At 54.8% G+C, this 57,671-nt stretch carries 53 protein-coding genes and 1 pseudogene (2 of these 54 running past the window's edge); 32 read left to right on the top strand and 22 right to left on the bottom strand.

From position 1 onward, the window contains the following. From traQ to ACP7E3_RS29030, 11 genes are all read left to right on the top strand, one after another. Positions 1 to 335: the 3' portion of a conjugal transfer protein TraQ gene (gene traQ, locus ACP7E3_RS29080; RefSeq protein WP_009682438.1), read on the top strand. 199 nt of this gene lie to the left of the window's left edge; only the last 335 of its 534 coding nucleotides appear in the window; the start codon falls outside the window, past its left edge; its stop codon occupies positions 333 to 335. A 19-nt stretch (positions 336 to 354) separates the two neighbouring features. Further along, a complete protein-coding gene (locus ACP7E3_RS29075) occupies positions 355 to 801 on the top strand; it encodes a DUF6750 family protein (protein WP_009682439.1) in 447 nt (148 codons plus the stop codon). A gap of 45 nt (positions 802 to 846) precedes the next feature. After that, positions 847 to 1,566 (top strand): HNH endonuclease, encoded by a 720-nt coding sequence (locus ACP7E3_RS29070; protein WP_033690307.1) that lies wholly within the window; start codon positions 847 to 849, stop codon positions 1,564 to 1,566. Positions 1,567 to 1,575: 9 nt separating this feature from the next. Beyond that, on the top strand, positions 1,576 to 4,659 hold the full coding sequence (locus tag ACP7E3_RS29065; RefSeq protein ID WP_023662980.1) for a conjugal transfer protein TraU: 3,084 nt from the start codon (positions 1,576 to 1,578) through the stop codon (positions 4,657 to 4,659). Beyond that, entirely contained in the window at positions 4,656 to 5,900 is a 1,245-nt protein-coding gene (traW, locus tag ACP7E3_RS29060) for a conjugal transfer protein TraW (protein ID WP_023662981.1), read from the top strand. Before ACP7E3_RS29065 ends, traW begins: the two co-directional genes overlap by 4 nt. Next, positions 5,900 to 6,493 (top strand): hypothetical protein, encoded by a 594-nt coding sequence (locus ACP7E3_RS29055; protein ID WP_009682444.1) that lies wholly within the window; start codon positions 5,900 to 5,902, stop codon positions 6,491 to 6,493. The genes traW and ACP7E3_RS29055 overlap by 1 nt, the downstream gene beginning before the upstream one ends. Continuing rightward, a complete protein-coding gene (locus ACP7E3_RS29050) occupies positions 6,490 to 8,667 on the top strand; it encodes a DotA/TraY family protein (RefSeq protein WP_023662982.1) in 2,178 nt (725 codons plus the stop codon). Before ACP7E3_RS29055 ends, ACP7E3_RS29050 begins: the two co-directional genes overlap by 4 nt. 121 nt (positions 8,668 to 8,788) lie before the next feature. Beyond that, a complete protein-coding gene (locus ACP7E3_RS29045; RefSeq protein WP_009682447.1) occupies positions 8,789 to 9,295 on the top strand; it encodes a hypothetical protein in 507 nt (168 codons plus the stop codon). Between the two features lie 28 nt (positions 9,296 to 9,323). Further along, positions 9,324 to 10,088 (top strand): hypothetical protein, encoded by a 765-nt coding sequence (locus ACP7E3_RS29040; RefSeq protein WP_031325694.1) that lies wholly within the window; start codon positions 9,324 to 9,326, stop codon positions 10,086 to 10,088. A 25-nt stretch (positions 10,089 to 10,113) separates the two neighbouring features. Then, positions 10,114 to 11,025 (top strand): hypothetical protein, encoded by a 912-nt coding sequence (locus ACP7E3_RS29035; RefSeq protein ID WP_172828426.1) that lies wholly within the window; start codon positions 10,114 to 10,116, stop codon positions 11,023 to 11,025. A 46-nt stretch (positions 11,026 to 11,071) separates the two neighbouring features. Then, positions 11,072 to 11,461 carry a hypothetical protein gene (locus tag ACP7E3_RS29030; RefSeq protein WP_009682450.1) on the top strand — a complete coding sequence of 130 codons (390 nt, stop codon included), beginning with the start codon at positions 11,072 to 11,074 and terminating at the stop codon, positions 11,459 to 11,461. On the opposite strand, the gene ACP7E3_RS29025 is transcribed toward ACP7E3_RS29030, so the two are convergent. The 4 genes from ACP7E3_RS29025 to ACP7E3_RS29010 form a co-directional block, all read right to left on the bottom strand. Then, a complete protein-coding gene (locus tag ACP7E3_RS29025) occupies positions 11,458 to 11,697 on the bottom strand; it encodes a hypothetical protein (protein WP_009682451.1) in 240 nt (79 codons plus the stop codon). The genes ACP7E3_RS29030 and ACP7E3_RS29025 overlap by 4 nt on opposite strands. Positions 11,698 to 11,707: 10 nt before the next feature. Beyond that, positions 11,708 to 11,965 (bottom strand): hypothetical protein, encoded by a 258-nt coding sequence (locus ACP7E3_RS29020; protein WP_009682452.1) that lies wholly within the window; start codon positions 11,963 to 11,965, stop codon positions 11,708 to 11,710. A gap of 195 nt (positions 11,966 to 12,160) precedes the next feature. Continuing rightward, positions 12,161 to 12,418 (bottom strand): sigma 54-interacting transcriptional regulator, encoded by a 258-nt coding sequence (locus ACP7E3_RS29015; protein ID WP_323370650.1) that lies wholly within the window; start codon positions 12,416 to 12,418, stop codon positions 12,161 to 12,163. A 7-nt stretch (positions 12,419 to 12,425) separates the two neighbouring features. Continuing rightward, positions 12,426 to 13,337 carry a LysR family transcriptional regulator gene (locus tag ACP7E3_RS29010; RefSeq protein ID WP_009682453.1) on the bottom strand — a complete coding sequence of 304 codons (912 nt, stop codon included), beginning with the start codon at positions 13,335 to 13,337 and terminating at the stop codon, positions 12,426 to 12,428. Between the two features lie 134 nt (positions 13,338 to 13,471). Between ACP7E3_RS29010 and ACP7E3_RS29005 the strand changes: the two genes are divergently transcribed. Both ACP7E3_RS29005 and hpxO read left to right on the top strand, forming a co-directional pair. Continuing rightward, entirely contained in the window at positions 13,472 to 14,503 is a 1,032-nt protein-coding gene (locus ACP7E3_RS29005; RefSeq protein WP_009682454.1) for an aromatic ring-hydroxylating oxygenase subunit alpha, read from the top strand. A gap of 177 nt (positions 14,504 to 14,680) precedes the next feature. After that, a complete protein-coding gene (hpxO, locus tag ACP7E3_RS29000; RefSeq protein ID WP_031325676.1) occupies positions 14,681 to 15,874 on the top strand; it encodes an FAD-dependent urate hydroxylase HpxO in 1,194 nt (397 codons plus the stop codon). Positions 15,875 to 16,352: 478 nt separating this feature from the next. Here the strand turns inward: hpxO and ACP7E3_RS28995 are convergent, their stop codons facing one another. Together ACP7E3_RS28995 and ACP7E3_RS28990 are read right to left on the bottom strand one after the other, a co-directional pair. After that, positions 16,353 to 17,351 (bottom strand): isopenicillin N synthase family dioxygenase, encoded by a 999-nt coding sequence (locus ACP7E3_RS28995; RefSeq protein ID WP_009682456.1) that lies wholly within the window; start codon positions 17,349 to 17,351, stop codon positions 16,353 to 16,355. Positions 17,352 to 17,446: 95 nt separating this feature from the next. After that, on the bottom strand, positions 17,447 to 18,394 hold the full coding sequence (locus ACP7E3_RS28990; RefSeq protein ID WP_009682457.1) for a LysR family transcriptional regulator: 948 nt from the start codon (positions 18,392 to 18,394) through the stop codon (positions 17,447 to 17,449). 305 nt (positions 18,395 to 18,699) lie between these two features. Here ACP7E3_RS28990 and ACP7E3_RS28985 point away from each other — a divergent pair, with 305 nt between their 5' ends. From ACP7E3_RS28985 to ACP7E3_RS28965, 5 genes are all read left to right on the top strand, one after another. After that, positions 18,700 to 19,848: a hypothetical protein gene (locus tag ACP7E3_RS28985; protein WP_232247636.1), complete on the top strand. Its 1,149-nt coding sequence runs from the start codon at positions 18,700 to 18,702 to the stop codon at positions 19,846 to 19,848. Between the two features lie 52 nt (positions 19,849 to 19,900). Then, positions 19,901 to 20,749, top strand: a complete 849-nt coding sequence (locus ACP7E3_RS28980; RefSeq protein ID WP_009682459.1) for an aromatic ring-hydroxylating oxygenase subunit alpha — start codon at positions 19,901 to 19,903, stop codon at positions 20,747 to 20,749. Between the two features lie 23 nt (positions 20,750 to 20,772). Beyond that, positions 20,773 to 22,530, top strand: a complete 1,758-nt coding sequence (locus tag ACP7E3_RS28975) for a Rieske 2Fe-2S domain-containing protein (RefSeq protein WP_033690311.1) — start codon at positions 20,773 to 20,775, stop codon at positions 22,528 to 22,530. Between the two features lie 10 nt (positions 22,531 to 22,540). After that, a complete protein-coding gene (locus ACP7E3_RS28970) occupies positions 22,541 to 23,185 on the top strand; it encodes a glutathione S-transferase family protein (protein WP_009682461.1) in 645 nt (214 codons plus the stop codon). 120 nt (positions 23,186 to 23,305) lie between these two features. Further along, positions 23,306 to 24,295 (top strand): isopenicillin N synthase family dioxygenase, encoded by a 990-nt coding sequence (locus ACP7E3_RS28965; RefSeq protein ID WP_009682462.1) that lies wholly within the window; start codon positions 23,306 to 23,308, stop codon positions 24,293 to 24,295. A gap of 94 nt (positions 24,296 to 24,389) precedes the next feature. Here the strand turns inward: ACP7E3_RS28965 and ACP7E3_RS28960 are convergent, their stop codons facing one another. Next, positions 24,390 to 25,190 carry an outer membrane protein OmpK gene (locus ACP7E3_RS28960; RefSeq protein ID WP_009682463.1) on the bottom strand — a complete coding sequence of 267 codons (801 nt, stop codon included), beginning with the start codon at positions 25,188 to 25,190 and terminating at the stop codon, positions 24,390 to 24,392. Positions 25,191 to 25,534: 344 nt separating this feature from the next. After that, positions 25,535 to 26,878: a nucleobase:cation symporter-2 family protein gene (locus tag ACP7E3_RS28955; protein ID WP_009682464.1), complete on the bottom strand. Its 1,344-nt coding sequence runs from the start codon at positions 26,876 to 26,878 to the stop codon at positions 25,535 to 25,537. 315 nt (positions 26,879 to 27,193) lie between these two features. On the opposite strand from ACP7E3_RS28955, the gene ACP7E3_RS28950 reads away from it, so the two are divergent. Continuing rightward, on the top strand, positions 27,194 to 27,856 hold the full coding sequence (locus ACP7E3_RS28950) for a GntR family transcriptional regulator (protein WP_023662964.1): 663 nt from the start codon (positions 27,194 to 27,196) through the stop codon (positions 27,854 to 27,856). Between the two features lie 143 nt (positions 27,857 to 27,999). Then, positions 28,000 to 28,934, top strand: a pseudogene (locus ACP7E3_RS28945) (IS5 family transposase); the annotation flags it as partial. Here the strand turns inward: ACP7E3_RS28945 and ACP7E3_RS28940 are convergent. Then, positions 28,856 to 29,461 (bottom strand): heteromeric transposase endonuclease subunit TnsA, encoded by a 606-nt coding sequence (locus tag ACP7E3_RS28940; RefSeq protein WP_228393862.1) that lies wholly within the window; start codon positions 29,459 to 29,461, stop codon positions 28,856 to 28,858. The pseudogene ACP7E3_RS28945 and the gene ACP7E3_RS28940 sit on opposite strands and share 79 nt — an antisense overlap. 399 nt (positions 29,462 to 29,860) lie before the next feature. On the opposite strand from ACP7E3_RS28940, the gene ACP7E3_RS28935 reads away from it, so the two are divergent. After that, positions 29,861 to 30,055 (top strand): hypothetical protein, encoded by a 195-nt coding sequence (locus tag ACP7E3_RS28935; RefSeq protein WP_009682466.1) that lies wholly within the window; start codon positions 29,861 to 29,863, stop codon positions 30,053 to 30,055. Between the two features lie 49 nt (positions 30,056 to 30,104). Here the strand turns inward: ACP7E3_RS28935 and ACP7E3_RS28930 are convergent, their stop codons facing one another. The 3 genes from ACP7E3_RS28930 to ACP7E3_RS28920 all read right to left on the bottom strand — a co-directional run bounded on the left by ACP7E3_RS28930 (position 30,105) and on the right by ACP7E3_RS28920 (position 31,741). After that, positions 30,105 to 30,305 (bottom strand): hypothetical protein, encoded by a 201-nt coding sequence (locus ACP7E3_RS28930; RefSeq protein ID WP_031325683.1) that lies wholly within the window; start codon positions 30,303 to 30,305, stop codon positions 30,105 to 30,107. Between the two features lie 17 nt (positions 30,306 to 30,322). Then, the gene (locus ACP7E3_RS28925; RefSeq protein WP_009682468.1) at positions 30,323 to 30,838 is read right to left on the bottom strand and encodes a hypothetical protein; all 516 of its coding nucleotides are present in this window, start codon (positions 30,836 to 30,838) and stop codon (positions 30,323 to 30,325) included. 141 nt (positions 30,839 to 30,979) lie between these two features. Further along, positions 30,980 to 31,741, bottom strand: a complete 762-nt coding sequence (locus ACP7E3_RS28920) for a hypothetical protein (RefSeq protein WP_009682469.1) — start codon at positions 31,739 to 31,741, stop codon at positions 30,980 to 30,982. A 190-nt stretch (positions 31,742 to 31,931) separates the two neighbouring features. Between ACP7E3_RS28920 and ligD the strand changes: the two genes are divergently transcribed. Continuing rightward, entirely contained in the window at positions 31,932 to 32,888 is a 957-nt protein-coding gene (gene ligD / locus ACP7E3_RS28915) for a non-homologous end-joining DNA ligase (RefSeq protein WP_158622667.1), read from the top strand. A 28-nt stretch (positions 32,889 to 32,916) separates the two neighbouring features. Here the strand turns inward: ligD and ACP7E3_RS28910 are convergent, their stop codons facing one another. Genes ACP7E3_RS28910 through ACP7E3_RS28880 form a run of 7 tightly spaced genes read right to left on the bottom strand, consistent with a single transcriptional unit; the run spans position 32,917 to position 40,617 of the window. Next, positions 32,917 to 33,096, bottom strand: coding sequence for a zinc ribbon domain-containing protein (locus tag ACP7E3_RS28910; protein WP_009682473.1), 180 nt, complete (start codon positions 33,094 to 33,096; stop codon positions 32,917 to 32,919). 49 nt (positions 33,097 to 33,145) lie between these two features. Continuing rightward, a complete protein-coding gene (locus tag ACP7E3_RS28905) occupies positions 33,146 to 34,519 on the bottom strand; it encodes a hypothetical protein (RefSeq protein WP_009682474.1) in 1,374 nt (457 codons plus the stop codon). A gap of 9 nt (positions 34,520 to 34,528) precedes the next feature. Continuing rightward, positions 34,529 to 36,769 (bottom strand): hypothetical protein, encoded by a 2,241-nt coding sequence (locus ACP7E3_RS28900; protein WP_009682475.1) that lies wholly within the window; start codon positions 36,767 to 36,769, stop codon positions 34,529 to 34,531. 10 nt (positions 36,770 to 36,779) lie between these two features. Next, a complete protein-coding gene (gene dnaG, locus ACP7E3_RS28895; protein WP_009682476.1) occupies positions 36,780 to 38,063 on the bottom strand; it encodes a DNA primase in 1,284 nt (427 codons plus the stop codon). 9 nt (positions 38,064 to 38,072) lie between these two features. Then, positions 38,073 to 39,062 carry a DsbC family protein gene (locus ACP7E3_RS28890; protein WP_009682477.1) on the bottom strand — a complete coding sequence of 330 codons (990 nt, stop codon included), beginning with the start codon at positions 39,060 to 39,062 and terminating at the stop codon, positions 38,073 to 38,075. Continuing rightward, positions 39,059 to 40,192, bottom strand: coding sequence for a hypothetical protein (locus ACP7E3_RS28885; RefSeq protein WP_009682478.1), 1,134 nt, complete (start codon positions 40,190 to 40,192; stop codon positions 39,059 to 39,061). Before ACP7E3_RS28885 ends, ACP7E3_RS28890 begins: the two co-directional genes overlap by 4 nt. 8 nt (positions 40,193 to 40,200) lie before the next feature. After that, positions 40,201 to 40,617 (bottom strand): lytic transglycosylase domain-containing protein, encoded by a 417-nt coding sequence (locus ACP7E3_RS28880; RefSeq protein ID WP_023662967.1) that lies wholly within the window; start codon positions 40,615 to 40,617, stop codon positions 40,201 to 40,203. A gap of 138 nt (positions 40,618 to 40,755) precedes the next feature. Between ACP7E3_RS28880 and ACP7E3_RS28875 the strand changes: the two genes are divergently transcribed. From ACP7E3_RS28875 to ACP7E3_RS28840, 8 genes are all read left to right on the top strand, one after another. Further along, positions 40,756 to 43,284, top strand: coding sequence for a type IA DNA topoisomerase (locus tag ACP7E3_RS28875; protein ID WP_009682480.1), 2,529 nt, complete (start codon positions 40,756 to 40,758; stop codon positions 43,282 to 43,284). Further along, entirely contained in the window at positions 43,285 to 43,698 is a 414-nt protein-coding gene (locus ACP7E3_RS28870; RefSeq protein WP_009682481.1) for a hypothetical protein, read from the top strand. It begins immediately after the preceding gene. Beyond that, positions 43,695 to 44,063: a hypothetical protein gene (locus tag ACP7E3_RS28865; RefSeq protein ID WP_009682482.1), complete on the top strand. Its 369-nt coding sequence runs from the start codon at positions 43,695 to 43,697 to the stop codon at positions 44,061 to 44,063. The genes ACP7E3_RS28870 and ACP7E3_RS28865 overlap by 4 nt, the downstream gene beginning before the upstream one ends. A gap of 8 nt (positions 44,064 to 44,071) precedes the next feature. Beyond that, positions 44,072 to 44,455: a hypothetical protein gene (locus ACP7E3_RS28860; protein WP_009682483.1), complete on the top strand. Its 384-nt coding sequence runs from the start codon at positions 44,072 to 44,074 to the stop codon at positions 44,453 to 44,455. Then, a complete protein-coding gene (locus ACP7E3_RS28855; protein WP_197884355.1) occupies positions 44,448 to 44,891 on the top strand; it encodes a hypothetical protein in 444 nt (147 codons plus the stop codon). The genes ACP7E3_RS28860 and ACP7E3_RS28855 overlap by 8 nt, the downstream gene beginning before the upstream one ends. Before the next feature lie 75 nt (positions 44,892 to 44,966). Then, complete coding sequence (locus ACP7E3_RS28850; protein ID WP_228393789.1) at positions 44,967 to 46,418, top strand: zeta toxin family protein; 1,452 nt, start codon at positions 44,967 to 44,969, stop codon at positions 46,416 to 46,418. Positions 46,419 to 46,653: 235 nt separating this feature from the next. Then, the gene (locus tag ACP7E3_RS28845) at positions 46,654 to 46,959 is read left to right on the top strand and encodes a hypothetical protein (protein WP_009682487.1); all 306 of its coding nucleotides are present in this window, start codon (positions 46,654 to 46,656) and stop codon (positions 46,957 to 46,959) included. Positions 46,960 to 47,057: 98 nt separating this feature from the next. Next, complete coding sequence (locus ACP7E3_RS28840) at positions 47,058 to 52,073, top strand: DEAD/DEAH box helicase family protein (RefSeq protein WP_023662969.1); 5,016 nt, start codon at positions 47,058 to 47,060, stop codon at positions 52,071 to 52,073. 54 nt (positions 52,074 to 52,127) lie between these two features. Here the strand turns inward: ACP7E3_RS28840 and ACP7E3_RS28835 are convergent, their stop codons facing one another. The 3 genes from ACP7E3_RS28835 to ACP7E3_RS28825 all read right to left on the bottom strand — a co-directional run bounded on the left by ACP7E3_RS28835 (position 52,128) and on the right by ACP7E3_RS28825 (position 56,263). Next, on the bottom strand, positions 52,128 to 52,514 hold the full coding sequence (locus tag ACP7E3_RS28835; protein ID WP_023662970.1) for a hypothetical protein: 387 nt from the start codon (positions 52,512 to 52,514) through the stop codon (positions 52,128 to 52,130). Between the two features lie 87 nt (positions 52,515 to 52,601). Next, on the bottom strand, positions 52,602 to 53,111 hold the full coding sequence (locus ACP7E3_RS28830) for a hypothetical protein (RefSeq protein ID WP_009682495.1): 510 nt from the start codon (positions 53,109 to 53,111) through the stop codon (positions 52,602 to 52,604). A 35-nt stretch (positions 53,112 to 53,146) separates the two neighbouring features. Beyond that, complete coding sequence (locus ACP7E3_RS28825; protein WP_009682496.1) at positions 53,147 to 56,263, bottom strand: LPD7 domain-containing protein; 3,117 nt, start codon at positions 56,261 to 56,263, stop codon at positions 53,147 to 53,149. 212 nt (positions 56,264 to 56,475) lie between these two features. On the opposite strand from ACP7E3_RS28825, the gene ACP7E3_RS28820 reads away from it, so the two are divergent. After that, on the top strand, positions 56,476 to 57,006 hold the full coding sequence (locus ACP7E3_RS28820; protein ID WP_009682497.1) for a hypothetical protein: 531 nt from the start codon (positions 56,476 to 56,478) through the stop codon (positions 57,004 to 57,006). Beyond that, positions 56,993 to 57,671 carry the 5' portion of a hypothetical protein gene (locus tag ACP7E3_RS28815; protein ID WP_009682498.1) on the top strand. It continues 14 nt past the right edge of the window, so 679 of the gene's 693 nt are visible here — the first part of the coding sequence; its start codon is at positions 56,993 to 56,995; its stop codon lies beyond the right edge, outside the window. The genes ACP7E3_RS28820 and ACP7E3_RS28815 overlap by 14 nt, the downstream gene beginning before the upstream one ends.

Raw genomic sequence — 57,671 nt, 5'->3', positions numbered from 1 at the left:
CTCTGTTCAACATGTCCGGGATGATCAGCACAACTTGGACGAGCTTTGGTAGCGGCTCTACCACCTACGGGGCCATTTCCTACAGCGGAGCCGATAGCTTTGGCAGGTTTAAGGATGCTGTAAACGCGGTGCTGACCCTTGCTTCATTTGCAGGCGGTTGCTTCTTCTTCAAAGGGCTGCTGCTGATGAAGAAAGCAGCACTAGAGGGAGAAAGCTCACAGGGGGGCGACGACGCCATTTGGCGCGGCCTAACCCACATGATTTTCGGCGCTGCGTTGACACATGTCGACAAGGTGATCGAGGCCTTCCAGGCCACCTTCCAACTCTACTGGTAACAAAACAAGGAGCGTCATCATGAAATTTAACCCTATCGAGTTTGCAGTTGATGCTGTGCGTCGTGGCCATATCCGCCTGTTGACCAAAGCTGAGGAATACAAAGCCAACCCCATGCAGCGCGGCCTCATGCTCATGACTGCCGGCCTCACCATGTCAACGTTGCTGGTCACCAAAACCGCTTATGCCGACGGTCTCGCCGGTATGGCTGAGAAGGGCAGTGAACAGGGCGACTCCATCAAAGAGAGCCTTGGTCCAATTTTCCTGGCGCTTGGGTTCGCCGGCGCTGCTTTCGGTGGCATGAACATGTGGAAGAAAACCAACGACGAGAACTCGCGAATTACTGGCAAGCAGATCTGGGGCCCGATGCTCGCCGGGGCAGCGCTGGGCGGCACTGGTTTCATGATGACCACTGCCGGCGAGACAGTGGGTATCAGCGGTAGCGAGTTCGGCAAAGTTCCTAACTGATCAAGACCACTTGGCAGCCTGAAACATGGCTGCCTTGGAGACTGCATGAGCGACGTGAAACAGGATCAGACAGTACCGGTATCGGGGCTTGGCCAAAACTTCGAGAAACCCGTTCTTCCGCTGATGGCCATGGCCACGAAAGCGCGGGTTTGGGGGGATGCCACTCCAAATGCGATCGAGCCCAACCCGGAGCAACTGACGGCCGAAATGCGGGCGACCATTACCCGTCAGGCGCAGGGGCAGTGCTATTTCTGCGGTGTACGCGCTCGTGCCGGTCATGTTCACAACATTAACCATAACCATCAGGATCTGCGGCCGGAAAATCTCCGGCTTGTAGATCCGCTGTGTCATGGGTGGCAGCACCTGGGTGAAATCGACGACGGCCAAGCCTTCATCGCCTACCTCCCGGGCTTGTCTCCCCAGGATGCGAATCATCTGCAGCGAGCCACCATGATCGCCTTGGAAACCGGGGACGAACAAACGAAGGCGGACGCGAAGAAAATCCTCAACTGGATGGCTTCCCATCGGGAATACACCGAAAAGGCCTGGGGCACTCACTCGCCCAAAATTTTCGCTGAGGCGATGACTCGCCTCGGCAAGGTTGACGCCGATGTTAACTCCCTCGTTTTCCAAGGGTTGAGCGTCATTTTCAATCCCGCTCAGTTCAGCCAGGTCGTTAAGGGTTGGGCACAGGATGCGTATGGCGCAGCTCCCACTTCTACGTGGGCCCAAGTACATCACGATGTGATGAACGCGCCGAGCTAAGGAGGCAGCATGGGACTTCTCGATAAGTGCGTAGACGCACTGGAAGGTACCTTGGAGTACCTCGCAAAACACTTCATTCACAAGGACATGACCAGTTACTGCGAACTGGCCACTGCTGTGGGGCTGACCGATGCTGATATCGAGAAATCCCCGGATCTGAAGGATCCCTACACCTTGGTCAACAGTGACTACTCGCTGCTGACAGTATTCGATCTGCAGGGCACGTACCAGATGCTTTCTGAAGCTGAGTTTTCAGAGATGCTGGAGTCCCTGCGCATCCGCATGACCGGATATATGCGTGAAAAGGGCCATAGCCTGACGTTCAGCTTCGAGCGTGATCCTGAGCGTGCTACCGATGAGCTTATGCGCCTCGCCGAACCCTTGTTGAATACCGCCCGACGAATCGGCCTCAAAAGCGAGGACATCATTCTTGATCGAGTGAAGCGAAACGCTCCGCATTGCGCCTGGGAGCAAAACCTGCTGGTCGTCTACACGCACCTCACGTCCTTGAGCAAGGAAGAACAGGATCGCGAACTCGGCGAACTGGCTAAAAGTGCCTCGAAGCACAAGCTTCCGCGGCTCACCTATGGGCAAAATCCCGCATTTGCCCTGGCTGCTCTCAAGTACCGTCATGACACGATGATTGATCGGCTCATGGACGACTTCATCTCGTGTGGGGTTGAGGGCAAGAAAGGGATCATGATGAAGCCATTGAGCGCCCACGAGGCGATCAAGCGCATCAGGATCATGTTGAATCGGGAAGGCACTTCACAGAAGTTCCGGCCCCAAATCGTCGGCGACCGTTTCATGCTTCGCGGCTCGACCGACGCCAAAGACTATTCGGAACTCGTACCCCCGCGCCTCTGCTATCAAGTCTGCAGCAACGACGTTGAGCCAGTTGGTAACTACGTCAAGACTGACAGCCTGTGGCATGGATCGCTTGCGATGGAGCTTGGCCCGCAAGACGTCGTTCACTTCTCAAAACTTTTTGACGCCGTTGGTAAAAAGGATCCGTGGCGCATTCGTTTCGATATCTCGCCGGGCGGGCTTTCAATGATGCGTGCGCGCAAATTGATGGTCGGTTTTGTCGGCGTGTTGCCAGACAACAGGGCGATCCGCGATTCTTTCAAAGACTTAGAGGCAATTTCGAAAGATCAGGCCGTCATGTCGATGAAGGTCATGGCCTCTTGCTGGAGCAATACCAAGACAGATCTCGAAACCAGGCTTTCCCGCCTGGAGAAGGCAATCCAGTCTTGGGGCACCTGCCAAGTACAGAAAACACATGGCGACCCCATGGCCGCTCTCGCATCCTCGATCCCAGGCTTCACGACAAAAAACACCGCTAACCGTCTTCTGCCACCGTTGAAAGAGGCCATGAAAATGTTGCCTTTGCAGCGGCCTGCGACCCCGTGGCCAGATAACGGTTCGTGGATCACTCGGACTCCGGATGGAAAGATTTATCCGATTGGGCTAGGCAGCTCGATCCAAGACACCTGGATCGAACTTGTCTCAGGCATCCCAGGCTCGGGTAAGTCGGTCGCTGCGAACTGCATGCACAACGCAACGTTGCATCGTCCAGGTGCGACCCAGCTCCCTCTGCTAACGATTGCGGATGTTGGCCCATCCTCCTCAGGTCTGATTCAAATGATCCAGGATTCGCTTCCAGATCATCGGAAGTCCGAAGCGGCGTACATCAGGCTGCAGAACAATCGCGACTTCGCATCGAATCCTTTTGATCCTCAGCTTGGGGCGCGTCAACCCACTCGCCGAGAACGCGAATATTGCGTCGACTTCTTGAATTTGCTCTGTGCCAGCGTCGCCAGTGATGGTCAAGGCGGGGCTAAAGCCCGCACGCCTTCCGACTGTGCCGCGGTCAACGAAATGCTGATGACCCTTGTGTATGACGACAAAGCGGGTCGAGGCGCCAATCTGTATGAACCTGATGTAGTGCCTGCGGTGGACAAGGTGCTAGCCGAGTCGGGGATCAGCGCTGAGCATGATGAGAAATGGTGGAGTGCTGCAACCTGGTACGAAGTGACTGACATGCTGTTCGCTGCCGGTTATGTGCGTGAAGCAACCTACGCTCACCGCCAAGCGGCCCCTGTACTGCCCGACTTCACTGCGATGCTGAACAACGAAGGCGTGCGTCAGACATTCGGAGATATCAAGATGGCCAGCGGCGGCGAGTCACTCCTGAAGTACATGGGGCGTTGCTTCACCTTAGCATCGACGACGTACGCGGTCTTTTCCGGCCGTACACGATTTGAAGTTGACTCGACGACACGAGTCATTTCGGTGGACCTCAACGACGTAATTGGATCGAAAACACCAGAGGGCTCGATCAGAACCTCCTGCATGTACATGTTTGCCCGCCACCTAGGGGCTAAGAACTATTTCCTGCGCGAGGAAGACATCCGCCTTGTATCTCCGCCGCTGTACCTCGACTACCACCTGAAGCGTGCCGAAGATGTGGCTTCGCAGCAGAAGACCATAGCCTATGACGAATGGCACAACACCGAAGGCATGGATACCCCAGTGGAAACGCTGAAGAAGGACGGTCGTGAAGGCCGGAAGTGGGGTATCCGAATCATGGTGATTTCACAGTATCTGCGAGACTTTCCCCAGGCCCTGCTCAACGCGGCCACATCGGTCTATGTGTTGCGCGGCGGAAATGTGGATGACGAAAACGTGCTGCGCGAAACCTTCAAGGTTTCTCACGAAACGATCCAGCAGCTGCACCTGCAGTGCATAGGTCCTGGGCGCAATGGCGCAAATATGCTGGCCCTATTCAAGACGAACCAAGGCACGATCACCCAAATTTTGACCAATACAACTGGTCCGCTTGAACTCTGGGCAATGTCTACCACCCAGCAGGATATGGCGCTACGAAAAGAGTTGTACAACCGGATCGGTCCTATGGCTGCTCGCCAGGTCCTCGCCAAGCGGTTCCCTCTGGGTTCTGCCAAGACTCACATTGAGGCACTCGAGTACGCGTCTACCTCCAACGCCAAGGTGAGCGTCGTGAAGAAATTGGCAGAGGATCTGGTAACCGAGTACTACGCCGAACAAAGCCACCGGGGAGAACACGCATGAAGACCATATTCCGCATTACTCCTCTGGCCGTAGCTCTCCTGATCGGCTCCGCAGCTTCAACTCCCGCTTACGCACTTTGCGACGGCTGCGTTGTAGGCGCGATCGGAACCTCAACTGTCACGTTGACCGGGGCGATCGCCGCTACAACAGCCTCAGTGAGCGCCATGAACCTGTCGGTTAGCCAGCTGCTTTACCAGGTGGGTACCGCGACTACCCAAGGCGCAAGCAAGGTTGCCAATACCATTGAAACTGCTGCTCGGGTTCAACGGGAGTTTGACGCGAATCAGGAGCGTAGCCGTCGCTACGAGAATGCCCGCCAGAACTACTACGTGCCCAACTCGATCTGCAGCGAATCCGGTTCGGGCGGTTTCAATGAAGTCAGGGCGGGGGTTGCCGCAGTAAAAGCCTCTATCCGCACAGGTGGAGGGGGGAAAGCTGCCAGCACCAAAATCAACCAGGCTCTTACTGCTCCAGCCCAGCCGCCCTCGATCGATGCCATGCGCTCGGCAAGCATTCATGCTGACTACTGCGATACCGATGATTACGCTGCATATGGTGGAGCAACAGCTTGCCCAGCCGTTTCGACTACCATGCCCGGGGCCGACAAACGCCTCGACTCGTTGACTATCGGCGCCGGCAAGGATGGCAAGGACCAGGACCTCACCTTTACTCAGGCGCAAACCGACGCAGCCAGGATGTACACGCAGAACTCCGCGCGGCGTTCAGTGGCTCCCCAGCTCAAGAAGGGGCAGGCCGAATCTGACGCTGGTGTCCAGTACATCGGCCTGATGAACCAGTACAACTCGATCATCTCCGCTGCGACGGATCCTCAAGATCAAATGATCGCCGCAAGCCAACCACTGGACTCAACTAAAGATCTGCTTAAAGAAGCACGGTCCTCAAAATCGGCTGAGTCTTACTACCAAAAGATTGCCTCGGCAGAAGCTAAGCGCACGGGAACCATGTCGGCCCGCGAATTCGAGTATTTCGAGGTGGGGCGTCGCTACGCAAACACAGAGTACCAAGCTGATCTGCAGAACATGACAGGCGATAACCTGGTGCGTGAGCAGATCCGCGTCCAAACGCAGACCAACTGGTTGCTACTCGAACTGCGCAACGATGTGACCCGCGGGAACATCATCAACGGTCTGAACCTGGCCAGCTCTGCACGGCAGGAATTCGAGCCTGTCTTGGGTGAAAAATACCGGGCTGTTAACGGTCGTATGGGGGGGGCCAACTGATGAGTGAAGAAAAGCTGCAGTCTTCCAAGGTCCGTCGGGGGCTGTCCATCGGGCTCCACCTAGTGATTCCGTTCTGGGCCATGCGTCAGACTTATCGACTGGCCAAAAACGAAGTCTCCAGGTCCAAGGAGCATTTAGAGGTCATTCGGCAATTGTCGGCCGAAGCAAAGGAAACACTGCGCGACCGCCGTGAAAAGGCAGATAGTGAGCAGCTGTCATTCAGCGAGGCGATGAAAAATCGCAAGCCTGGAGCCATGTCCATTCCTGAGCTCTATCGCTACTTTCTGTCCCGCAAGCGCGCCTGCCAGCTGGCAGCCTTGGTCTTGGGACTCTTCGCAGTGCTCGGCATTTTGCTTGGAGTCCATTTCGACTCGTCGAAAGGGGTGGTCCAGGGCTTGCTCTCGATCGCCACGGCAATGCCTCTACTCTTCGCAATGGCTCTGAGCGCCCAGCTGCGGCTATGGCAGCTCAAGACGCAGCGCCTTTCAAAGGAGGAAAAAGGTGGCTTGAAGGACTTCATTCGGGAGAACCGGAACTGGTTCCGGCAGCTGCTCGATCCTGAATACGGCCACGGGAAAGGAGGCCGGCCATGAGAATTCAGCACAAAGCATTTGCCGTGATTGCTGCCATGCTCTGCAGCACCTTGGCTTGGGCTGACAGCACCACACTGGGCGAAATCTCGGAAGCGGCCAAGCGCAGCGGCGATAAATCGCGTGAAGCGCTTGTCTCCATCTATGGCCAGGTCGTGAACAACCCGTTGGCCTCGGCCGGCGGAAGTGGCGACACCATCCTCGCGAATATCTTCCAGGTGTTTAACAGCGCATTGCTTGTCGTGGGTGCGATGTGGGCCTGCTATATCGTATTCCGCAAGCTGACGCGCACTGCCCACGATGGATCGATCTTCGACCGTCAGCAGTCCTCGTCGTGGGGACCTGTGCGACTTGTGTGGGGTGTCGTGTCGCTGGTCCCTACTGCCAACGGTTGGTCGCTCTCGCAGCTGTTGATGCTGTGGTCGGCGTCAGTAATGGGGGTTGGTGTGGCCAACCTCGGCGTCGATGCTGCGATCTCCAGTTTTGAAGATGGCCAATCGATGGTCGTGCAGCCAGTAATGCCCTCAACTGCCGCTCTGGCGCACAGTGTGTATGAAGCCAACCTTTGCTTGCACGGTATCAATGCCGGCATCGCTCAAGCCCAAGCGAGCGGTGGCCTGGTCATTCCGGGCGGCTACATTCAACAGACCGCTACTAACAAAGGGTTCATCCTCAAAAACAACAGCTTTGTCTGTGGTGGAGCGGACATCAGTGGCGACCTCACAGCACAGCCGGCCTCCACGAACATTATCAGCGGCACGATCGATGTAGCCGATATCAGGCAGGCGCACCTGGATGCGCTGAAGGCTATGCAGGCGTCCCTGAGCCAGTCGGCCCAGTCGTTTGTGAATGCCTCTGTCCAACGAGCCAGTGGGTCTAAAACGGCTCTGCCCGACAGCGAGTACGCCATCCAGATCGCAGCGCAGACCTATGAAAACTCGGTGAACAAGGTCGCCGGTACTAAGCAAGGGGACATCAAGCGACTTGCTCAGGAACTCAGCTCAAACATCAGCAAATCGGGATGGTGGGTATTGGGTGCCTGGTATCAGACTTTCGCTCAAGCGAACACCAAACTTTCTGACGCCATGGCCGCAAAAGCAACTGTGTTCGGTATGTCGACCAGCGGAGATCCCTCAGTCGTATCCGTATACGACGAAGCCTACGCGGCCTATAAGGCCCAGCAGGAAACAACCTCCTACACCCCTACGGCAGGCACCAGTGCTACCGGCGACTACTCCAAAGGCGTCGTAGGCGCGGATGCGGGCAACATCATCGGGAGTATGTTCGCTGCGCCTGGCCAGCGAATCGTGAACTACCTGATCGACGTGAATGCCGGCGGCGAAGGGCTGGGTCAGCTCAACCCCCTGATCAAGATGAAGAACCTGGGCGACTACACGATGGTTGCGGCAGAAACGGCCATGGGCGCCTATGTGACCGCGAAGGCCATCGAGAAGGTCAAGGATGGCTGGAGTGTTGCCGGCGTATTCGCCAAGGTGGCAAACGCCGTGACATCGGTTGGAGATGCTTTGAGCGGCGTGCTTGAAGGTGTATCACCATTCATCATTGGCCTCGTCCTGGCGATGTTCATTCTGGGCGGTACGCTCTCGACATATCTCCCCATGGTTCCATTCATCATCTGGTTTGGGGCCGCGGTCAACTGGCTGGTAGTGGTTGGCGAAGCAATCATTGCGGCGCCACTGTGGGCCTTTACGCATCTGGGTAGCGAAGGGGAGGGCATGGGCCACAAAACCTCCCATGGCTATATTTTCCTGCTGAACGTGATGATCCGCCCTGCACTGATGGTCGTCGGGTTCTTCTTGGGCGGGGCCGCGCTGATCGCAGGAGGCACGTTGCTCAACCAGTGCTTCGGGATTGCCCTGGCCAATGCTCAGTTCGACTCTGTGACGGGATTGTTCTCGATCATCTTCTACTTGGCGATCTACTGCAGCATGTGTTTGACCTTGGTCCACAGCTGCTTCAACCTGATCCTGATCGTTCCCGACCAGGTCATTAACTGGGTCGGTGGTCACGCCGCTGCATCGGTGGGCCGTGAGGACAATGAGCGGATGCGCAACGCGATGAACATCTTCGGTAGCCGCCTCGAGCACTTGGCGCCCAGAGGGGGAGCTGGGGGCGACAACAGACGCACCAAGGGAGGAGATGGGATCAAGGGATGATCAAATCGGGGGCCTTCGGGCCCCTTATCAATTGAGGATTGACCTGTCAATGGGTCATGGTAGAATGAACCTAACCTAATTCCGTATTGTGTATCTCATACGGACTTTTGAGGGGGTCGATATGAACATTATCTGGTGGGTCCTTCGTCCTTTTTATTGGCTCGGTCTGTTGCCAGTGATTGCCGTATTCCTGATCGCCTGTGCCCACTTTTCCAGGGACACAGAGGTATCGCTGGGGATCATGGCCATCGCGCTGGTCTATTTCGGGCTCGGTTACCTGCTGTTCTCGGTGGCTCCACGTTATTTCAAATCGCGCCTCGATCGCATGGTCGAGAAGGCCAAGATGACGGGCTTCAACCCGAGCCATGAAGTCGTCTCGGTGATGTTCAACCGCTACGTCGGCTTTGATGCCGCAGCAAAGAAGGCCTTGTACGTAGACGTCAACTTGAACAGCGCGACCTTGATTGACTTTGATCAGGTGTCCAGCTGGGAGCTGGTACCCGATAAAAGCCCGCTCTTGCTGTTTAAGTTAGTCACTCGTGTTCCGAACCTGCATGAAATCGGGGTACGCATCAAGGCGAACCAGTTCGGGGCCTGGAAGTCGGATATGCACACTTTGTTCGGCTGACCAAAAAATTCAACGGAATTGATGCTTTATGAACCTAAAAATGACTGCTGCAGCATGTGTTGTGATGGGGCTCCTGACTGGATGCAATGACAAGGAAGCACCTGCACCAGTATCCACACCCAAGCAGAGCCAGAACGCACAGACGCCTCCCGCGGCACCGGAAAAGCCTGCACAAGTGATCGACACTTCTGTTCCGCTGAACCAGTACCAGGACTTGGCGAGTAACAACGGCAAGCCACTCACGTTCCTGGTGCTTGCTAAGGCGCCTGGGGCCACGACGGAGGACAAGATGGGCTACCTCTCCGCCGACTACCTGGCCACCAGCGACGCCTTCAAGCGCAAGGACATCGAGTCAGCCCAGTGGCCGGCATTCGAGGCCTCGCTGAAATCCTATGCTGCCAATGATTACTACTCGCTGCCGATCTCCGGGTTTGGGGTATCAAGCGTGTTGAGCATGCAGAACGTTTCTGTCGGTCCATACGATTTCAATACGCATTCGTTCCCCCTCACCAGCTACGGGCAGTACTGCTGGGCGAATCCTGTTCGCAACGCTCAAGGAATGAACCTGCAGGTTAAGCCATCGGCGTTCCCATGCAGCCTGCAAGTCAATGACTCTGCCCAGGCTCGGATCATCGAAGAAGCCCGGGCAAAAGGCAGCCTTGACCTTCGAGGCACCTTGTACCTGTACATCCCGGAAGCTGATGGCAACACCGCAGTCGGTCAGATCGTGCGCGGCTCGATCGACCTGGTCGACCAACAAACTAATCAGGTTATGGCGAACTTCACCATGTGACGATCCAAAGCAAAGGAGGTGGCCTATGAAGCATTTAGTGACTCGCGAACCGTGGTGGGCTCAACCGCCCAAACCTGGGCAAAGTGACAAAGACTGCACATGGGGCTACCTCGAACGCTACGACGATGGATCGTTTTCGTTCGACCAGGCCAATCGCCCAAGCGATGAAGAAATTCAAAACCGAAAGGGATGCCGGGTGCCGCCGCACTCTACGTCGCCCTCGACCGGGATTTTACAAGGGAAGGAGACTTCGATGAGTGCGAGCTCGATTCAAGAATGGCAAGGCGTCCTGCAGGACATTGCTGAACAAAAACGGCATCGCCTGACGGGTAGCGAATACAAAGAGGTCATCGCCGCGATCGAGGCGCAGCCCAAGGACATTGAAAGCCAGCACATAGCGCGTCAGTTGGTGGCCAAGCTGGCTCAGCACCAAGGGCACGAATCCGAAGCTCCCTTTCGCGATCAAGGCCTGAATCGGGTGTTCAACGTTGAAAAGTTGCCCGCAGCGCCTGCAGAGGGCGACGAACGTCTGCGGGAACGCGTCATCGCCGGTACCACTATTTTCAAGTCACGTGAATTCGATCATACGTCCGAGCCTTCAAAGCTCAACGAACGCGGGGAGCCTGGCCGGCTTGTCCACGGAAAACGCCTCGACGTCTTCCACAATACCGAAGGCCCGGGCGACAAGTTCGAAGTGTTCCAGGTACGAACCTCCACGCACATTCCTTACAGCACTGGAATCCCAGGCAAACCAGTGGATGGTGAGCGCAAGCCTCATGGGGTGTTCCATAGCTTTGAGGAGGCTGGGAAGAGCATCGACAAGACAGTGGGGGTGATGAGGCATTCTGAGCTGATCAGACAGCGGCAGGCCGAGCATGGCATTCACTGGAAGGAAGCCCCTCCAGCGCCGAAGCCCAGGGCTCCACGGCCAGCATAACCATCCAGAGAGGGCTACGGCCCTCTCGTTCATTTGGAGCAAGCATGTGATTCTACAATTCAAGTTTTTCAACACCGAACAACAAGAAACCGCTCTCTTTCAAACCGAAATAGATCTGAGCGGATTGGTTGCTGTTGCAGAGTCAAAACGCGAAATGATTCGGGAAAAAGGGAAGTCTTTTGCGCAGAGTGCAGTTCCGTTCTGGGCCAGCGAACTGGTCAAAGCAATGGAAGAAAATGATGAGCAGGCCATGGGGCGTCACGCCATTCAAGCCGCTATGGCCGCGTGGTTGGCTGACTCGGTATTCGACGGAGCTACAAAGGCTGATTACGAGTCGAGTTACTTGGAGTTTAACGTTCATCCGACGGGGATGGTCGTACTGAATAGACACCCAATGGCGAGGTACAAGGCGCCCAAAGGGGCGCCTTCCCCTTAAAGGATGATGAAAGGGCAGGCCACGCTGTGGCAGATGGCTTTGCCCTTTGCTTGCACCGGTTCTGCTCGGTCGATGTCAATGAGACCTTGACCCAGCGGGACTGTACAGACCACTCCGTCGACCATGATCAACGCGCTTGATTGGCAAGCCTGGTCAGAGCGGGCCTGAAGCAGATGTGCATAGGCATTCTTGATGTTCTGAACGCCCTGCAATAAAACGCAACGATGAGTATTCATGATTTTCTCCTCACGCTGCGCCGGCAATTTCTGCCGCACGCCGGGTAACGATGATCACCGGAATGGGAAGGGACAGCTCGTCCCGTACGACCAGGGCTTTGCTCTGGCTGTACATCGCGCTGGCCAGCTGACGGCGGGCGAGCATCGACCCGATGCTCGACTGAGTTGATTGAGTGGTTTTGCCATTGCACGGCACGATCAGAGATTCACCAGGCTTCAACTCAGCCAGTGCTTGGGAAACATTGCCGCATGAGATTTTGAGTTCCATCGCTTGCTCCTAGAGAGGGGTAGCCGCCCCGTTTGAATGTTGAAAGTACGTACGTACGTACTTATAATAGATCTTGTTGCACGACTTGTCAGCCAAAAGAGAGAAATCTCTAGATCCAATTGGCATCACCGCTCACGGAAGGAGAAGGGAATGAAACAAGCAATCTCGGTAGGGGGAGGATTGGTGCTGTTGCTACTAGCAACAGTCAGCGCTGCAGCAGAGGAGAGCGGACCGGCGCCTAGCCTCGCTTGATAGTTGTTTGGGCTCGTTTGGCGAGAGCTGCTGCAACAACTTCTTAATAAGTTCGGGAATATCCTGACGCTCGCGAAGCGGTGCGATCACCACTCGCATGCCATTAATTCGGTAGTACAAATCCTCACGAAAACCTTGCTCGTGGATCAATCGGTCCAACTCACGTAATGATGCACTTACCAGCCGGAAGTCCACAGAAATGCTTCGATTAATGAGATCTAATCAGGTCGGCCATACGTTTCTGTAGATCCGATAATGCCAACAGTGCCGCACGTGAGAGTTGGCGATGAGGAGCTACACAAATGGAAAGAACTGGATGACTGACGTGGATACCGTCAAGAGGAACGAAGGCAATGGTTTGCGCTTCTACTTCGCTTGCGACATCCAACCAGGACAGAATCCCCACCCCCACGCCGGCGCGAATTAACGAACGCATCATACGCAAATCGTTGCACGCTACTCGCTGCCGAACATCAAGCCTCAAATGATCGTGAAGCGCATGCACGTGCTTTTGTACAACCAAGGGAGCAGCAGGGAAGATCACTGTCACATCCTGAGTATCGCTCAGACGTAGGCTTTTCCTTCCCGCCAGTGGATGGGAAGTGGGCATGGCAACACCCATCTTGATCACCGCACTCGCGGTCACCGACAGCTCAGCCCCCGCAACAGCATCCAGAACGAAGCCGAAGTCCACCTCAGCAGAGGCAATCATTTTTGCGACATTCTGGCTGTCAGCAACCTTCATACCAAATGTGAGGCCCGGGTACTGCTGCATGAGAGACGAGATGGCTTCAGCCACCATTCCCTCACTAAGCGCGTCGATCAATCCAATATCGATATGACCGCGGCGCAACCCTTGCATCTCGTCGATCTGCTCACGAGTTCGAGCATATTCTTTCTGCCACTGACGGGCATTCGCCAATACTAATTCGCCCGCGGACGTAAGCCTCAAACCGCTTGGGAGTCGCTCAAATAAGGGCACTCCAAGCTCTTCCTCAACCTTAAGAATCTGCCGATCAATAGCCGAGGCAGAGACGTGCAAAACCTCCGCCGCTCGGCGAATGCTGCGGTGCTGAGTGACCTCGAGAAAGTACCGGGTGAATCGAGAGAAAGGGAACATGTGTTGTGTTTTTTGCAACGCGATGATGAGAAATCGATGTTTGAGTTCATCACGCCGTGATCTTAAAGTCCATACCGAAGCGCCTCAGAGCGCGCTTTTCAGACCGTTATGGCAGCTGACGAGGCTTATGTCCCATGATCAAAGACCGTACTCTTCCACTCAATTGCACTTTTGTCGAAAGTGACTGGCGCATTCTCGCTTCGCATTGGTACCCAATCGCCGAATCAATCACAGTGGGCGTTGAGCCGATCAAAGCGATGCTTCTCGACGAGCCGCTTGTGGTTTATCGGATAGGCGAAGAGTTGATCGTGGCGCGGGACGTATGCCCGCATCGTGGTGTTCCGCTGAGTATGGGGAAGAGCGACGGCCAAGGAGTGGTTTGTCCGTACCACGGCTTGCGCTTCGGTCACGGAGGCAAGTGCAACAAGGTTCCGGCAAGCCCCAATGGATCCATCCCAAGCCGTATGCAGCTTTACACGTATCCTGCGGTCGAGCGTTATGGACTGATCTGGACGTGCCTCGATCCTCAGAACGATCAAGTCGACATACCGAACATGCCTCATTGGGAGGATGCAGGGTTTCAGCAAATTGTTTGCCCAGCTTTCGACGTTAAGGCATTTGCAGGGCGTCAGCTTGAGGGCTTCCTTGATGTCGCTCATTTTGGCTTCGTTCACACGGACACTTTTGGCAATCCGAACAACGTTGAGGTTCCTGCCTATCGTCCCGAAGAAACACCTCAAGGTTTCGAAGTTCGCTATCTAAGCACAGTGGCAAACTACCCGATCGGCGTAGAGGCTGACATTCCTTCTGATTTCATTTGGCTGAGACACTTCGAGGTACACCTGCCGTTCACGGCTACTCTGACGGTGCACTTTCCGAACGATGGTCGGCTGGTGATCATGAATGCGGCTTCCCCCGTGTCGGCGAAATACACGCGAATGTTTGCCCCGATCGCGCGTAATTTTGACAAGCATATTCCTGTAGAGGACGTTCATAGCTTTAACTTTCAGGTGTTCGAAGAGGATCGTCTTATCGTCGAAGCTCAAAAACCGGAGCGTCTGCCACTCGATCCATCTCTAGAAGTGCACATTCCGGCGGACATGAGCTCGATTGCCTATCGCAAAGGGTTGCGTAGCCAAGGACTAAGCCAGTTCTTCCTGAGCTAAGTATGCGATTGTTTTACCTGAAAAGACGTGGGGAGCATGCGTGGCATGCTACCCGTGTCCCGGGGCGCGGACACTAACCAGTGCTGGTGGAGGTGCTCTCCCAATTCACACTGGCAAATGACCAGGAACAATCAGCCCAAGCGATCTTTTCATCTCTTCATCTTTGGTGCGTTCGCAATGACTCTTTCACCTTCTAACTCGAAGCCGTTGGATATCGTCATCATCGGCGCAGGCATCGGTGGGCTAACGGCGGGTATTGCCCTGCAACGTCACGGACATCGCGTACGGCTGTTCGATCGGGTTGCAGAGCTGACACCTGCAGGCGCAGCGATCTCCGTCTGGCCCAACGGCGTCAACATCCTAGAAAAGCTTGGTCTCGGAGATGAGATCAAAAGCTTCAGCGGTAGCATGGACACCATGAGTTACAGCACGCACAAAGGTGCCCTGCTAACCCGCTTCAGCCTCGAACCGCTATATAAATCCGTCGAGCAGCGCGCTTGCCCCATCGCCCGTACAGTCTTGCAGAAAGTCCTGCTGAATGCCTGTGGCGCTGAGAACGTCACTCTGAGTGTGAGCTGCGACAGTGTCGAGGCTCAGGAGGGCGGTGTGCTGGTGAAGCTCTCCGATGGCCAGCGCATCCAGGCCGATCTTGTGGTGGCCGCTGACGGTACCCACTCGCGGCTGCGCAACTACGTGGCAGGCTGCGAAGTAGCGCGTGACTACTGCGGCTATGTCAACTGGAATGGGCGCGTGGACGCTAGCGACGATCTTGCTTCTGCTGCCGAGTGGACCCAGTTTGTCGGTGACCAAAAACGCGTTTCGCTCATGCCTATCGGCAACGGCCAGTTCTACTTCTTTTTCGATGTACCACTTCCCGCTGGAACTCTCAATGTGCGGGAACGCTACCGTGAAGAGCTGTACAGCCACTTCGAAGGCTGGGCTCCTCCAGTGCGAGCCCTAATAGAGCGTATGGATACCTCCATCGTCAGCCGCGTCGAAATCCACGACATAGCGCCAATCACCAGCTTCGTCAAAGGCAGGGTAGTTCTGCTGGGCGATGCGGCGCACCCCATGGCGCCTGACTTGGGCCAAGGAGGCTGTCAGGCTATGGAGGATGCCTGGGTACTTGCCAAATGCCTGGAGCTAAGAGCCGCTGATGTCGTAGCCGCGCTTGACCTCTACAACACCGCTCGTGTCGATCGCACCGCGCAGATCATGCTGCGTGCCCGTAGCCGGTCAGAACTGACCCACGGAAGAAGCCCGGCGCATACGCAAGCTTGGTATCAGGAGCTCGCGCAGGAGACAGGGCAACGTGTAATTGCGGGGATCGTCAAAACTACCCTAGGAGGCGGGGAAATGGTACTCGGCTGATCCGGAAGTGACCAACCCTGCCTGCGCAATCTGAGGCAGTAATGATCTCCCTTGAAAGTCTCTTCAGACGCATAGGCGCCTGGTCGATCAGGTCATGGGTGGCATCTGCGTCATTACCGATCGAACCATGCGTTCAACCAGATAACCTTCACCTGCGACCTGGATTGTACCTGTGCAAGGGCGGACACCATCGCCCTTGATGCTGGAGTTTGGAGGTGGGTTCGCCGAACGCATACGTTCGAGTAGCGATCTCGACTGCTCATGCTGATAGGTCCAACCGTGATTGCTCCAGGGGCCGCTCTACACGAGGTCCACTTTCAGTTGGTGCCCGGCATACCTCGCAAAAGCTGCCGTCAAGCCCAGCCGGTGACCATTCCCATTCAGGCGCAAGTGTTTCATCGTCCCAAAGCTTCGTGCGGGGCATTGTCAGAATGGCTGGATAAAGGCCAGTGCGATCGCGCTGGCCGTGCAGACCGCATTACATGGCGTAGGTTTTGCGGAACATGTTTTTGTAGTGGTCCTCGACAGTGATCACCGGGTACTTGGGCGACTCTCCTGGAATGAGGCATTGATGGATACACTCGATCTTGTGATCAACATTTCCAGAATAGAAATAGGGCACTGAGTAACGCTCGTTCCCTGACAAATTCACCACCCGATGCAAGGTCGAGCGATACAGATCGTTGGTCCAGCGCGAAATCAGGTCGCCGATGTTTACCACGTAGGAGCCAGGCACAGGCATCGCCCAAATCCAGTCGTTACTTTCCTGATCCCAAACCTGCAAGCCCGAATTGTCGTCCTGGAGTAGCAGCGTCAGGCCGCCCCAATCGGTGTGTGCTCCGCAACCTTTTTCACCAGGTGCTGCCGAAGGGGACTGGGGAGGATAATGGAGCAGCCTTAAGGTCGTCATCGCATCGTGGCAGAAGCTGGCAAAGTGCTGCTCAGGAAGACCCAGGGACAGCGCAACACCTTGCATCAGCAGTTGCGCGACACCCTCCAGCTCCCTTTGGTATTGCTCCATCGTTGCACGAAACTCAGGCAAGGCTTCTGGCCAGAGGTTTGGACCTTGGTTGAACTTACCGTTCAAAACATCGGGGTGGTCGAGCGGTTTATCCTGCCCGATATAAAATCCCTCTTTGACATCGGCGGGCGCCCCGGCCTCAAGCACCTGATTGCGTAGTGGTTCGTAGCCTCGATTTGCTTGAGAGAGCGACTTATCAACCTTGGCTTTTTCCTCGGGTGGCAGTGCAAACAGCTTCGCTGCCTGGTCGATGACTCGCTGCTGGAGGGCCGAGGATATCTCGTGACCAGTCACATAAAAGAACCCTTTATCGCGGCAAGCCGCACCGATCTGCCGGCCTACCTTGGCACGTACATCGATGTTCGATGAGCGCAGTCCGGACATATCGATGATCGGCAGCGATGCAGCCGTATCGGAGATTTCAATGGTTGTAGGTACGAGTTGAGCGTTTGACATGGGAGCAACTCCTGCGTGAAGACTTTTAGTGTCATCGGTTGAGCCGCTTACGAAAAGCATCGATTATCGCTCTAGCTGATGCTTTTTTGGCATCGCTAGCCAAGAGTCCTGTAATCAGCGGCTTCTTGGCGCTCGCGGAGCAAAATCTCATCTGCGAGAATTCTGGCAAAGGCATCGACAGCAGTCGGGATATAACGACCTGCCCGCTTATACAACCCAAGATCGCAAAAAATCCCGCCGCCATCCGTTAGCGGCAGCATTTTTAGCAGCTTCGCCTCCATTTGCGCCTCAATACCAAATCTGGTCTGGAAAGCGATGCCACGGCCCCGGAGCACCATCTGCTTAGCAAGCTCGAGTGAGCCAGACTCAATTCGGGCTTTGCCTGGGATATTCGCTGCCTTGAGCAGAGCCGCCAATCGATGGCGAGTCGATAATTCAGGTTTACCCAGGATGAGATCGTAATCGGCGCAAGCACCGAAACTGACTTGTACCCTTGCGCCTAATGCATGTCCTGGGGGCACTATTGCGCCAAGTCGAAAATGCCCGAGGGCTAGCTGCTGAAGTTCTTCGTGTCTGGGCAGCGCAAACGCCAAACCAAGGTCAGCGGCTCCCTCGACGATCGCGTCAGGAATGCGATCAGCACCGCAGAGAGAAACCCCAATAGTCACCCTCGGATAACGCTGATGCATTATCTCCATCACCGTGGGTAAGAGGTCGACCGCTAGCGTCTCTACCGTTACCAGTTCTACATGCCCAGCACGCAGCCCCTCCATGGCGTCAAATTCTGCGCGCAGTCTTTCAACGTCATGCAAAACCACACCGATGTGACGCGCGAATAACTCGCCGGCAGGCGTCAATCGAAGTCCGGAATTGAGTCGATCGAACAGGGGGGCACCAATGTCATCTTCGAGCTTAAGGATCTGACGGTTTACCGCTGATGAGGCGACATTCAAACGCCGCGCGGCTTCGCGGATGGACTCGCAACGGCGGACCATATCGAAGTAAGTGACGGCAACTGAGTGAAACTTTAAACGGCGAGCCATTGTTAATCCCTCAAATCACTATGCGGGCTTAAAGGTCTTCAGCCCAAGCGATGCTAGGGCAAAGACTGGAGGTAGCACGCGTGCGCAAGCAGACATACACCTCACCAGCGCACCAATCTGAATCACAAAAGAAGATTGGCGCACCTCTTTGGCGCTAAAAGCCTCGCCAAGAATCTTCGGACGCTTTCATCAAAAGCTGTCCGACCAGTCAAATAGAGGGCTAGCCCTATCAATCAAGTGAATTGGCACAGGAAGTGCTTTGACATCGGCATAACTGGTATACCAGATTGTGCATCTGGAAAGCCATGAAATTTGATGATGACAGCAAATGGCCTTTGACTCTGGCACACGCGATAGGGGATCAACACATGAAAAAGATGTTCAAGCTGGGATGTGCCGGTCTAGGCATTCAAGCGTCATCCATGGAGCGGCCAGTTTCCCTGGTCGAACTGCCCATCCTCGAGCAGTTCAAGCTGGTAAAGGAAGCCCAAGTTTGGGATTTCATCGATCGTATTCCGAACAATCGTCAGGAGCTGGACGAGTACATCAAGGGCAGCCAACTCTACGATCTGCCGGTACTGTCGGGCAGTGGCTGCTACACCTTGGGGCTCGATGAGGCAGTCATCAGGGAAAACCTGGATCTCACCGTAGAAGTAGGCGGCAAGTACCACAACTTCATGGTTTGGGCCAAACACAAGGACGGCCACTACGTCACCAATGAGGAAGTGGCTGCCTGCTACCTCGACGCTTATGAATACGCTGCCAAATCTGGGGTCATCATCACCTTCGAAAACCACGTTGACATGTGGTCAGAAGACTACCGGCGAGTGCTGGAAGTAGCCGATCTGGTTGAGACTCGCGGTGTGCCATTCAACATGGCGATGGATTACAGCCACTGCATCTTCAAGATTGAAAATGAGGTCGAGCACGCGGTTTCACAGATGCGCGGAGATAACGAGGCCATTGCGATGCTTGACCCGTTCAATTCCGATAGCTACGCAGATCAATGGCTTAGCCGCAACCTAGTGCACTGGGCGCAGATGCGGCCAGCAGCACCGAACGGCCCATTGAACTGGTGGGGCTTTGAGACTGGCCCTTGGGACGCGAAAGGTATTGACCGCCCAGGTCGATCTATTCAGTACCCATTCGAGCGTCCAGCCAAGGGGGAATGGCACACCGATATGTGGCATGCGCACAAGTTGGCTTGCACCAAAGAAGTGACCCGCAAAGTCATCGATGCGTATCTGCAAAGTGACGACACCTCGCTGTCGCTGATGACCATCGACAACATCAATCTGAACGCCTACGGCCTAGGCTGGAAATACAACATGTTCGCTGACAGCTGCGCCTACGCGAACTTCGTTCGTGAGCTGTATGCCGAGCGTGCGGCTGTCCATCAAGCCCGCAGTGCTGTTTCACCTACCGAATTCGTTGCCCAGTACCGGGCCCAATAACCGTGACTGCCCCGGTCACTCCACGGTGCGCCGGGCTTCAGAAGGCATTTTCATGCACGCAGAAAACAGCTTTGTAATCGACGACTGGTATCCCGTCGGGGCGCTGGCCGAGACAGTCAGCGGCCGGAAATACCACACTCGAATTTTAGGGACGGAGATCTGGTACCAACTTGCAGATGGCACTGTATCCGCCGGGCTGGCAGATAACACGGCGGAGCTAGCGTCCAAGAGCATTTATGGTCTGCTTTGGGTGTCACTAAGCGATAACCCTAGGGACGTCATTGCGATACCGGAGTTCGCGGAAGCGGACCGCAGAGTGGTCAGCGCAGGCTCGATCCGAGTAGCTACGTCAGGACTGAGGGTTATCGAGAACTTTCTCGACATGGCGCATTTTCCGTTTGTTCATACCGACATTCTTGGCGCGGAGCCCCTGACCGAGGTTGCCGCTTACGATGTCGAAATAGATGAAGCGGCTGATGAAATTCGGGCAGTCAATTGTCGTTTCCCGCAGCCCAAGGGGTCAGCAGCTGCGAGCGAGCCGGTGGAGATGCAATACGTCTACCGGATAGCTCGCCCTTTCATTGCCATCCTCTACAAAACATGTGTGATCGATGCCAACCGCTTGGATGTGCTTGGACTTTTCGTGCAGCCGGTGGATCAGGAGAGCAGCATCGCTCACACGATCATGTGCTACCTGGACGACATCAATACCGACAAACAACTGCGCGACTTTCAGCAGCGCATTTTCGGGCAGGACATCATGATCCTGATAAACCAAGTCCCCAAGGCCTTGCCCCTTAATCCAAGACATGAAACCCCCGTGCGAGCGGATGCACTCTCCAGTGCCTATCGACGCTGGCTTAATGACAGAAACGTGACGTTCGGCACCACCCGTGGGTGAGCTGTATTAGCAGGTGATGAGATATGGTTTCGTTGAATCAACAATGGCACGTGATTGCCAGCTCTGAAGACTTGCCGTTCAGGCATGTGTACCAGACACGTCTGCTTGGCCAGGAGCTTGCCGTCTGGCGTGACGACGCAGGTGAAGTAAACGTATGGGAGAATCGTTGCCCACACCGTGGTGTGCGGTTAAGCCTAGGCGTGAATGTCGGCGACCAGCTCAAATGCCAATACCACGGCTGGAAATACGAGAGCGGCTCGGGGCAGTGCTCCTTTGTACCGGCACATCCCGGCGCAAAACCTAGCACTGCATGCGTTCGCACGTTCCAGTGTACGGAGGTGAACGGTGTAGTTTTTGCTCGGCTTGAGGCCGCTGGATCTGAACACAAACCGAACAACTCTGCACCGATCGATGCAGCCGTAGCGAGCAACCTACGCAGTCATACTGTTCCCATGAGCGCCACTGCAGCCGCAGGCTTGCTCAAAGAAGCAGCAACGTTATTCGCTCCTGTTTTGGGCAGTTCTACCGATGGGGTTCAGGTGCTGGCCACCGGCCTTATTATAGACCTGAAGTGCGCAGGCCTTTTGGACACCCTACGGCTGTTCGTGCAGCCGGAGTCGGATGGACGAGCAGTAATTCATGCTCGCCTTTTCTCTAACCAACCCGTGTCCTTAGAGCGTAAGTCGACTTTCATTGATATTCTGGGAAATTTGTTCTTGCCCGCGCGGGAGAGCACTAGCAACGTCGCGGCTCCCCCTGTCCGACTAATTGCATCTGATGCCGTACCAGTGGCGGCAACACGCAAGGCTACAGCGAACCACCAGTTCTGGTGCACCGTGACGTCACGTCGTAGTGAAACTCCGGACATTGACTCTTATTGGCTCACGCCTGACGAGCCACAACAATTCGATCTCGAACCGGGAATGCATGTCAGCGTGCTCACGCCCTCCCGACACCTACGCCAGTATTCTTTAGTGAACACCCCGGAGGAACGGGACGTGCTGGTGATCGGAGTCAAGCATGAAGTGAACTCACGAGGCGGCTCGCGCAGCATGCACGCTGATGTGCACGTCGGCACCAAAATCCTGGTCTCACTACCACGAAACCAGTTCATCCTACAGCCGCCTGGCCGCACACCATTGCTGATCGCGGGTGGCATTGGGGTCACACCGATCTTGGCGATGGCTTTGCATCTGCAGTACGTAGGGCGCCCCTATGGTTTTCATTACCTGGCGCGAGGTGAGCAACATATCGCCTTCCCGGATCGAATCGCTACCTTGGCCAGTGATCATCCACCTTATCTAGGATTGGATGTCCTTGGGACCCAACGAACGATCACTGAACTGCTGCAGTCGGTGGATAGCGACAAGCACGATGTGTACGTTTGTGGTCCACAACAGATGATCGAGTTGGTGGCTACAGTTGCTCAGCAAGCGGGGTTTACCCCAGAGCAGATTCACTTCGAGTACTTTGGTCTGACGCCTTCCACAGGCTCAGGCCCCGCCACCACAACGACCGGGTACCAAGTCGCAATAAATTCTACAGGCCAAGAGTTCACCGTCGAACCAGGGCAAACACTTCTAAAGGCGTGTCTGGATCACGGCATAACAATAGATTACTCCTGCGAGCAAGGCGTCTGCGGGGCTTGCGTCACCCCTGTTATCAGTGGCGATATAAATCATGAAGACGTCTACCTTTCCGCCAAAGAGAAGGAAAGTGGGAAGCTAATCATGCCATGTGTGTCGGGCTGTAATTCCAAGAAGCTGGTGTTGAATATTTAATCGGTGCCCCATGTTAAAACTTTACGATTTCGAGTTGTCTGGCAATTGCTTCAAAGTCCGATTAATGATGTCGATTCTAGGTCTAAAATACAAGACCGAGGTTGTGGAGTTTTACCCAGGGCGGGAACATAAAACCCCAGCATTTCTGAGAATTAATCCGATGGGGCAATTGCCAGTTTTGCAGGATGGTGAAAAAACCATTCGAGACTCCCAGGCGATATTGGTTCATCTCGCTGCGATGTATGACTCGACGCGTCAATGGTATCCGGTCAATCGCCCCGACGTGCTTGGAGATATCCAGATCTGGCTAGCATTCGCGGACAGTTTGACTGGGTCCATCTCAGCTGCTCGGTTGCACGAGCTTTTCATGTACGACTTCGATGCTGAGAGTTGCCGCTCTCGCGCTTACGATCTGCTGAATGTAATGGATAAGCATCTTTGGATGCAGCGTCAACAGGGCTTCAATTATTTATGCCCGTTGGCACATGCGACTGTGGCTGACATTGCCTGTTTTCCGTATGTAGCGATGGCCGACGAAGCAGGACTATGCCTGCAAGATTATCCCTCCGTACGTTTGTGGCTGGATGCAGTCAAGCGAGTTCCTGGATTTACAGTAATGTCGGGGATTTTCCCAGCAGGAGACGCACCGCACTAATCAGGATTGGCACTGGGCGAAGCGCCGAGCCGAGCATCGGCGCCCGAAAATTCGTGCCGAACCGATTCAATTTGAAACGCTGCCTTGCTACTAAAACATTTGGCTGAATGAGGCTTGGAAATGGTCATTTACACCCCGCCATCAGTGGCAAAAAACATTCCTGTTATCGATTTGCTCGACAGCTTTTCTCACGATATTGAAAAACGCAAGGCAGTAGCTTGGGAAATTCATAAAGCTGCTCGACAGACTGGTTTTTTTTACATTAAAAACCACGGCGTTCCGTTAGAGCTGCAACAGGCGCAATTCGCGGTGGCCAAAGATTATTTCCGAACTCCGCTTGAAGATAAGATGCGAATTAACTCTAAGAAATCGAGTTGTCTGCGTGGCTATGAGCCTATCGCGGCACAAACCTTGGACGAGGGTTCGCCACCCGATTTGAAGGAAGGGTTCCTTTTGGGGCGAGAGCTAACCGAGGCGCATCCCCATGTTCAGCGCAAGACTCCTTACCATGGCCCCAATCAATGGCCAGAAGGGAATCCACGTTTTCGTCAGCATACCGAAGATTACATGCAGTACATGGATCTACTCGGCCGTAGGCTGGTTCGCTTACTCGCGCTATCACTGCAACTGCCTGAAGACTTTTTCGACGAAGGTCTCAAGGAACCAATGATCATCACTCGGATGCTTCACTATCCAAGTCAGCCGGCCGATGCTCGTGAAAATCAGCTGGGTGCCGGCGCACACACCGACTGGGGTCTAATCACTCTCCTGCTGCAGGATGAAGTGGGTGGTCTGGAGGTACGTAATGCCGACGGGGAATGGCTGAAAGCCCCCTACATTGATGGTACTTTCGTTGTGAATCTGGGCGACATGGTTCCGTTGCTAACGGATGGCCTGTATCACTCCACCATGCATCGGGTCTTCAACGCGAGACAAGACGCCGCGCGTTACTCGATTCCTACCTTCTTTGACCTGGATTACTACTACGAGGTCGAAGTAGTACCGTCACTTCGCAAGCCTGACACTACCTACCCGGCACCTATCACGGTTGGGGGGCACATTGCTGCGATGTTCGACAAGACGTTCGGCGTCACCAAAGCCACGGTATAATCACTCGCCGGAATGCAAAGGCCACCCTCGGGTGGCCTTTTTAATTTCTGGCTCTGCCAACTATAAATGGCGAACTACCAGCCCGCCACTATAGTTAAAAATAGTATTTCACAATCAGGCTTGTCACATTCTGATTGGTATTGAACTCCTTGGTACTCTTAATGGCGTACTTGTTAGACCAATTATTATACTCGATACCTGCATAGAAGTGCTTCGCTTTATAGCCTAGATACTTGCCAATGTCATATTTTACCTGGGGATTGAAGAGCAAATTGCGATGGTAGCTCCCCTTGTTATTGACTACCCAGTCCAAATAACCATCGATAACTAGATCGGAGCGTCCCATCGGAATCGTATAAGCCCAGCTTGGAGTAATCTGCCATTGACCAGAGGGCGCGGCGCCGCCATCTGGCTTGCGGTAATAGAAATTTATCTGGAAATAATCGAATCCTGGAAGAGCGAGATCAAATCCCGGGCCTAGTAGATAATTGACCTGATCGTGTGAACCGTTCCGGTCGTTCTTATCCCATTCAATGCTTGTTGCGATTAGCACATCCTTGATCGGACCAAAGGCAAGGTTGCTGTTGAACATTTTGCCAAGTGAAAGACGCGGCGCCGTCTCACTGTAGATAGAATGATGCCCGTCATTGTAGGTCCCACCTCCTGGATACCAGTTGTTATCAATGAAAAAATACACGTCGCCCCACGACCAATCGCTAAAATGTTCATAGGTGATGGTCTGAACAGTCTTGGCATCGACTTTGAACTCTTTACCATATTGGTATGTAAGGCTGTCGCTATGCCAATTCATGTCTGCAAATGCAGATAGTGGGAGACAAGTGATACCCAGCAGCCCAGCAGAGCCTACCGCAGCGACCAACTTATTAACTTCCATCTTACCTCCAATATATAAAACTGACCGAGCGATCAGCTATTTATACATAGCAAGTATGGGGCCAGCCAAACACTCTATTGCGCAGATTTTACCGACGAAATCAACACATAAAAAAATCTTTTGCGCTGTGTGAGAGCATATAAATAAATGGCGGCGTATTACGGTGCGGGATAATCTCTCTCTTGCAACGTGATGGTGCGGCCGCGCCCCATAATAATCGGGAGTTTCAGAGGCAAAAAAAAGCGACCGATAACGGTCGCTAAGCGCAATCCTGACCTGGGAGCATTAAGGCAGGTACCACTTCATATTTTCTAAAACATTTATCAACATTACTGAGTTCTACTTTATAGAGTTTGCGATTGAGCAGGAGTTGATTCGGATCCTTGACGCATTGGTTTCGCAGCTACTCCATTGAAGAACAAATTAAGGAGAGTGGCGACGATCGCGGTTAGTAGAATAGGACTTTCAAGAATAGGCCCTAACGCAGACGGTAACTTATTGAAGAATTGCGGAGACACTACCGGCAGCAGGCCTACCGCAAGGCTGATCGCCACTATATAAAGGTTGCCCACTTTCTTGAAGTCTACCCGAGCCAAGACCTTCATCCCGCTAGCAGTCACCATGCCGAACATTACAATGCCCGCACCACCCAACACAAAAGGAGGTATGGAGGCGACGAAATACGCGACCTTCGGAAATAACCCAAGCACAATCAGTATCATTCCGGCAAAAGCGCAAACCCAACGGCTCCGTACCCCGGTGATACTCACCAGGCCTATGTTCTGCGCATAGGAGGTGTAAGGGAACGTGTTGAATATGCCGCCAATCATAGTGCCTGCAGCATCAGCACGAAAACCCCGAACCAGCGTTCGCTCGTCCATTGGTTTCTCTACTATCTCGCCTAGGGCGATGAACATTCCGGTGGACTCGATGAAGGTGACCAGCATCACGATGCACATGGCTGCGATTGGCCAGATATGGAAGGTCGGTATGCCGAAATGAAAGGGCTTGATAAGCCCGAACACTGGTGCTTCCTGAATCCCCTCCAGGCTTACTAAACCCGCCACCGCAGCCACTGCGAACCCAAATACTAGCCCTAGAAGTACAGATATGTTATTCAGAAAACCCTTGGCATACCGCACAATTAGCAGAATACAGACCAACACTGCGGCAGCGATTCCAAGGTAGAGAGGTCGACCAAAGTCCGGATTCCCAAAGCCGCCGCCAGACCAAGCGGCAGCTACGGACATTAGCGAAAGTCCTACTGCGACGATCTCTGTTCCCGTCACCACGGGCGGGAAAAAACGCAGGAGTTTCCCCACCAATGGCGCGACAGCCAAGCCGAACAAACCAGCAGCGATGGTAGCCCCAAAGATTCCCGACAAGCCCACTGTAGCGTCGGAACCGATTGCAATCATGGGGCCAATAGCTGTGAACGTTACCCCCATCATTACAGGCATGCGAATACCTATTGGCCCCACACCTAACGCTTGAATGATCGTGACGATCCCGCACGCGAATAGGTCGGCGTTGATTAGAAAAGCGATGTCGGCCTTAGACAATCCAAGCGCCGCACCCAGCACCAATGGAATCGCCACGGCACCGGCGTACATCACCATTACGTGCTGGCATGCCATTAAGAGCATTGAAATGAAGCGCGCATTATTTCTAGGTGGAGAGTTCTTCATACAGACCTGCGCTGTGGGGCTCCTTGCTTATGGCAACTGGCTGGAGCTAGTAGTCGAAGTAGACACTGAAATGCCAGATTGGATATCTGGTATACCAGTAGCCATCTGACGCAAGCATCCTTCATGCCAGATCCACAAGCTGTCTCGGTGATCAGGTTTCTGAGGGCTGCGCCGGGATTTTATGTTGGGCTTTTCGACCAAAACGCCCCTTTTCGGACCATTTTCTGCGGAGGCTCCCCAAGACAGTGCCAATCCCGCCGGAGAAGGCGGTGTGATAGGCTACCCGGCTGCTAACTTCCATTGATAGCTGGTGCCATGCTCACTCAAAAAATTGTTTCCGCTATTTCAGACGCCATCTATCATCGCCGACTACCGCCAGGGACCAAGCTGAACGAGCGGGACATCGCTGAGCTGTTCGAAGTAAGCCGCACCGTTGTAAGGCAAGCGTTGATACGCTTGTCACAGGATCGGCTGGTAGTGGTCTCGCCTAAACGCTCCTCAACAGTTGCCTGCCCCACCTTCGATGACGCCTACCAGCTGTATCAAATGCTGCTGGTCATGGAAAGTGGGGTCATTGACCAGTTGACCCGCAGCATCAGTGAAAAAGATCTAGAAACTTTACGGGCTCATACCCTGAAGGAGCGAGTTGCCTTCGAAAACCACGACCACGATCTTGGCGACCAGCTTGGCCGGCAGTTTCACTCGCTACTCATTTCGTTTCTGCAGAACGACATCCTGAATCAAATCCATACCCAGCTTCGACGCCAAGAAGCGCTTATCAATGCCTTGTACCGTTCAGGATTCGACTACTGTCAGCTACGAAATGAGCATTCCCGTCTGGTCGACTGCCTCGAACTTAAAGATGGCGAATCGGCTAAGGCCCTGCTGGCCTCGCACTACAACCTGGTCATTAAGGGCTACAAGTTCGACACCGCAGTGCCCCCAGAAATCGACCTGAAATCGGTACTTGGTTTGTAGCGACGGAGGGTGTTGACGCTGCATCCACCCCCACAAGTTTTTCACTAGGCAGGGTGTTTAGGGACTCTCCGATCAAGTCAGCACAGGCAGCCGGACCTGTGCTGAAATAGCGCTCCGTTCATCCACGCCAAGAAGTCTTGCCCATGAGTCAGATGAGCTTCTCCGATTTCGAATATGCCGGTAAGCGCAAGCAAACCCGTCGTGAGCGTTTCCTGGCCGAGATGGAACAGGTCGTACCGTGGAGCGGACTGGTCGCATTGATCGAGCCGCATTACCCAAAGGCAGGTGGCGGTCGCAAACCCTATCCATTGGAAACCATGCTGCGCATTCATCTGCTGCAAAACTGGTTTTCACTGAGCGACCCCGCTATGGAGGAAGCGTTGTACGAGATCACCTCGATGCGCCAGTTCGCTCGACTGACGCTCAGCGCCCCGATCCCCGAAGACACGACGATCATGAACTTCCGGCATCTGCTGGAGAAGCACCAGTTGGCGGCGTGTATTCTGGAAACCATCAACGCGTACCTGCGAGACAAAGGCTTGTCGCTGCGCCAGGGCACGATCGTCGATGCCACGATCATCCACGCCCCCAGTTCGACCAAGAATAAGGAAGGCAAACGCGACCCGGAAATGCACCAGACGAAGAAAGGCAACCAGTACTTCTTCGGCATGAAGGCGCATATTGGTGCCGATGCTGAGTCGGGCCTGGTACATCACGTTCACGGCACTGCCGCGAACGTAGCTGACGTGACGGAGGTCGCTCAGCTACTGCATGGCGAAGAGAATGTCGTCTGTGCGGATGCGGGCTACACAGGCGTGGAAAAGCGGCCTGAACACGAGGGGCGCCAGGTGATATGGCAATCGCTGCCCGCCGCAGCACCTACAAACACTTGAGTAAACGCAGCGTACTATACAAAGCCAAGCGCAAGATCGAAAAGGCCAAGGCGCAAGTACGTGCGAAAGTGGAGCACCCGTTCCGGGTGATCCAACGCCAGTTCGGCTATGTGAAGACTCGCTTTCGCGGCTTGGCCAAGAACACGGCGCAACTGACCACGCTATTTGCGCTGTCGAATCTGTGGAGCTCGCTCGTCATGCTTAACGGAATATTCAGGTCGCAACAAACGACGCCCTTTGCGATCAGGTTCCACAACACGGGGATCAGCTCACCGCGCTGCTTGGGATCAGGAGCAAGCATTCCAAGGAGGTTGCCCACACTGATCAAGTTGTAGCTTTCAAATACACCCACGACTTGGGCGCGCTGAAGCGGGCCAGGCTCTCGGCTTCGAAACGGCCAAAGAAATTTGACGTTATCCAGATATGGCGTGCGGATTTCCCGTTCCGTGTAGACCTCAAAACGCCACCCGCGCTCAGCGCAGTACGATTTTGCCGCGCGAAATTTGGGCAACAGGTTTCGCCACTGCTCGCGAAAATTCGCTCGGTATTTGACCTCATAAAGGATTGGCGGCGGTGATGACGCCGATTCCTGGAATGTGATGAGGCCGTCGGGCGTGTACGACCGCTCCTCACCGGCATCGCCCTTGTATTCGATCCTAACGGGCTGAGGTAGGAAGCTGCTGACGCGGCGATCGAAGCGGACAAGCTCCATTAGGTCGCGCTCGAGGGTCGATTCAAACCGACCCATCAGCGGTACGATGCCTGTGACGCTACGACCGCTAACGCCGATGCTGCGGACCGGCAAAGTGGGCAGAGCCTTCTTCATTCTCATTGATCTCTAGAAACTAACCGTATTTTCTCATTTTACGATGTGTTTTACAGCGGCATCGCAGCGAACCTTACCGCACAGTTCTATGACGTTACCGAGGAGGTCGTGGAAGTACATGTACTGCAGCAAACAGCGCTGACTGCGACAGTCGTTGCATCGGCGCCTGGGGGTCATACTTGTACATTTCAAATGGTGCCGGCCCCTGCAGAAACAGCGGCTCCACATGGCTGGCTGATCGCACACACCAGCTGCAAGCCCTAAGCTTGGAGGAGGGCAAGGAACGTGAGTACCCGATTAACCGAAACAGCTACCCACGATGACTGGCAGGAATTTGAGCACGGTGGCCAGCGCTGGTCGTTCAACGCTGATGAGCTCGCCCAGCTCGATGAGGAAGACGGGTTCTTCCACTTCGTGGACTACCACCGACTGAGTAAACCGACAGTGGAACGTGTAGCGGCATTCATCGACAGCATGTGAACCATCAGCCCGCCCAGCGCGGGTTGAACTCAATCAGTGAGCAAGTCAGTTACGACTGGTGTGGATCGGCAGTGATGCGGATGGTTTGCTCCCTTGCCAACACGCGCTCGATGCGTTGAAACAACCCCTGATTCTTTGCCTTGGCTGCTGGGCGCAGCCGATCGGCCTCCTCGATCACAGCCTGCAGTGCTTTTGCTGGATCGGGTTGCTTGCTCGAATAGCCCAACCGTTGCCCAAGGTCGTACCGCAAGTTCTGCGCAGCGCCGTTTACCGCCTGAGTAAGTGTCTCCTCGCCACTCTCGAAACGGTCAAAATCCCGCCCGAATTGCGACGAAAGCCCCCCTCGTAATAGTCTTCCAGGTAGTTGCAGTCGAATAAGGCCAGATGAAGCTCCATGATCTCCAACAATTGCTCAGCTCGCCCGGGAGTCTCATCGGTGACTGAAGGGAAGCGCTTCGCGATCAGCCCGCTGATTGCTACCAAATAGGCTTTACGCGCCTTGTCTTCTCGTTTTTCGAGTTCAACCCGTACCTCTTTTGCCCGCTCAACGTGACGGTTAAGGTCGCGCAGGAGAACTGCAGCCCGCTTAAGCAGGTCGCGGTCCTCCATATCCAGGAGCTCGCTAAGGCCGATACTGGGGGTACTGAGCTGCTCCAGCTGATTGCAGGTAGCAGTGAGCTGGGCCTGCTGGGTTTTGAGGTCACTACCGCTGCTGTATTTGAGCACTTCGAGGACCTGCGCAGAGGTAATACGTCCGTAGAGCGGGGTCGATTTGGTAGCCATACTGGGGCCTCAGATAATCTTAAATGAAGCATCGGCCCAGCCTCGGAGATGGAGAGCGGCTAGGCCAGTTGGGGGGGCAAGCAGAACACCAGCTTACCATGCGAAGGTTCTAGCAAACCGAGCTGCTAAACCGGCGCGAAGTCAGGTCGCATGCTTCTTAGCGCGGCTCAGGTCCTGTACTCGTGAGGCCGAAATGCCTGCGAGTTTGGCCAACAATGAATGGGGGATAACACCCAAGAGGTGGTTGTATCTAACAGCTCTGGATACGCGCTCGTAAGGCTTCACGCCGAGAAAATCACGGCGCTTTTCGATGATGCTGTAAGGGACCCCTACAATGCGGCTGATCTTGGCGATCGACATGCTGTGCAATAGGGATTCGTAACCCAGCAAAGGACCATGGAAGTCCTGCAGAGGGGCTATTTCGATGGGTTGGAGTAGAGGAGCGACTGGCTCGAACCCGAGCGACTCTCTCGCTTGCTGTACGGCATCGAGCGGCACGTCGGACACTCGAGCTATCTCTTGATCACTCACGAAGCCGAAAAGGGGCTTGTAGGCCCTCAGAGGGTGTCCTATGGGTAGGCTTTGCTGCCGCGGTTTGGGCCTAAACACCGGCAGAATTTTTTGGGACTCCCTGTAGACTTTCACCATGTGGGCCGAGACGCCGCATCGAGCTGCAACAGAACGATCCGAGATAACCCCCAGCAAGTGCGTATAAGGAGCGATAGCTTGCGCTACGGTGTAGGGCGGCAATCCATACGCTTCTCTACGGCGTTTGATGGCGTGCCTCGAAGTGCCCACCTGCAGGGACAGGTGAAGATCTTTCATGGTGCCCAGTAGGTGGTCATAGTCCCGTGGTTTACCGATCGCAGCCGGATTTACGATCCTCGGTAGGCTTGCTTCCATTCAATGCTCCAACACTTGCTAAATGCCGCCGGCATTCCGGTAAAAACTCAACTCAGTTACGCGGCAAAAGGAACATGTTAACAGCCCTCAACCTGAGAGTTCATACCATCCTTTGGGCGGACGAGGTGATCTTTCTGACAATCCAGCACTCCACTCTGAAGGGAAATCTCAGTTAGCGAGGTCGCGGATCGTGCAACCACCCAAGGCACCGAATCCGGGTTGGATCGCTCCACAACTGGTGACTTTGACGACTCGGCCTCCGCAAGGCGAATGGAGGTACGAGATCAAGTACGACGGGTATCGCCTTTTAGTCCGGATCGATGGTGACCAGGTGCAGCTTTTTACGAAGAACGGTTTTGACTGGACCGATCGTATGCCACTGCTTACCAAAGACCTAGAACGCCTGGCCGTGCATTCGGCCTGGCTCGATGGTGAGGTCGTGATCCAGGAGGATGACGGTCGACCTGCCTTCCAAGCCCTGCAGTCGGCGTTCGCCTCAAAGGCCACCGATGACCTGGTATATGTGGCCTTTGATTTGCTGTATCTCAATGGTGCGGATCTTAGAGGTGAAGCTGTCGAGCTTAGGCGACAGGTCCTCGAGGCGCTTCTTGAGCATTGCCCAATGGAGCGAGTGCGGTTCTCCGTGACATTGGATGCTGACCCGATGCAATTGCTTGCCAATGCCTGCCGGATGAACTTAGAGGGAATCGTCGGGAAGCGAGACGGTAGCCGATACAGCAGCGCGCGGGACGGTGCCTGGGTGAAGCTCAAGTGTGGCAATCGGCAAGAATTCGTCATAGCCGGCTACACACGGGCTGCAGCCGGCATTGGCTCGCTATTGCTGGGCCTGCATAACGACGATGGTCAGCTGGTCTACGCAGGGAGGGTTCGCTCCGGGATCAGCGAGCGTACCCTAAAGGCTTTACGGGTTGCTCTCGCACCGCTTGCCCAGGATCGCACCCCTCTCATCGACCCGCCCCGTATGGAGCGCGCAGGGGTTGTGTGGCTTGCCCCGCAGCAGGTGTGTGAAGTGAAGTTCGCGGAGATTACCCCGGCCGGCAAGGTTCGGCACGCCGTGTTCGTCGGGTTACGCGACGACAAGCCGGCCGACGCCATCAGCCTGGAAAACGACAGCGAGCTGGACTGAGCGGACAACTTCCTCAGAAGGTTTTCCGTTAGTCGTGTTCGTTGGAGGCCAGCTCAACACCGCCGTCCCACTCGGCCTGGACCTCGGAACCGCACGACGCACAGGCCGTCGTCACCTCGGGCGCAGATTCCGGAAGTTGCAACTGGCCGGCATGCCCACAAGCCTCGCAGCGGTAGACGTACAGCACTATCGGGGCGGTCGTATCCATGGTCACGTTTTCCTATGGTCAGGCGTAGCGCTCAAGCCGGGAATGCAGTTCAAAAATGAATTTGCTTGAACTGCGCGATTTGTCCTTTCTCCAGCATACGGACTGCACCGCTGGTCTGGGGACGTAAATACTTTAGGTCTTTCACATCGATCTTGAGCTTGCGGGCAGCCTCATCCCAATCGGCAGTGGCCAGGTTCAGAAGCAGCAAGGTGCCAGCGTTCTTGATGAAGTCAGAGCTAAAATGTGCTGGGGACTGTCCTGCCAATAGAATGGACAACCCAAACTTACGCATTTCAGTGACGATGATGTTAATAGGATTGCTAACGTCCTCATCGTTAAATTTCTTGGATTCATCCAACACAACAAGGCGCCGCAGCTTTCCACCAGACTCACCTCGTTGCATCATCTCGCGGATGATGGAACGGAGGCGGAAGCGCACGAACATTTTTAGTTCGTCCTCGGATTGAGCCAAAGGTTTCAAATTGTAGCGCCGCACCCTTGCATTACCAAACGGGGGAGGGTTTGGGTTGAAAATGCCAGTAGCGTGAAGATTCTCAAGTCGAGTGATCACACTTAATACAACGTCCTTGCTGTGGTACTTGATGACATCCTCAAACTCATGGCCAGTTTCAATATTATTTAGGAAGGTCATATGTGCCTCGGCTGCTTTGTCTTTTGCCGAATTGAGTCGCTTCTGCTGTGCCTCCATATCTGCATCATCGCCTCGCGCTTTTGCTTTTGCGAGTTCAGTACGCCTTTTGTTCACCGCCGACATGCACCTGCAATATTCCTCAAAACAGCTCAAGGCTTTTTTTCCATCGCCACTGTCGTCCACCCCCATCCAAAGTGAACGCAGCTTTCGTTTCGCAAGCCGGATCACATCAGGTAGCGTAGGGTAAACACCACGGAGGTCATTCCACTGCTTTGTCTGAATTAAGTGGCGAATTTCATCCTCGGTCGCTTCACGCCGCACCCAGGTACGAGGATCACCAGGCAGTATGCCGCGGGCGGTGTACGCATCTGTTAGCAAATGCCGAAGCACACCTTCCTGATTACCGCCGAGCTTTCTTGAGGTTGAATTGATCGACTCAATGACGTCATTCACTGCGCGACGAACACCGCCATAATGCGGATCAGTATTTAGAATGAGCGGGTTGAACCCGTAGCGTGATGACTCACTAAACATGACGGTCTCTGTGCCAGGGATCTCGATATCACCGTGATAGTCGAAGATGTCGATTTCGATCTCTTCATTCATGTTCGTCACGAACTCGCGAATCCAATGAGTTTTACCAGCACCGGATGTCCCGGCAACACCAACATGGTGATTCGAAACTCGGTCCTCTGACCAAACAACAGGTAACTCAACGTTATCTTTTTTGAGTTTCCAGTAGTCGTTCCCCAATTTGATAGCTGTGGACATAAAAACTCCTTAGTCGTCGAAGGCTTCTTCGGGTATCTCTAGATCATCCCCTTCATCACCCAGCAACTCCTCGAATTCGTCTTCATCACGAACCTGGTGGTAATAGCCGGAGAGCCCTTTCGCCTCTGCAGCGTGTACTGCTTTTCGAGCAGCTTGGAACAACACAATGCCGCGTTGTTCAGGGCTCACTTCAAACCGGGTAATAGTGTCCATGTGAGCTGCCGTTGCCACAATTTCATCGAGAACCGGATCATCCAGCTTTGGATAGTAGGCGGATTCGACTCTGCGCAACTGGGCAGTTACGTAATCGACTGAATGGTGATCGGTTATGCTGATCTTTTCGGCGCTGTGAGGTAGCCGCGAATATTCTGGTCGCTCAATTTGAAGGAACCGGTTGATACGTGCCGACAGTTTGCTAGTTTTTTTGTGCTCATCCGGGATGTAGAAACTGGAGCTCGGAACAACGCTATCTTTGAAGATGACCATGCCTTCGCCGGCTTGGAGCTTTTTCAAATCAGGCAGCTCGATCTTGTTACGTTTCTCAATATTGGCTCCCGCTTGAGCGCGGAAAGAGGACTGCATGGCACCGGAGCTTTCATCGTAGCCACCCAGGACACTGTAATACCCTTCACCGCCAGCCTTGCGGATGAAGTCGTAGGTGTCCTCAGGGTCTTCCAATGCGAGCACCCACTTAACCTTGGTATTGGCCAGCATCGAAGCAGCTTCGTCAGCTGCCTCGCCACGTTTCAGACCTTGCATGTCTTGAACTGCCGCAACCATCATGAAGCCCAGACTACGAGCCTGTGCGAACATTACAGCGATCCCTGCAGCAAAGTAGTAAGCCAGCTCATCACTGATGATGAGGTAGGGGTTGGGCGCATTGGTCGCTTTTGTGTCGAGCACCTGCTCTTTCGTCCCCTCCAGTTTGTAACCGAGGTTCTGTGCCATCATCAACCGAATGGACGAGATATAGAGCTTGCCCAGCGATGCCGCTTCGGAGGCTGATTTCTCCAGGCTCGGGATCATCACCACAAGCAGCCTATCGTTAAGCAACACATCCATCATGTCGATTTCCGGATACTTGTCGCTGAACACGTGCGAGTAGGTATCCATCATCATCGAGAAAATTCGCGAGAATTGACCAGTCAAATAGCCATGCTGGTTAAATACCTCCGCGTCCCATTTAGAAGGATCGTCCACCAAGTCGGGGTTGAAGCCCGGCAGGCCGGTCTCAAAGTACGCTTTGATAGGCAGGTAGGCAGTCTCGGGAATCAGTCCCTGCTGGCCTTCTTTGTATAGCTCGACCAGATTCTTCAGCGCGAGATAATGCCGGAAGGTAGCAACGGAAATTTCAATTTCGCCCCTGGCGCGTTTGTAGCAGAGCGTCCTGATCACTGCGTCGACCATGTTGATCGCTTTTTCTTGCCACTTCGCACCATCGCCACTGGCCGCAGGCAGCAGCGACGCCAAGAGCTGCAGCAAAAAGTCGGCAGCACCGTCACCAAAGGGATTCAGCGAGTTCGACTGCGCTCTAAAGTCCGAGGTCCACTCTTTTCCATTCTCGCGTGCCACCATGCTATCGAATGGGTCCATACCCCCGGTCAAATAGTTGAGGATCAAGAAGTCATCTTCACGGCCTAGGCGCCTGGCAAGCGACCACAGGCAAAATGCTAGGTTGGAGTCTGCTTTGCCGTCTGCGTAGCAAGCTCCCGATCCCCAGCAAAGTGCGTTGAAGAACAGCGCCATGAGAGTTTCACTTTTTCCACTGCCGGTGGTTCCAGGAATCCACATATGCGTACGGCAGTCGGAGTTGTTGAGCCAAAGTTCTCGACCTTCGTCTTCACTCCTTGCAATGCCCTCGGCGTTTGGCGTACGCAAATACCCCAGATACATGATGCCACCAGCAGCAAGGAGCTTGCGAAACGTCCGAGAGCTTTTAAATAAGCCCCACAAGGTTTTTTGTTCGACCAGTTCTTCGTAATAATCAGTTCGATCTTTACCACCGATGTCTTTTGGCATGCGCAATGGCATTCGAAAACGCTGATCATTGAAGGACATAACCATCATGCACATGATCAGTATCCAAACAGGCCACGCGGCAGGTTGATAGATCATCAACCCAATAAGTGCGAGCATCGCCAGCTTGAAGTTATTTGGCCGATGAAGTGAGACCATAAATCGGGTCCAAGCTGACCGGGTGTCTCTGGACAAGCGTCCAGCTTGGATCTCGTGTTGAGAATCGATAGCCATTAATCGTCTCCTACGCGCTCAAGGTAATGCCAATAGCGCGTTCAAATTGCAAGCTAAGCGCTTTTTTGAAGAGAGCCGCATCGCGAATACGGGCTATGACAGCCCGACCGCGCTCCGCTGCTTTAACCTGGGATTCGGGGATCTCGATATCCAGACGGTGCTTAACAAAATCGGTCAGAAAACGGCTGAGCGGTTGCGCTTGGTTCAGCATCTCAATCCAATATTCGAGACCGTTTTCTCGCAGGACACTGTCCGGGTCGGTACCTTCTGGAAGGAATAAGAATTGAGCATTTTTCCCATCGCACATTTCTTCCAAAACAACCGCAGAGGATCTTAAAGCCGCTTTTCGTCCCGCTTTATCGCCATCGAAGGCGAATGTAACGGTATCTGCGTTTTGAAAGAGCCTACGCATTTGCACATTGGTAAGGGACGTGCCCATGGGAGCAACTGCCCGCGAATCACCAGCCTGGTGGAGGCTCAACACATCGAAAAAGCCTTCGACCACCACCGCATGTCTGTCAGCGCGGATGAATTGGCGGGCGATGTTGAAGGCATACAGCTCCTCGCCTTTATGAAAAAGTTTCGTCTCTGGCGAGTTAATGTATTTAGGCGTTCGGTCAGGGCTCTCAATAACAGATCGGCCAGCAAAGCCAACCAGGGCCCCGCCGTGGTCGTGAATCGGGATCATTATCCGGCTTCGAAATCTGTCAAATAACCGGCCATCTTCGGCTTCACATACCAGACCACAATCAATCAGGATCTGCCGGTCGTGGCGCTTCAGCAGGAGATCTGCAATACCAGTACCTACGGTGCCTAAACCGTATTTACCGATCGTCTCGGAACTCAACCCTCGCTGTTGAGTCAGGTAGCCATATGACTTTGCATTCCTCTGAATGCCTCCGGCATAGAGGGTTTGGGCATCCTTGAGGGCTCGGTACATGGCTGCCAACTCTGCATTCCGGGCTTGATCTGCCGCAGTATCCTGGCAGGGCTCAGGGAGTTGGATGCCCGAAAACTCGGCAACCGCTGCAACGGCATCAGGGAAGGGCAGGTGGTGATGGTCCATCATCCACGTGATAGCGTCACCCTTCGCGTCACATCCATAGCAGCGGTAGAAATTACGCTCTGGGGAAACACTAAACGACGGCGTTTTTTCTTTGTGGAAGGGGCAACAAGCGCTAAAGTTTTTGCCCGATTTCTTCAGTGTAATGTCACGCGATATCAACCCTACCAAATCCGCTGCTTGGCGGACTCGGTCGAGAAACTCGTCACTGTATCTAACGTACTTCCCCATGGGCGATCCCTACTGAGCCTGCGTCTGTTCCAGCCACTGGGCAATAGCTGCCGCTTGGTTGGGAAGGGTGAGCGGCGTCTGCGCGCCCTGCTGGTTGATCACTGTTGGGGTGCCCAGGAACTGCAGTTTTCTGAAGACTTGGTCATTGGCCCGAACATGGGTAAGGCCTTCCTCGCATACAGGCCCATCGATCGGCCGCCCCTTGGCGATGGCTTTCCACATCGAGGCGCGCTGCTCGATCGGAGCGCAAAGCATCTGTGCGATAGGCTTGGCTGAGCCTTCACCACCGATCACCGATACAGGGAAGATCTCAACGGTATGATCCGCGGCGAGCTGCTCGAGCTCAGGCTCGAATTTCTGGCAATGAGGGCAAGAAGGATCAGAGAAGACGTAGACAGTCCCTTTAGCCCCTTCGGATAGCTTCACTGAATACTTGCCGGTAGCCACCCCGGCCTTGATCGCCTCGCGGACAATTTTCGGGTCTGTTGGTTTGGGAAGGCCGGGGATGTTAGAGAGGTCTGGGGCAGGCTGTTGGAATGTCTGTGGGTTCTGTGGGGCAAATGTCGGGGTAGGGGTCTGTGGTGTTTGGAGACCGCTTCCCGAACCATACTGCGCCTCGGTAGGCGCCTGCAGCCCGGTCAGTTTTGCCGCAAACATGTTCAGGCCGAGGGCAAAAATGATTGCGAAAGCGGGGATAACTCCCCACTTTACGATCCCTTTGGCCCGGGAGGTCCAGCGCCGGCGCAATCCATGCGAAACAATAGCGCTCTGGAGTGCATCAAAGGCGTCAGTAGCCAGTTGTTCGGTGCCAAAGGACTCGAGAACGACCTGCTCCAGCTTCCCGCCAAATGCGCTGGTCACGAGGATCTGCTTACCCTCACGCTTCAGAGACAGCCCGCGCTCCAAGGGCAACAACGATACACTCCGTTCTTCACCAGTCGAGCCGAAGTGAATGTGAAGGGTGTTGTCGTATTGACGAATCTTGTCTCGGTTCTTCATTGGATATCTCCAGTATTGAGGTCGACGAGACCAAGCTTGGCCAGATACTTTTCAACCCCGTCGATTGCATCTTCGATAAATGGCTCGGTTAATCTATAACCCGTGTCATCGGCGTAACTTTCCCAGTGGGTCTGCGTGTAAACTGCTCCCGCTTCTATAAGCGGAGCTTTACGCTTACCTAAATTCAGCGCGTAAAACAAAGGGCGGTCCATCCCTTTCAACCAACGAAACTGAGACGATGGCAATTTTCCCAAATTACTAGCTTGCTGGTGCATGGCATAAAGCATTGTTCTAGGGTAGGGGTGTTTATCAAGAAAAGTTTGAGCTTCCGGGTGTATGGCATACTTCTTGAAAGCATCGTCAGCCAAGCTCAAATCGGGGTAGCCCTTTTTTCCCTCAAAGGTGTTGTGGTGGCATGAACGATTCAGAGCGTCCAGCAGCTCCTGGGCCTTTTTCATATCGCGCCCATCCGATAACAGCCTGGCGCCGAACACTGCAAACAGGGCTCGCTCGGTAGGACTCAGCTCATTCAGGCTTTTGATCCGGCTACCCAAGTCTTTCACCAGCAGCTCCCGGCAGCGCTCCCGGTCGAGCCGTCGGTTGACGATGAGGCCACGCTGCAGAGCCCATTCTTCGGGATGGATCGCGCTGCGATGCTCCTCAGGATCTTCATTCAAAAGCAGCGTGTGCGGATCGCCGTAATACAAGGACGGGATGATTGCGGGCGAATGGTTAGACATCACCCATGGCAGCGTTTCTACTGTGATAACTCGGCGAGTTTTGTTAGCCGCGTGCCGATGCGCCGCACGAAATCCACGTAGCGCTAATATGACGGGGATGAAAATGAAAAAGTACCCGGAAATATTGAGCAGACGCAGCAAGTCAGCAAACTTTACTTGCGAGGGGTTCATCGCAAGCTGGGCCGCTTCGTATCGCCACAGGCGAATTTGATCTGGCATAAATGACCAATCAAACACACCAAGTTGGTGCCAAGCCCATTTCAACCCCCAGTAGCTGATCGTGCCGTGCCAGCGAGACCAGCACATCCAGCCAAACACAACAGGAAGTGCGATCATCACCAACCACACAACTCCCATACCATCAGACTCACCCTGGTTATGGCGCGCCATATTCCCTCCTAGAATCTCAATGAGTTGTTATATACGCGCTGTATATAGGGATATTTGAATTTCGGAGTTCTTGAGTGGTAGTGCCCAACACCGTCCCAAAAACTCCCACCGGCCTGATTAATTTCGTACCGCAGGATGTAAGCGCCGGCCCTTGCCGCCCAGCAGAAATCGCTCGTGATGAGTTCGGGCGGGACGCCGAACTCGCTTTGCAGGCGGTTTGCCCAAACCGTGTTGATCTGGAAGGGCCCGTGATCGACCGTCCCGTTCTTGTTCACGCTCTTCAACGGTTCACCGCTGCCGCTCTCGGTAAGCCATACAGCGATTAGGCCACGCAATGGCAGGCTGTAATCCCGAGCAGCCTGCACCATGCAGGCAGGTACCAGGTCTTGGGCGACATCAGGCGGTGGAGCGGGAATTGGAACCATTAGGCAATCCTTCCGTAATAACCCGTGATGGTTTATGATTTTCCGTATGATAGCTATTCTACGGAATCAAGGCAAGGCAAACCATACCAGTCGCTGGGTAGGTCCAGACGGCTCCAGACTTAAGGGTAAGGAGGGTTGATGGAAAAAATTCTTTGGATCGCTGAGAAAGAATCCCAGCTATCGCAGGGTGTATTCCCTGTGCTCAATGGACACTCTTCTGATCGTGGGGCAGGCTGGACGAAACATGGTAACGACTGGTGCGTATGGCTGGATGGACATGCCTTCCAACAGGCGACGCCTGATGACTATTTGCCGGACGATCTGCCTACTACCGGCAAGGGTCGGAAAATTTGGCGGATGGAAGATCTGCCAATTATTCCACCAGAACAACAATGGAAAATTCTGCCTGATCCTCGCAAACGGCCCCGGCTCAGCAAGCTGAAAGAGCTTCTGGCCTGGTGTGACGTTGTGTACCACCTTGGCGATCCGGATAGCGAGGGACAAAGTCTGGTCGACGAGGCGCTTGAGTACTATCGCTGCCGCAAGCCTGTTAAACGGGTGTTGATCAACGACTACAACCCCAGCAAGGTCCGCGAAGCACTCGCCAATATGCGTGACAACTCTGACCCGCTGTTCAGTGGATGGCGGTTGTGGGGGCTTGCTCGGAGCCGTTATGACTGGCTTTTGGGCATGAACGGTACAAGGGCGATGACCCTTCGAGGGCGCGACATGGGCCACCAAGGATTGCTGCCCGTTGGTAGCGTGCAAAGCCCTCTGCTGTACGTCGTCCGCGAGCGGGACCGAGCGATCGAGTCTTTCAAGCCTGTCCCTTATCAAGACATCACTGCCGTTTTCACAGCCGAAGCTGGGATTTCAATCCGCGGCCGCTGGATGCCACAGGATGACCAGGCTGGCCTGGATGAATCCGGTCGCCTGGTCGACGAAGGGGTTGCTAAATCCCTCCTTGCACGCCTGCAGGATGGTGTGCCCGGGGAAGCCTCAGTCATCGAGCACTCGGTCACCGACAAGAAGAAGGAGCCCCCACTTCCCTTGTCCATGAATGAATTGCAAATGGAAGGTTTCAGCCGCTTCGGCTACACCGGTGACGAGGTAATGGAGGCCGCGCAAAAGCTCTACGACACCTACAAGGTCATGACATATCCTCGTACCGATGTGCGCTTCCTTTCTGAAGCCCATCATGCCGAGGCGCCCTGCGTGATCGCCGGCATCATACAGCTGCGGCCAGATCTGCAGGCCATTGCTCGTGAGCTGGACCCATACCGCAAATCAGCAGCCTTCAATGATGCGAAAATGCGTACTCCCACGGGGGAACCCACCCCGCATCACGGCATCATCCCTTCAATCCCGGAAAATCCAGTCAATGTGGCTGACTGGTCGGAGCCTGAGCGGAACGTGTACGACATGGTGGTGCGGGCGTATCTTGCCCAGTTTGCAGCCGATTACCGGTATCGGTCGATGGTGTTGCGCATTCGCGTTCAGGTTGGTGAGGTGTTCGCCGCAACTGGTGTCTGCCCAACCGAGCAAGGTTGGAAAGCTGTTTACAAGGAACCCCCACCGCTGGATGGTGCGCCCGCCGAAGATGAAGGGCCCGAGGGTGAACTCCCTAATGTGCAGATCGGCGATCTGTTGCAGTGGCTGGAAGTAAGTGCAACAGGCAAGGTGACTACTGCGCCACCGCGCTTTGACGACAACATGCTCCTCGATGCAATGAAAAACTTGCATCGATACGTAGACGATGTGGAGTTGAAAAAGCGGCTCAAAGAGGGTGAGGGGATAGGTACTACTGCCACTCGTGCAGGCATCATCGCCGACATGAAGCGACGTAGCCTGTTTGTGCCGGCGGGGGGAAAGGGCAAAAAGCTCATGACCAGCCCTGAAGCCAGGAGCTTGATTGACGCTCTGCCCATGCGCGTTAAAGACCCCGCACAAGCCGGTGCCTTCAAGCGCTCGCTGGATCAAGTCGCTGATGGAGCGATGAGCCTGAGCGACTTCATGCGCTACGCCGAGGAATTCGTTCGTGACGTTGTAGCCACGGCCAAGGACGCCTCTATCACGCCCCTCCCGCCCGCAGCTGGCGAAGGCGTTCCCTGTCCTAACTGCAAGAGCGCATTGCAAAACCGGGGCAAGCGTACCGTATGTTCCAGCTGCGAGTTCGTGCTTTGGCACGAGGTATCAGGAAAGACTCTCACTCCAGGCCAGGTCGAACTGTTGTTGGTGAAGGGTGAAACACCTGTCATCAAGGGCTTCGTGAGTCGTCAAAAGCAGTCCAAGTTTTCCGCGAAGCTGAGGCTGGACACCGGCACAGGAAAAACGACGTTCGTGTTCGACTCAGCACCCAGCACCCCAGATCGTCCAGCTCCAGCTGTGCCGGCGATGTCGTCCAACAAGCTTGAGTGCCCACGCTGCTCAGGTGAGATTGCAGCGGTACCAGGTCACTTTGAATGCAAAGCGTGCCAGTTCAAAGTCGGTGCAGTGATCGCCAGTAGGCCGCTGAGTGCTTCTGAAGCGGATGCGCTGTTCAAGAGCGGGATTACGGAGAAGCTCTCTGGATTTCTCAACCGTGAAAAGCGCCCATTCACCGCTTACCTCAAACTCAACCGGGATAGCTGGAAAGTCGAATTCGACTTCGGCAAGAAGGTGGGCTGAATGATCACCGATTTCCTGAACGAACATGACCGGCAGCTGCTGGCCCACGAAAAGGGTTTCCAGGATCTGGTGCTGCAGCACATGCGAGCGCTACCTGCGCTGGAGTGGATGAGGTTCAGAACCATCGCCCGGGACAATAGCGCTTGGGGAGATGCCGCCGCGCGAAGCCTCTACAAACACGAGGAGGTGCTGCACGCATCACTCAACCTGCCAACGTTGGGTTTGGGCGACTTGCCCAAATCCTATGCCGCCGGGTCCAGCGTCATAGGCCAGCTCGGGGGACAACCCGTGCTCTATTTTGAGGGCACTGGCTATTACGCATGGGCCATGGCTCCCGAAACATCGTCAATCCTCGAGGCTTCAATCACTTATCCAGCCTACCCGCCAGGGTGGGCTGAAGGAGATCGTTCATGATTCGCCGCACATTGCCGATCCTGCTGATGATCCTATTGGCTGGCTGCAACCAGGAGTCAGGGGCATCAAAAGAGCCTGGCGAACACAGGGAAGTTATCCAGGGGATGCACACCCAATTTATTAAAGTCACCGAGGGTCAGAATCAGTGGTATGAGATGGCCATTTCGGTAGACGACAGCAATACGTTCCGCATGCCAGTGTTCTTTGCTGAGGACGGAAAATTGGTTCGTGTCGATGACAAGCAAGCTCGCAAGCTGTTTGATCGGTGGCTCAAAGAACGAGCCAAAGGGATAGCAGCGTTCAGTTCAGTAGACGAGCAGGTTGGCTTCAAAGGGCCATTCCTGGCGCTCGACGTCAAACGGTAGGGAATCAAATGTTCAACGAGACTGAAATGAAGGTCGTCCCGGCCTACTTCGCCAAAAATCCTGCAGGAATGTCGGTGCCATTTATCGTCTCCCTGATGCTGGTGGATGCGGATCACAAACCTGCTTTGCCGCCGTCGGTTGAGACCTCCATCGATCGCACGGCAGGTATCACAGGCGCGGAGGGGGTGGCATTGGCGAACGTCTATGACACCGATGATTTACGTGCCTTGGCGGTCAATAGCATCAACCGAGCCCATGGCCTTAAAGAGTTGGCCATCGTGCTGTTCCGCTGCCAAAGCGCGCCTACTGCGGAACAACTGATGACCGTGTTGAATGACTGCTTCGAGCTGTCCTTGGTCAAAGACATCGCCGCAAGGGGAAGCGATGAATAATCGAATCATGCGGTTATTTGTAGGTGCTTTGAGTGCCTTAGTGGGCCTGGCCATGGCGATCAACTCTCGACTCAATGAACTCAGTACCACAGCCGATTGGCTTCAGTCTGCGATATTTTTGATACTTGGCCTCGCCTTGATCACCAAGGCCTTCACACCAAAAAAGAAGGACAATTCCATGCCGGCACAGTGGACGGATCACCAGCTTGCGGCCTTTGAAGCCGCGATGGAAACCATTGGCAACATGATCGCCCTCAAAGCTCGCGACATTCACAACGAGCGCAGCAAGGACGAACCGAACCAGGCCCTGATTGATCAGCTGAGGGCCGAGCAAGCTGAGCTCGTAGTCGAGCGCTCCCGGCTTCGCATTGACGACAATTTGGCGGTAGCGCACGCAATAGAGCGCTACGGGCCGATTGTCAAAGCTTCGGTTTGAAGGGGATACCTCATGGCATCTCCCGATCACGTTGGCCTTACCGTTGCTCAGGCCCAGGCGATAGTGGATCGATTCATGGCCGAATATCGTGGTCACATAGGTGTGACTGCTATTATCAAGGCCACGCAGGAGGAAATTTATGGACCCGACGCCGCAAGAGAAAAAATCGGATACCGAATTGACGCAGCCTACCACCCAGCAAGAGCCATCTTTACCCTTGCCGCTTCCAATATGGGTGATGAAGGGGCCGTGCGACGAGCGCTGCGCCACGAGCTCCTCGGGCATTATGGGCTTAACACCTTCAATCCCGAAGAAAAGCGGGAATTCCTGGATCGCGTTCTTGAAACGCGCGGCGAACCTTCACTAGCCCATATTTGGGCGTACGTGGATCAGCACTACGCCAAACTCCCCGGCATCCATCGTGCAGAAGAGGTCTTCGCATTTGTCGCGGAGGAGGAGCGTTCATTCCTCGGAAAAGCATGGGACCGCACCCGCAATGCCCTACAAGGCATGTTGAAGGCCGTCGGACTTTCAGACGGTAGGCTTACTATCAGCGAGCTGCGCATTGAAGCTCAGGCAATCGCTGCTGGTATCAAGGAAGGACACCGACAGCAAATGACGTTTCCCAAGGACGACCAGTCGCAATTCCGACTGTCCCCCGAAGACCACGATGCCATTTTTGACGACATCGCCCTCCTGGCGCTCTCCACTACCAAACCTGTCAACCATCCAACCGCCGTTCTTCTCGGGGGACAACCTGGTGCAGGCAAGGCCGGACTCAGCAGCAAAGCACTGGATGAGTTCGGTGGTAACACCATCAAGGTTGATGCTGATGAGCTGCGCAAGCACCATCCGCAATACCTGCAGCTGATGCGGCAGAACGATCGATTGGCCGCCGATCGTACTCATCCGGACGCCGGCGCATGGTCGGTAAAGCTCACCAATTTGGCGATCAAGAATCGGCGGAATCTCTTGATCGACGGGACCATGCGGGATCCCGATAGTCTCGCCAGGCTGTGCTCTCGCCTTCACACCGCTGGCTATCGGGTCGAAGCCCGTGTATTGGCAGTAGATCCCCTCGTCAGCCGCATGAGCATTCATATGCGCTACGAGCTGCAGCGAGAAGCCAACGGATTTGGTCGTTGGTCGAATCGAGATAAGCATGATCAGGCCTACGCAGGCCTGCCTGTAACCGTCGAACGGCTAGAATCAGATAACCTAGTCCATACGCTGCAGGTGTTTAGCCGCAACGGTACCGAGTTGTATGCGCGTCGCCTCTCTGAGGTGGATTGCACTCCAGCAGCTGGCCGACTGCGCATCACTCAAGAACGCGAGCGCGTCTGGACTCCCGAGGAGATTCGCGGTTTCAGTTACAACCTGGAAGTGATCGAGGGAAAGATGCTTGTACGGCGAGCTGCCCCGAGCGAGCATGCTGAGCTGGATGGCATCCGATCGGAGTACCGTCACAAGTACCCGACCGATCTTAGCCAGGGAGATTTCCTGAAAAGGCCGAAGCCGGGCTACTAACAGTACCTTTTAAAAACAGTGAGTTAGAAACGCACATTGTCGTGTCTTCAGTAGTTTGTATAATGACTATTATACAAACTGGAATAGGAGGCGACGGCAATGCCTAGAAAACGGCGGCAGACCCCAGAGAATCAGGGGCAGATGACGTTCGATTTCGCTTTTCAAGAGACGGTAAATACCATCGAGGACCTGCAAGCCGGCCTCGATTCCGACGAAGACCAAGGAGACCGCCATTATGATCACCAACCAAACACAGCCCCTGGAAATCTCCGCACGAGTCCTGAGCCAACAGACACTCGCATCGATCCGCCAGTCGCCGTCGTTCAGTCTCCAAGGCTGGAAGATTCTGGATCGCTGGGCGCTGAACAGCCCGGAACGCCTCAAGGCGATGGAGCTTCAGGGCGAGCTGCAACTGCTCAGCCGGCTATTGGAGCAGCAAGCCCTGGAATTGACGGCCATCAACAGCCTGCCAGCGGACAGCAAGCAGGGTCTGACCGAGCACGAGATCTTGCAAATGTTGGAGATCAAAACGGACCTGTAGCCCCCTCTGACTATGCGATTACCGGTGCTGATTCACTGGGCTCTGGCGGTCCAAAATCGAAATTCCGCGATAACGTCGCTGCCATTCAACTGCTGCAGGTGCTGCACAAGGAAGGCCGTGGCGCCACCCCAGACGAACAATCCACGCTGGTCAGATATGTAGGATGGGGTGGACTGCCGCAGGCTTTCGATCATCGAAATGATGCTTGGCGTGCCGAGTACCAGGAACTGGCCTCACTGCTCAGCCAAGATGAGTACGAGAGGGCCAGGCGCTCCACCCAGGACGCGCACTACACCTCAACCACCGTAATCGACGGCATTTACGAGGGTCTGGAGCGACTAGGGTTCAAAGGTGGCAAGGTTCTGGAACCAGCTGCCGGCATTGGCAATTTCATCGGCCTGATGCCGACAGAAATGCGGAGCAACAGTCGCATCACCGCCATCGAGCTTGACCCTCTGACAGCGCAGATCGGCGCTCATCTTTATCCATCATCCACCTTCATCAATCGCGGTCTGCAGGATGTGGCTATCCCAAGCGCATACTTCGATGCCTGCGTGGCGAACCCGCCCTTCGGTTCGCAATCGTTGTATGACCCGCACCACCGCGAATTGGCTGGTTTCTCGATCCACAACTACTTCCTGGCTAAATCGCTCAATACGCTCAAACCTGGTGGTGTGATGGGAGCCGTTGTCAGTCGGTATTTCCTCGATGCCGCCAATAGCAAGGCGCGTGAACATATCGCAGATACGGCCCACTTCCTGGGCGCTATTCGTCTACCCAACACGGCGTTCAAAGAGAATGCCCTGACCGAAGTAACGACGGATATCGTGTTCTTCCAGAAGGCACTCCCCGGAGACCAACCGGAGCGCCGCTGGGTAGATGTCGGTGAAATACGAGATCGCGAATCGGGTGAGCCAATCACGATCAACCAGTATTTCATCGACAATCCCGAGCAGATGGCCGGCCGGATGGCCCTCACCGGGAAGATGCGCCGCGATGCCGCTGATTTGATGGCGGAGCCAGGCCAGGACCTGAGCGCGGCGATCAGCGCCCGACTTCAATCGTTGCCTGCAGGTGTTATCCGCACCTTCACAGGCGAGCCTCTTGATCATGAAACTGATGGCCAATTAGGTAAACCCGAGGTCGACCTGCCAGCGAATACCAAAGTGGGTTCCTACTTTGTGACCGCTGACGACCGTTTGGCCCGTCGCTTGCCAGATCAGCTTGCAGCCCACGACTACCAGTTCATTACCCCGAAAACCGAGCGGGCAGGCCAACGAATTCGCGGCATGATTGAGGTACGTGACGCTCTGCGCGCGTTGATGAATGCTGAGCAGTCCGTTGACCCTCAAGATCTGGAAACCTTGCGCGGCCGTTTGAATGGACTGTACGACAAGTACGTCCGTCGATTTGGCCACCTGAGTAGCCAAGCCAACCGCCTGGCGATGGGGGAGGATCCTGAATACCCTCTGCTCAATGCGCTTGAGAGCAACTACGATCGCGGCGTATCGGCTGACATGGCACGCAAGCACGGAGTGCCGGCGCGCAATCCCACAGCTGATAAAGCCGCAATCTTCTCGCGCCGCGTGATGAGCCCACGCGAAGAAATTCGGCACGTCGAATCCGCTAAGGATGCACTGGTTGTCAGCATGAACCAGGTGGGCCGTGTAGACCTCGAGCGCATGATCCGCTTGTGCGGTCTGAGTGAGCCTGAACTCCTTCGTGACCTGAAGGGACTTGTCTACTTCAATCCGGGCAAGGATCGCTGGGAAACAGCCGATCAGTACCTGACCGGGAACGTGAAAGCGAAACTCAGGGGAGCGCTTCGAGCCGCGGAACACGATCCAAAGTTCTTGGAGAACGTCGAGGCGCTGCGTCCGATACAGCCAGCAGACATCGAGCCGATCGACATTTCCGTGCAGCTGGGTTCGACTTGGGTACCGGCGAAAACAATCGATGATTTCGTCGTACACCTGATGGGGGATGTACGCCGGCGCATCGACTACCAGGAGGCCTTGGGCAAGTGGATGGTGAACATCTCCGAGGGGGATAACACCACCATGCGCGTCACCTGGGGCACCGAAGCGTACCCCGCAAACAAGCTGGTAGAGGCGGTTTTAACGAACCGCCCGATCCAAGTGAAAGTGGAGGTCGGAAAGGACGATCATGGCCATCCGATCATGCAGGTTGATGAAACTCAGACCGCTGCAGCCAACCAAAAGGCGGACGAGATCCGCGCTGCGTTCACCGACTGGATCTGGGAGGATCAGGATCGTCGTGAATCCCTCTCGCGACTCTACAACGATCGGTTCAACACCAATATTCCCAGCCGCTACGACGGCTCACACCTGCAGCTGCCCGGCACCTCGCTGGACATCACGCTCCGTCCGCACCAGAAGGACGCAATTTGGCGCGGAATTCAGGACGGCACAGCACTGTTCGATCACGTAGTCGGCGCCGGTAAGACGCTGGTGTGTGTCGGAACCGTGATGGAGAGCAAGCGGATGGGGCTTTTCCGAAAGCCAATGGTGTTGGTACCGAATCATCTTCTACTGCAGTGGAAGGATGCCTTCTACGACCTCTACCCTAACGCCAACGTGCTGGTTGCTGAGAAGACGGATTTCAAGAAAGAAAACCGGGAGCGACTCTTTGCCCGAATCGCTACCGGGGATTGGGATGCTGTGGTGGTGGCTCACAGCTCGTTCAAAAAAATTGGCATGCCCCCGGAGACGCTCGAGGAGCTGCTGCAGGAGCAAATCCAGGATCTCACTGACGCCATTTTGGACCTCAAGAGCAGCCAGGGCGATCGCGTGACCATCAAGGAGATGGAAAAGGCGAAAGAGCGGATGACCGAGCGACTGGAAAAGAAAGCCGACACCGGTTCTAAAGACCAGGCTGTCAGCTTTGCCGATCTGGGTGTTGACGCCTTGGTTGTAGATGAGGCGCAGGAATTCAAAAACCTGTTCATCACGACCTCGCTCAGCAGGGTATCGGGGCTGGGTAATCTGGCAGGATCGGAAAAAGCATTCGATCTTTTCGTCAAGTGTCGCTACCTGCAGCAACGGAACGACGGCCGAGGCGTGTTTCTGGCCACGGGTACCCCATTGAGCAACACGATCGCTGAGCTCTACACCGTACAACGATACCTCCAGTACGATGAAATGAAGGCCCGGGGCATCATTCATTTTGATGCCTGGGCTTCGACATTCGGCCAGGTTGTAACCGGCTGGGAGCTTGACGCTACCGGCGTCAACTACAAGCTCAACTCGCGTTTTGCAAAGTTCCAGAACGTTCCCGAGCTGACGGCGATGTATCGAACCTTCGCTGATGTAATCACACGCAAGGATCTACAGGACCAGGCCGAGGCCCGCGGTACCCGATTCCCAGTACCGAAGCTGAAAGGCGGTCGCCCGCAGAACGTGATTGTGGATCGATCGGAGGCTCAAGCTTGGTACATGGGCATTCAGCAAGAGGCGATCGACGCAGAGGGTAATCCGCTGCTTAAAGCGGATGGATCGACGTTCAAGACTTGGAACGATGGATCGATCATCCATCGCATGGAGCATTTGCCGAAAGACCCACGCCTCGACAATCCTTTGAAGATCACCAACGACGCGCGCAAAGCGGGGTTGGATTTCCGACTCATCGATCCCGGCGCTGGGGATTTCGCAGGTAGCAAAGTGAATGCGTGTGTCGATCAAGCATTCCGCATTTGGCAGGACTGGGACGACCGTAAAGGCACGCAACTGATTTTCTGTGACCTATCCACGCCAAAAGGTCCAAAACGCCCAGAACAGGCTGCTGTGAGCTCAGAGGACGAAGAAGAAGGAGAAGCCTCGATCTCTATGGACGATATTCTGGCAGGTGCCAGCTCGTTCAGCGTATACGACGACATTCGATCAAAGCTCCTCGCTCGCGGGATCCCGGCGAACCAGATTCGCTACATCCATGAGGCCAACACAGATCTGCAGAAAGCCAAGCTCTTTGCGGAGATGAATGCCGGCGAGGTCAGGATCATTCTGGGGTCAACAGCGAAGATGGGTGCCGGCATGAATGTCCAACGCCGCCTGGTCGCTCTCCACCACCTGGATGCACCATGGCGCCCAAGCGACCTGGAGCAACGCGATGGTCGCATCGAGCGGCAAGGTAACCTCTTCTATGAGATGGATCCTGACGGATTCGAGATCGAGATTCTGCGCTACGCAACGAAACAGACCTACGATAGCCGCATGTGGCAGACCATCGAATTCAAGGCAGCTGGCATCGAACAATTCCGCAAGGGGGACAGCCTCCAGCGTGTGATCGAGGATGTGGCCAGCGAGGCAGCCAACGCCGCCGAGATGAAAGCCGCGGCCACCGGTAATCCTCTGATCTTCCAGCAGGTGCAAATCGCTGCAGACCTCAAGAAGGTGGAAGCATTGTTTTCCAACTTCAAACGTGGCCAGCACTCGCTCGACAGCCGCATTGCGTGGCTGCGTGACGCCGACTCACGTGCCGATCGGGCAATCGCCCGTTGGTCAAGTGAGATCCAGCGGCGCGATGCCGGCACCAAACCTGAATTCGAGTTCTCGGCGAATGGCAGACCCTACAAAGACGCGGACAAGGAAAGACTGGCCGCGGTATTCGCCACCGCCATGAAGCGGGCCGTCGAGCGGCGGTCTGAAGACACGTTCCAGCGCGCAGAGCTTGTGCCCGTAGGAAGCTATCGAGGTTTCGAAATTCAAGTGTCATGCGAGCGGCAGAAAATCCACTTCACCGTCACCGGTCGGGACTCATACGAGCCGGACAACCTGGTGTATCGCGTTGACGACAAATTCAGCATCAGCGGGTTCATCAGCCGATTGGACAACTTCCTGGAGCGCCTGGAAGGCTGGAGGGATGAGGCCGAGTCGACGCGGGGACGCGAGCTGTCAGAGCTCAACAAAGCGATCCAAGAGAAGGCGAAGCCGTTCCTGCAGCAGACTCGGCTTGACTACCTGCGCGAGGATGCTCGGGATGTGCTTCGGGAACTGAAACTGATGCAAGCTGACGACTCCTATCAGTCGAAGTGGGAGCCAAAATCGGTCCTCCTACAAGGTTCCGCAGCTCCCGGACGGAGTAAAATGCGAGCGTAATGAAAAAGGGCGCCCATGGCGCCCTTTTTCATACTGATCATTTGCGCCCGCCATTCAGCTCTCAACAATGCGTAGCGCAGGGACGTCTACCCAAACTGCACTAAACATCCAGTGCCTGAATTCCTCAACTGTCTGCCCGCTTTTGGTCTGTAGGCGAGCAAGCAATCCCGAAAGCCGCTGCTCCAGACACCCAGCTTCTTCGTCCTCGTACTCGACATAGTCGCTGTAGGGGTCATCCGGTTCGAAAACCTTCGAGATATGTGATCGATGCAGCCAGTGGTAGTAGTCATGATCTCGCCATCCTTTTGGAAACCGAGTCGCAAGCTCACTCCAGTCGGTCAAGCTGTAATGATCGGGGTAATTGCAATCAGCATTGGATGTGAATACCCAGTACAACCTTCCGATAGCCGGATGAACCGTGCTGACAAAAACTTCGCTCATGGCCGATCCTCCTTAAGCGCCGCCGCGCCGGCCGTAACTCTTCACTCCGAAAACCAAAAGCCCGCGAATCCGCGGGCTCGATGGTTTTTATTTCCAAACCTCATTCCAATTTGTCGACGAATCGGCCGCGTCACTGGTGTGTCCGACCTCTACAGGGTTGCTGATATGCGTATCGCCGCTACCGACAACGGTGCCAAGGCCGGTATCGTTGACGCCCGTTTGATTGACAGCATCAGTTACGGCCCCGTTAACCTCGCTCATGACTCCGTTGATCTGTCCATTCACCTCGGAAATCACACCGTTTACTGAGGAGCTGGCGATCGAGCAAACCTTGTCCTTGATCATTTGCCAGATGGCAGACAGATCAGGGAAAGAGGTGGTGCTGAATATGCCGGTGATCCCCCCGACACATTTGCCCAAAATGTCTGACGATGTCTGAGCAGCCGTTTGGTTGGTGTCGGCCGCGTCCTGATCTCGAGCCAGGCCGGCCTCACCACCACGCACCGCGGCTTCTCCGCTACGGCAGGTGGCAGCATGGGCTGTCACAGCCGAGCTCATGAGCAGCACAACGAGTAACGCGCGGGTCAGTGTCTTCATACCAGTCCTCCAAGAACATTCAACGGCCAGGAGCATCAAGCTCGTGCCCGGGATTTAACAGCGGGTTGCGCCGGGCTGGGCTGTTGCTTGACGGGCTCCGTCAGAGCCTCGGGCTTTGGGGAAGCGCTTGATTTCTCCCGCTCTTTACGTTGCTCGAGGAAACCCAGCTTGCGGTGCATATCCTCATCAACGTGCTTGGTAACCTTTGCCTTGAGGATCTGGTTATCAACGTTGAAAAGCACCTCATCGAAGTAAACGGCTTTCCCGTCGCCGCGGCGATTAACCGCGTTCCCGAAGCCGATCTGCGTCCACTTCTGGTCGCTTCCATCGTTGTTCGGCTGGGACAGGGTGATAAAGTTAGGCTTGATCTCACCGGTACCTGGGTCGGGGTTACGCTCATTGATGAACGCAAGGACCTGGTGCTTCTCACCGTTGACCTTCACGTATCCCTGTAGGTAATCCCCACTGCCCTGGTACAGGAGCACTGTGGTGTCGTACTGATCGTTATCCAGCTTGGTCACACCGCGAAGGATGAGTTTCTGTCCCGTATTGCTGTCAGCGTTTGCCATACCAACCTCCTGAGGAGTGGTTGAGTCACTGGTTGAAGCGCCGGTAATGTCCCCGGGTACACCGGAGTTGCTCGACCTGCCTTGAAGGCCAGCGCCAAAGCCTTCAATCTGGGATTCGGGGGTATGCTCATCCTTGATAAAGGCTTTCGCCATGATCCAGTCGTACTCGTTCACTGGTGCCGGCACAGGACGGCCTGTTTTGTCGAACCAGTAGTACTGATCGGTCGCAGGCTCTGGCCCAAGAGCGGCCAGATCGTGCTCAAGCTCTTCCAGCGACTTGCTCCAGGTACTGATGGCCTCAGACTGATCTCGCCACCAGGCGGCGGCGTTTACCGCAACAAGGTTCTCAGCCTGTTGCAGATCGGAGTCCCCAAATGGCACTCCCTCAGTTGCCTGGAAATGTCGCTGCTCGACCGCTGCTGCAGCTAAATCCCCCAGTTCTACTTCATCAGCAGCCTGTGGAGCTTCTCCTGTACAGTCCAGAGTTCTGGACTTCTCGTACTCGGAGATAGCACCAGCAAGCACGGCGATATCCGCGCCTGGATCGTTGATCATTGGCTGGGGGATGCGCTGACCATTAAGGAAGGTTGCAGGAGCGCTCTCGAGCTTGCCCGTCCCGCACAATTCAGTGTGGATACCGGTCGGTTGCCCTTCACGGTCGAAATAGGCAATGGAGTACGTGACACCATCGACCCTTTCCGATTCGTTCACTAGACCAATTTTCGCGGTGTAGCCGTGCTTAGCAGCCTCGCTGTTCAGCAATTCCCACCTAGCTGAAGGCGTCGTATCTGAGTCATAGGGATACTGGCTGTAGCTATCCAGCGTGAACGACTCCAAAACTTCTGTCGGAATTGAATCCGTCGAGGAGCGAGGGGGGATATCTGTGCCTTGATGATTTTTCAGTGAGGCCAGATAAGCAGCATCTATCTGTTCAATTGCTTCGATGACTTCATCTGGATCCCAGCAATTCTCTAACTGGTACATCCGGTCAAACTCATTGCTGCCAGGCTCGGGCAGTGGCCCGTACTGCTTATCAGCGTCTGCCAGCAGCTCTCTAGCTATGGCGTAACCCTCTGATGCTTCCATCTGCCCGCGGAAGTGCGTATTGAGCTTGCCGAGCTCACTGTCCAGCTTGGCTTGGAACGCGGCGCGATATTTTGCCTCGGCCATGCAGCTTTCGATTGTCCGCAGTCCTTCCGGAGAGCTGTCATGCTCCCACATGACTGCCATAGCGTGATCCTCGGCCCGATACGGCAGCAAATCAGGGTAGTCATTGATATCACCTGTAGGCAGACCGATTGACTCAACGAATCTCGCATCGCGTCCAGCAACTGTGAGGGACTCAGCTGCCAACGGTTCGACTGGGGGGGCCTGCTCACGATCAGCTTTAGCAAGCAGAACGGCTTCCCACTCATTACGATGAACCGTTTTTTCTTCGTAACGCTCGACACGGCCATCGCTGCCACGTACCGGCACCTCTACCGTCACCTGCTTACGACCCAAGTTATTCAACGTGACGGTATCGCCTGCTGCGATTTCGTTCTCGCGGAACACTCGGGCCAGATCTACCCCCCAGGTAACACGCTCTTCTCCGTCGCTATTGCGCAACTTCACGTAGAAGCTTTTGCTTTGCTTCTTGTCGAAAAGATACGGCGCCGGGCCGAAATCTACGATCACACCCTCACGGGCATTCACAGGTGTAGGATCATTTGCGGCCGGTTCTGCAGGTGATGCCGTTTCTTCGCTGGAGGTGCCCACCTTCTCAGCGGTTGCCTCGGTCGGTTTCGGCGTTTCAGTTTGCGCGGCGGCTTTGTCTGGTACAGCTGCAATGGGTGGCAAGCCGAGCAGTTCGCGGCGAATAGCTTCTTGTGCGGGGTTATTGAGTTCTACCGGAACCTCATGCTTGATCAGAACCGCGATCGCCCGGCGCTTAAACTCTTCACTGCCAGTGAGCTCGATAGACCCACCGAACTTCTGTTTCGCCATGTAGAGGCCGGCGAGAATGGCCATCTCATCATCTTTTGCTTCAGCCACCATGAGGATTTGCTGCCCATGGTCGATGAAAATAGGTCTGTCATGCAGGGAATAGAGGACGCTGCCATCGCGCCGCTCCTTGTAGGTGATCTCCTTCAAGAGCTCGCTAATCTGGATTTTTGGATCCTGATCAACACTTTCTTGATCTAAATCAGGGTTTCCACGGCCAAAACCGTTACCGAATGCTTCATGCCCCCTCAAATGCGAAATAATTTCGCTGTAAAGGGCCTGGTCTAGTTCCTTTAGCAATTCCGCATATGTATCGTATGCGAAAATATTCTGATAAACGGTAGTTGCTGCTTCAGCTGTATTCTTGGCGTCAATTGAGCGCCATGACGACAGGTCTGCAGCAACCCAATGTCTGACCAACGCAGTAGGGACGGCCGCAGCCTCTTCTTCGGAAGGTTGGCTATTTAGCCAGGCTTGGTACGCCTTAGCACGACGTTCGATCGCTTCACGGGGAGAGGCCTCCGTTGCCTGCGGCGAATTCAATCGCTCGTAGACAGCTTGGCGGAACTCTTGCATCAAGGCTTCGCTTACTTCGCTCATGGCAATCCTGCCTCCTTCCGGATGGTGGGGTAGTCCGTTGCCCTGAGCCCCCCGTGGAGGGGCTGGGTAAAGTTGGGTTAAGCGCGTCGCTCTGGGCTGGACCGTGACTGCTGAAATTTCGTATTGTGTATATTATTCAAAATTCAGCGGAATGGGAAGCTCCGCGCCCTAAGGCCCAGGAGGGCTACGTCTGCTACATTTGAGGGGATCAAATGTCCTTTGGAACTGATGAAATTCAGCCAATTTGTGGGACGGATTTGGAGAGATGGCGGATCGAGAACGGTCTGACCAAGGTTGCTGCTGCAGACGCCTTTGGCCTGCAGAAAGCGAAGTGGGAAGAGCTAACAGGCCCGGATAAGTCGGCTGAGCAGATCAACGACCCCGTGGTGGCTATGCTGCTTTTTCTCTACAGAACGCATCCTGAGTCTTCACCGGTGCAACCGCCGTTGGATATCAAGGATTTTTACGACTATTTAGGACTGCAAGATTCGCCTCAAGATCGAGATACGTTTGCCACCCTTATTGGTAGATCGCCACCCTCGGTTTACCGCTTGATGCTTCATGATGGCAAGCCCGGTCGGCCGGTCATGAAGTGGGTTGAGGCCTTGAAGCGCATGGATTTGACACCTAAACAGTGCAAACGCGTGATGCAGGATGTCGTAAGTAAGGTAGGTGAACGACAGAAGGTGGAAAGGGTCTTGATTCAGGGTTGGTCAAAAGGTGGCATTGGTGAGCACGACTGAGAAAACAGACTCGCACATTATCGAGCTCTCCAGCGTTTACTTCTACGCTGGCCCAGCGCCGCGGGCGATCGCCTTGAAGGACTGCGGCGCGCTACTCAACGGGCAACCTGGGGACGTGTTCCCGGCACTGTACGGGTATCAGAGCAAGCAGGACGGCTTTATGGCGGCTCGGGCGTACGCTGACAAAAACCGACTCCATTTTACTGTTATCGATTTCCTGGTGGAGCTTGATCACAAGCAGAATCCACTCATGATGAAGCCGGAGGACCTGGCCAACCACGACTTTGTGTCGTTTGCCAGAATGTCCAGGAGCATGATGGATGATCTGCAGGATCTTCTGCGGGAAAGGTTGGTCTGCGAAGGCTTGACCCCGACAAAGACTGAATTGGCGAAGCCTCATCTATTGCTGCAGCAACGCCCCGAGTTGTTGAGCACACTGACGGCCGCTCCGGACTGGGAACATATGAAGGTAATTGCCTATCCTGCCAAGGTGGCCTTCAGTGAGAAGCCATTGACGGTAGGAGTGCTCCCCCATAAACACTGGTCGGCAATCAAGGAGGCGACTTGCCGCCTCAACCCCGGTATCCGGATCACGTTAGAACCTCCAGGGCCAGCCAGTACCGACGCTGCACCATTGGCTGCACAAGCCAGCAGGGACCGAGGTC

Source organism: Pseudomonas sp. PSPC2-3 (genome assembly GCF_049898265.1).
GTDB classification, from domain to species: domain Bacteria; phylum Pseudomonadota; class Gammaproteobacteria; order Pseudomonadales; family Pseudomonadaceae; genus Aquipseudomonas; species Aquipseudomonas veronii.
The sequence above is the reverse complement of the archived record's forward strand: the minus strand, read 5'-3'. Positions and strand labels throughout refer to the sequence as shown.

Excerpts from the sequence above, each read along its gene's own strand:
- ACP7E3_RS29075 (WP_009682439.1), top strand. The coding sequence starts at position 355 with ATGAAATTTAACCCTATCGAGTTTGCAGTTGATGCTGTGCGTCGTGGC.
- ACP7E3_RS29070 (WP_033690307.1), top strand. The coding sequence starts at position 847 with ATGAGCGACGTGAAACAGGATCAGACAGTACCGGTATCGGGGCTTGGC.
- ACP7E3_RS29065 (WP_023662980.1), top strand. The coding sequence starts at position 1,576 with ATGGGACTTCTCGATAAGTGCGTAGACGCACTGGAAGGTACCTTGGAG.
- traW (WP_023662981.1), top strand. The coding sequence starts at position 4,656 with ATGAAGACCATATTCCGCATTACTCCTCTGGCCGTAGCTCTCCTGATC.
- ACP7E3_RS29055 (WP_009682444.1), top strand. The coding sequence starts at position 5,900 with ATGAGTGAAGAAAAGCTGCAGTCTTCCAAGGTCCGTCGGGGGCTGTCC.
- ACP7E3_RS29050 (WP_023662982.1), top strand. The coding sequence starts at position 6,490 with ATGAGAATTCAGCACAAAGCATTTGCCGTGATTGCTGCCATGCTCTGC.
- ACP7E3_RS29045 (WP_009682447.1), top strand. The coding sequence starts at position 8,789 with ATGAACATTATCTGGTGGGTCCTTCGTCCTTTTTATTGGCTCGGTCTG.
- ACP7E3_RS29040 (WP_031325694.1), top strand. The coding sequence starts at position 9,324 with ATGAACCTAAAAATGACTGCTGCAGCATGTGTTGTGATGGGGCTCCTG.
- ACP7E3_RS29035 (WP_172828426.1), top strand. The coding sequence starts at position 10,114 with ATGAAGCATTTAGTGACTCGCGAACCGTGGTGGGCTCAACCGCCCAAA.
- ACP7E3_RS29025 (WP_009682451.1), bottom strand. The coding sequence starts at position 11,697 with ATGAATACTCATCGTTGCGTTTTATTGCAGGGCGTTCAGAACATCAAG.
- ACP7E3_RS29020 (WP_009682452.1), bottom strand. The coding sequence starts at position 11,965 with ATGGAACTCAAAATCTCATGCGGCAATGTTTCCCAAGCACTGGCTGAG.
- ACP7E3_RS29010 (WP_009682453.1), bottom strand. The coding sequence starts at position 13,337 with ATGTTCCCTTTCTCTCGATTCACCCGGTACTTTCTCGAGGTCACTCAG.
- ACP7E3_RS29005 (WP_009682454.1), top strand. The coding sequence starts at position 13,472 with ATGATCAAAGACCGTACTCTTCCACTCAATTGCACTTTTGTCGAAAGT.
- hpxO (WP_031325676.1), top strand. The coding sequence starts at position 14,681 with ATGACTCTTTCACCTTCTAACTCGAAGCCGTTGGATATCGTCATCATC.
- ACP7E3_RS28995 (WP_009682456.1), bottom strand. The coding sequence starts at position 17,351 with ATGTCAAACGCTCAACTCGTACCTACAACCATTGAAATCTCCGATACG.
- ACP7E3_RS28990 (WP_009682457.1), bottom strand. The coding sequence starts at position 18,394 with ATGGCTCGCCGTTTAAAGTTTCACTCAGTTGCCGTCACTTACTTCGAT.
- ACP7E3_RS28985 (WP_232247636.1), top strand. The coding sequence starts at position 18,700 with ATGAAATTTGATGATGACAGCAAATGGCCTTTGACTCTGGCACACGCG.
- ACP7E3_RS28980 (WP_009682459.1), top strand. The coding sequence starts at position 19,901 with ATGCACGCAGAAAACAGCTTTGTAATCGACGACTGGTATCCCGTCGGG.
- ACP7E3_RS28975 (WP_033690311.1), top strand. The coding sequence starts at position 20,773 with ATGGTTTCGTTGAATCAACAATGGCACGTGATTGCCAGCTCTGAAGAC.
- ACP7E3_RS28970 (WP_009682461.1), top strand. The coding sequence starts at position 22,541 with ATGTTAAAACTTTACGATTTCGAGTTGTCTGGCAATTGCTTCAAAGTC.
- ACP7E3_RS28965 (WP_009682462.1), top strand. The coding sequence starts at position 23,306 with ATGGTCATTTACACCCCGCCATCAGTGGCAAAAAACATTCCTGTTATC.
- ACP7E3_RS28960 (WP_009682463.1), bottom strand. The coding sequence starts at position 25,190 with ATGGAAGTTAATAAGTTGGTCGCTGCGGTAGGCTCTGCTGGGCTGCTG.
- ACP7E3_RS28955 (WP_009682464.1), bottom strand. The coding sequence starts at position 26,878 with ATGAAGAACTCTCCACCTAGAAATAATGCGCGCTTCATTTCAATGCTC.
- ACP7E3_RS28950 (WP_023662964.1), top strand. The coding sequence starts at position 27,194 with ATGCTCACTCAAAAAATTGTTTCCGCTATTTCAGACGCCATCTATCAT.
- ACP7E3_RS28940 (WP_228393862.1), bottom strand. The coding sequence starts at position 29,461 with ATGGAGCTTGTCCGCTTCGATCGCCGCGTCAGCAGCTTCCTACCTCAG.
- ACP7E3_RS28925 (WP_009682468.1), bottom strand. The coding sequence starts at position 30,838 with ATGGCTACCAAATCGACCCCGCTCTACGGACGTATTACCTCTGCGCAG.
- ACP7E3_RS28920 (WP_009682469.1), bottom strand. The coding sequence starts at position 31,741 with ATGGAAGCAAGCCTACCGAGGATCGTAAATCCGGCTGCGATCGGTAAA.
- ACP7E3_RS28910 (WP_009682473.1), bottom strand. The coding sequence starts at position 33,096 with ATGGATACGACCGCCCCGATAGTGCTGTACGTCTACCGCTGCGAGGCT.
- ACP7E3_RS28905 (WP_009682474.1), bottom strand. The coding sequence starts at position 34,519 with ATGTCCACAGCTATCAAATTGGGGAACGACTACTGGAAACTCAAAAAA.
- ACP7E3_RS28900 (WP_009682475.1), bottom strand. The coding sequence starts at position 36,769 with ATGGCTATCGATTCTCAACACGAGATCCAAGCTGGACGCTTGTCCAGA.
- dnaG (WP_009682476.1), bottom strand. The coding sequence starts at position 38,063 with ATGGGGAAGTACGTTAGATACAGTGACGAGTTTCTCGACCGAGTCCGC.
- ACP7E3_RS28890 (WP_009682477.1), bottom strand. The coding sequence starts at position 39,062 with ATGAAGAACCGAGACAAGATTCGTCAATACGACAACACCCTTCACATT.
- ACP7E3_RS28885 (WP_009682478.1), bottom strand. The coding sequence starts at position 40,192 with ATGGCGCGCCATAACCAGGGTGAGTCTGATGGTATGGGAGTTGTGTGG.
- ACP7E3_RS28880 (WP_023662967.1), bottom strand. The coding sequence starts at position 40,617 with ATGGTTCCAATTCCCGCTCCACCGCCTGATGTCGCCCAAGACCTGGTA.
- ACP7E3_RS28875 (WP_009682480.1), top strand. The coding sequence starts at position 40,756 with ATGGAAAAAATTCTTTGGATCGCTGAGAAAGAATCCCAGCTATCGCAG.
- ACP7E3_RS28870 (WP_009682481.1), top strand. The coding sequence starts at position 43,285 with ATGATCACCGATTTCCTGAACGAACATGACCGGCAGCTGCTGGCCCAC.
- ACP7E3_RS28865 (WP_009682482.1), top strand. The coding sequence starts at position 43,695 with ATGATTCGCCGCACATTGCCGATCCTGCTGATGATCCTATTGGCTGGC.
- ACP7E3_RS28860 (WP_009682483.1), top strand. The coding sequence starts at position 44,072 with ATGTTCAACGAGACTGAAATGAAGGTCGTCCCGGCCTACTTCGCCAAA.
- ACP7E3_RS28855 (WP_197884355.1), top strand. The coding sequence starts at position 44,448 with ATGAATAATCGAATCATGCGGTTATTTGTAGGTGCTTTGAGTGCCTTA.
- ACP7E3_RS28850 (WP_228393789.1), top strand. The coding sequence starts at position 44,967 with ATGGCCGAATATCGTGGTCACATAGGTGTGACTGCTATTATCAAGGCC.
- ACP7E3_RS28845 (WP_009682487.1), top strand. The coding sequence starts at position 46,654 with ATGATCACCAACCAAACACAGCCCCTGGAAATCTCCGCACGAGTCCTG.
- ACP7E3_RS28835 (WP_023662970.1), bottom strand. The coding sequence starts at position 52,514 with ATGAGCGAAGTTTTTGTCAGCACGGTTCATCCGGCTATCGGAAGGTTG.
- ACP7E3_RS28830 (WP_009682495.1), bottom strand. The coding sequence starts at position 53,111 with ATGAAGACACTGACCCGCGCGTTACTCGTTGTGCTGCTCATGAGCTCG.
- ACP7E3_RS28825 (WP_009682496.1), bottom strand. The coding sequence starts at position 56,263 with ATGAGCGAAGTAAGCGAAGCCTTGATGCAAGAGTTCCGCCAAGCTGTC.
- ACP7E3_RS28820 (WP_009682497.1), top strand. The coding sequence starts at position 56,476 with ATGTCCTTTGGAACTGATGAAATTCAGCCAATTTGTGGGACGGATTTG.